Source organism: Halobaculum sp. XH14, from assembly GCF_032116555.1.
GTDB lineage: Archaea > Halobacteriota > Halobacteria > Halobacteriales > Haloferacaceae > Halorarum > Halorarum halobium.
Window position 1 is genome coordinate 1,278,599 of sequence record NZ_CP134949.1, and the last position, 55,439, is coordinate 1,334,037.

Consider the following 55,439-nt stretch of genomic DNA (forward strand, 5'->3'; position numbering starts at 1 on the left):
GCGCGGACGAGCGCGGACTCCGCGAGCCCGCCGTGGTACAGCGAGAACTCCCGACACTGGCTCTCGGGGCCTTCCCGGCAGTGCCGGCAGGTGCCACAGGTCTGGTTCGGACAGAGGACGACCCTCTCCCCGGGGGAGACGGTCGAGACGTCGTCGCCGACGTCCCGGACGACTCCCGCGACGTCGAGGCCGCTGACGAACGGCAGGTCGGCGGCATCGACCATCGCGGAGTCGCCCTGGAGGATCCAGAGGTCGTGGCGGTTGATCGAGCAGGCTTCCACGTCGACGATCGCCTCGCCGGTGCCGGGCTCGGGCGTCTCTCGGTCGATCAGGGTCACGCCGTCGGGACCGATCAGGTCCGTGAACGCTGCGGCTCGCATCGGTCGGTAGACGGAGGGGGATCGGAAGTCAGTGTCGCCGGTTCGGGCCGACCGGTCGCGCGGTCGGGATCGCCAACCCTACGAGAGCTGTGCTGCCAGGTCAGCCTCGGTGATGATCCCCACGGCCTCGCCGCCGTCGGTCACCATCACGGCCTTGTAGTGGTCGAGCAGGTTCCTGATCTCGTCGACCGTCGCGTCGGTGCCGACCGTCGGGAACGACTCCGACATCACCTCGCCGACCGGCAGGTCGCCGGCGTCCTCGCCGGCGTGGATGACGTCCGACTGCGAGATGGAGCCGACCGGGATGCCGGCCTGGAGCACCGGGAGCTGTGAGTACGCCTCGGCGTCCATCTCCTCGACCGCCTCGCGGACGCTGTCGTCGGGCGCGACGCTGATGATCTCCTCGTGCATCAGATCCCGCGCACGGACCACGTCGCCCTCGACCTCGTCGAGCGCCTCGACGATGCCCCGCAGCGTCGAGAGTCGCGGGTCGACGTCGCCGCCCTCGATCCGGGCGATGAGGGGCTGGGAGACGCCGGCGCGCTCGGCCAGCGCCGACTGAGTCAAGTCGAGGGCCGTGCGCCGTTCGCGCAGGTCCTGTGGCGTCGGGAGTTCCATACCGGCCACATAACTTCGGGTAATTAAAAGCGTTCGGTCGCCGTCGGTTCCGTCCGACCGGCCGGTCGCTCCGGGCGCTTACTCGTCGGTCTCGTCCTCGCCCTCGGTCTCGATGACCTCGATGACGTCGAGGGGGACGTCCCGGAGCGCGCCGCCGACCTCGCTCTTGGCGATGCGGCTCGCGTGCTCCTCGCCGTCGGCGTTGAAGATCTCGATCTCCAGCATCAGGCCGACGAGCGACGTGCTCGCGGCGATGAACGCCGAGTCGAACGGCTCGCCGCAGGCGGGACAGCCCGTCGCGCCGACGTCGACCTCGACGTACTCCTTGTCCTGCTGGTTGAGACGCTTGCCCGCCTCGCTGACCGCCACGCCGATGGCGTCGTCGATGTCCTCCACGTCACGGACCAACCATGCCGCTTCGAGGGCGACCAGGTAGTTGCTCATGGCCGTAGGAGGGGCGGCGGGGTTTCGACTCTTGTGGTTCGCTCGCCCCCGTGTGAGGCACCGACAGGGCGGTTTCGGCGAACGCGGCCCGACCCGACACGTCGCCGCTCGCGGCGCGGACGCCGCGACGTGGGAACGCAGACCCCATCCCGGCGTTCCCCGTAAGTTACGCCGATAACGCGCGTTGGCGTCGGCGAAGCACCGGTTCGTTGGCCGGGCCGAGCGAAACTCACATGATCGACCGGGATGATCCGGACAAATCGCAAGCGGGCGTCGAACTCAAACCCGATAGTCGAGGCGATACAGTTATATATGCAGCCGGGTTCCCATCCGGCCACGCAATGACCGCGACCGACACGGCCCGGCGCGCCGGGCTGTTCACCCTACACCAGTTCACCGTCCTTACCGGGATCCTGCTGTTCCCGCTCGTGCTCGCCACGCGGCGGGCGGGCGTCAGGCTCGGCCTCGACCGCCTCGTCGCGCGGATCTCTCGCGCGTACAGCGAACAGCGCGACCGACGGTAGGCTGGGACGAACCGGACGAGCCGACCCCGCCGGTTCTGGAAGGAATGACTTTATCAGCGCCGACCGCCAACCGAGTGGTAATGCGACCATCCGGCGATATGGCCGACCTCGACCCGCTCGGTGGCGACGAGACCGTCTTCGGTCCGGAACTCGGCGAGTTCCCGAACGCCGACCAGCGGGCCAAGGCTGCCGACACGGGTGAAGGGATGAAGACCGGCACGACGACCGTCGGCATCAGGACCGACGAGGGCGTCGTCCTCGCGACCGACATGCGCGCATCGCTCGGCCGCATGGTCTCCTCGAAGGACGTCCAGAAGGTCGAACAGATCCACCCGCGCGGCGCGCTCACCATCGCCGGGTCGGTCTCGGCCGCACAGAACCTCATCCAGACCCTGAAGGCCGAAACGAACCTCTACGAGGCGCGCCGGAGCAAGGAGATGAGCATGCGCGCGCTCTCGACGCTGACCGGGAACCTCCTGCGCTCTGGCGCCTTCTACGTCGTCCAGCCCATCCTCGGCGGCGTCGACGAGGAGGGCCCCCACGTCTACTCCATCGACCCGGCCGGCGGCATGACCGAGGAGGAGTACACCGTCACCGGCTCGGGCAGCCAGTACGCGCTCGGCGTGCTCGAACAGGAGTACAGCGACGACCTCACCGTCGGCGACGCGGAGGCCGTCGCGGCCCGCGCGATCAAGTCCGCCGTCGAGCGCGACCTGGCCTCGGGCAACGGCATCAACGTCGCCGTCGTCACCGAGGACGGCGTCGAGATCTCCCGGCACAAGGACATCGACGCGCTGCTCGGCGCGGAAGCCTGATCGGGTAGCCGACCCACGACCCCGGGCCGCTTCGTTTCCGATCCGATCAGAAGTCACCCAGCGTCGCCTGTCCCTTCCTGAGCGCCGTTGCCCGGAACCCCCTGCGCGTCAACTCGGTCGCCAGTTCGTCCGTCGAGCCGTGCATCGTGTACACCTCGTCCGGGTCCGCGACCTCGACGAGCGCGCACAGCTCCGGGAAGTCGCAGTGGTCCGACAGCGCGAACGTCGCGTCGTAGTTTCCGCGGTAGCGGAACGAGTCGTCGATCGCCCATCCGGAGAAGCCGGCAGCGAGCGCGCCCCGCTCGGTCCGCAGTCGCTCGGCGAGCGAGCGCGTGGCCCGCCCGCGCGGGAGGACGAGCGCGTCGCCGGGCCCCAGGCCCGCGGGGCTCGAACCCGCGGGGCCGGAACCCCCGGAAGCGGCGTCCGCGTCCCACACCGCCGCGTCGAACGTCGCGTCGACGTGTGGAGCCAGTGCGTCGGTGATCCGCGCGACGGACTCGGTGACGAACACCCGCTCGCGGTCGCTTTCGGCCGCGAGCACCTGCAGTTTCTGCGCGCGGCCGAGCGAGTAGCCGAACAGCAGGACGGGGCGGTCCATCGTGTCGGCCAGCCAGTCGTGGATCTCGCGTTCCACCTCGGCCTGTGGCGGGAGGACGTACTCGGGGCTCCCGTACGTCGCCTCGACCACGAGTACGTCGACGTCCGGCGGATCGAAGCCGTCGAGGTAGAGCCGGTCCCGCGTCGAGACGTCGCCCGTGACGCAGTAGCGCGTCCCGTCCGGGTCGGTGATCACGGCCGCCCTGGAGCCGGCGACGTGACCGGCGTTCACGAGTCCGACGCGGGGGTCGTCCGTGCGTTCGACGTCCGCCGACGGGCGGCGCTCCCGCGCGATGTCGGCGGTCGCGGCCGAGCAGACGACGGGGCCCGGGTTCCCGCGGAACAGGTGGTCGCCGTGCGCGTGAGTCAGCACGTTCACGTCGCCGTCGGGCGAGCCGGCGTCGACGACGACGCTCGTCCCGTCCGAGAGGTCGACGTGGACGCCGTCGTGCAGCGAGACGCCGGTGTCGGTCACGCCTGGGGGGAGGGGGCCGACCGACAAGACGCTTCTCCGCGGGACGGAAGTGGACGTGAGTTCGCGGTCGCGCAGTCGCAGTTCACGGTCGCACCGCGGTCGTCCGCCGTCGCGCCGCGCGGGAAGTCCGGGTCGAACGCTTGGCTACCAGTCGGCAAAGCAGCCGTCCAGCAGCGTCTCGGACTGGCGGGCGACGTACTCGCGCTGCATCCCTCCGATTGCGTCCGCGAGCGGGAGTCCCTCGTCCAGCCGGTCGCGGACCCGTCGGCGCTTCCAGCCGGCCGGCGTCACGCCCGCCTCGGCCCGGTGTCGAAGCGGGGCGAGGTAGCGCTTGGCGGTCTCCTCGTCGCAGCCGGCGTCCTCCAGCCCCGCCTCGGCGTGCGAGAGGACGTCCTCGAACGCGCGCTCGCTGCTCGTCGTCTCCGCGCCGTCGGTCGTCAGCCACGTCAGGTCCGCGTCGATGCCGTCCTCGACGGCCGCGTAGAAGTTCGACTCGGCGACGTCCCAGTCGAGGTCGGCGACGGGGTGGCGGCGGCGCGGCAGGCTCTCCATCAGGCCGGCGAACGCCGCGAGGAACGCGACCGAGTCCCTGACGGTGGGCTGGGCCGGCAGCGGTCGGAACTCGATCCGTGCGTTCGCGGCAGAGCGGGTCGGGCCGTCGAACACCGGCCGGACCCAGCGCCAGAACGTGCCGTGTTTGCGCCGCAGCGTGGCGAACGCGTCGTCGAAGCGGTCGCCGTCCCCGGTCGGCATCGGGACGACCGTCTCGTCGGCGGCGATGCGGTCGACCGCCTCCGAGACCGTCTCGAGGTCGTCGGGGAACCGCACCTTGTCCTCGCTCACGCCCCGGTTGAGCACCGACTCGAACACCGGAACCCGGTTCTCGTGCCAGCCGTCGGCGACGATCTCCTCGGCGGTCGCGTCCGACTCGTAGAGGTCCGGCGGGAAGAACGGGGAGTTGACGCCGAGCGCGAGCAGCGGCCCGGCGATCCGCAGGCCCAGGTTGTGGTACGTCGGCACGTCGACGGCCGTCGGCACCTGGTAGTGGGGCTGGATCGACGTGATCAGGCTCTCCGGCATCACGGTGTCGGCGATCAGGTCGACGTGCGGGGCCTCGACCCGGAACGAGTCGGCGGCCGAGGGGCCGTTCGCCATCGCGTGGTACCGGACGGCGTCGCTCATGTTCGTGGCGACGCGGACGCCGTCGTCGAGGATAGAGTCGGTGAGGTACGCCCGGGCCGTCTCGCCCGCGGGCGGGATGGTCCAGAGCCCGTCGCTCACGAGCCGCATCCCCTCGGACGCGGTCGTTTCGAGCGCGGCCGACAGCCTGGCGCGAACCTCGGCGGTCTGGGCGCGCAGCCCGTTCGGGTTCAGCGGCTGCGGGCTCGTCGTCATCTCGGCGTTGTGGAAGCCGAGCTCCTTCTCGAAGCCGATCAGGTCGAGCAGCCGCCTGGGCACCCGGCAGAGCGCGTACGCCTGCTCGTCGGCCGCGTCGCCGCGCCAGCGCCCTTCCGAGACGGCGTAGAACTCGTACTCGAGGCCGACGATCGACTGGTGGTTGTCGAACGCGCCCTCCCCGATGAGCGCTTTCACCGTCTCGGCGTCGACGGCGGCCCGGTGGCTGAACTCCTCGGCGTCCACGTCGAGTACGTCCCCGACGCGCCCTGCGAAGTCGGCGTCCCCGTCTGCCATGGGCTGGGGTGGGCTCGCGTTCCCCTTGAACGCGTCGGGCGAATCGCGGTCGCCGCAGGTGAGAAGCGTTATGGTCGGCTCCGAGAGAGGTGGACCGATGCGATCGGTCGGACTCGTCCAGGCGATCCCGAACGAACCGCTCGAACCGGCCGCAGCCGGGAGCGTCGACGACACGGAGTTCTTCCGGCTGAAGCGCGAGTTCGCACGCACTAGCTACGACGACTGGCTCGTCCTCGCTGCCGACGCGGGCGTCCTCGGCCCGGCCGAGACGGTGACGCCGGACGGGACGACGATCGAGGGGATGGAGCCGGCGGCCCGGGCCCGGTGGGCGATGGACGTGGTCGGCGACGTCGCGGCGATCGTCCGCGAGCAGGAGTACGAGGAGGTGGCGGTCCTGGCGAGCCGAGCGATGCGGACCACGCTGAACGAGCGCGGCGGGTTCCGGACCCGGATCGGCTCGGCGGGCGCGAGCACGAGCGAGCCGCTGGCGGGCTTTGGCGGGGCCGAGCGGCAACAGCAGTGGCTGACCGAACAGCTCGAGATCAGGCGACGGGACCGCTCGTGAGCGCCGAGTCGGCGGATTTATTCGCCGCCACCGGCCAGCGTCGGTATGGACTTTGCGGCATTCGCGGAGCGGGCTGACGGGATCGAGGCCGAGGAGGCAGACCTCGGCACCGTCGGCCTCGTCGCCGACGCCCTCGCCGACGCGGACGCCGACCTGCCGGTCGTCGCGCGCTTCCTCCAGGGCAGGCTGTTTCCGGGCTGGGATACCCGGAAGCTCGCGGTCGGCCCGTCGCTGTGTTACGAGGCGATCGCCCGCGCCGCCGGCACGAACGTCACGGCCGACGACGTCGAGGACAGGCTGGCCGAGACGGGCGAGATCGGCGCGGTCGCCGCGAGCTACGAGTTCGGCGGCCAGACCGGCCTCGCAGCGTTCGGTGGCGGCGACGATGCCCGCGGGAGCAGTGCTGAGGAAGGCGGCGACGACGCCGACCGATCCGGCGACGGGAGAGGCGGGTCCCCCTCGGGAACCGATCTCACCGTCCGCGAGGTGGACGAGTCGTTTGAGCGGGTCGCCGCGGCAGAGGGCGTGGGGAGCGAGGACGTCCGCAGGGACACGCTGTTCGGCATGTTCAATCGCGCCTCCCCCGCGGAGGCGAAGTACCTCGCGCGGCTCGTCCTCGGCGAGATGCGGATCGGGGTGGGCGGGGGCACCGTCCGGGACGCCATCGCGGAGACGTTCCTCGACGCGAACGTGACGAGGCCGGTCGAGGAGCGCGAGGAGGACGACGGGACGGCCGAACTGGTCGCCGCCGTCGAGTCGGCACTGCAGGTGACGAACGACTACGGCCGCGTCGCTGAACTGGCACGGTCGGAGGGACTCGCGGGTCTCCACGACGTTTCGCTGGAGGTCGGCCGACCGGTTCGCGCGATGCTGGCACGGGCCGGGACGGTCACCGACGCGCTCGCGGAGTGGGACCGGGCCGCCGTCGAGACGAAGTACGACGGCGCACGCGTCCAGATCCACCACGACGGCGATTCGACCGCCGTGTACTCGCGGAACATGGAGGACGTGACCGACGCGCTCCCGGAACTGGTCGAACACGCCGAGGAGCACCTCGACGCCCCGGCGATCGTCGACGGCGAGGCGGTCGCGGTGGGCGAGGACGGCGAGCCGCTCCCGTTCCAGGAGATCCTCCGCCGCTTCCGCCGCAAGTACGACGTCGACCGGCTCCGCGAGGAGGTGTCCGTGGAGCTCCGGGCGTTCGACTGTCTCCACGCCGACGGGACGGACCTGCTGGACGCGCCGCTGACGGAACGTCACGAGCGGCTCTCCGAGGTGCTGGACGCCGGCGTCTCGGAGCTACTCGTCTCGGCGGCCCCCGACGAGATCGAGTCCCACGAGGCGGACGCGTTGACCGCGGGCCACGAGGGGATCATGCTGAAGAACCCGGACTCGACGTACTCGCCCGGCAAGCGCGGGAAGCACTGGCTCAAGCGCAAGCCGGACGTGGAGACGCTGGACCTGGTCGTCACCGGGGCCGAGTGGGGGGAAGGGCGCCGGGCGGAACTGCTGGGGACGTTCCTCCTCTCGGCCCGGAACGGCGAGGCGTACGAGACCATCGGGAAGGTCGCCACGGGCATCACGGACGAGCAACTCGTCGAGTTGACCGACCTGCTGGAACCGCACGTCGTCGACGAATCGGGGACCGACGTGGACCTCAGACCCGAGGTCGTGTTCGAGGTCGGCTACGAGGAGATCCAGGCGTCGCCGACGTACTCCTCGGGCTACGCGCTCCGCTTCCCGCGGTTCGTCGCGGTCCGCGAGGACAAGGAGCCGCCGGCGGCCGACTCGCTGGAGCGGGTCGAACGGCTCGCGGACGAACAGTAGTTCACCGCCCGTGGTCCACGGCACGGACGGCGGGACGCTCGATCCGGACGGCAAGAATCTTCACCCGACCGGACCGAGCGAACCCATGGACGTTCGCGCCGTCGCCGAGCATCCGATGGCCGCGCTGTTCTCGCTGGCGTTCGTCGTCGCGCTCGCCGCGACGGTCGCCGCCGCCGTTTCGGGCGGCTCGCAGGTCACGACGCTCAGACTCGCGGCGCTCACGACGGTCCTTCTCGCGTTCTCGGTCGGCTTCGCCGCCGAACCGCTCGGCGAGCGATACCTATAGACGGCGGCCGGTCGAACCGGGTGGTATGACGGTCAGACACGACGACCTCCGGGTGACGTGGTACGGCTACGCGACGGCGCGACTGGAGGCGACCGACGGCACGGTCGCCTACGTCGACCCCGGCCGCTACGGCGTGCTGACGGGCGAGTGGACTCCGCCCGGCGGCGGCAACCCGCGCGAGGCGGCACATCCCCGCGCGACCGACCACCGGCCGACCGACGCGGACCTCGTGCTCGTCACCCATGGCCACCACTACGACCCCGACGGCATCGAGCGCGTCGCCGCGGACGACGCGACCGTCGTCGCCTTCGAGGGCATCGACGCCGGCGACGTCGACAGGGACGTGAAGCCCGTCGACGAACTCCCGTTCGACGTGGTCCGGATCGGCGAGGCCGACCACGTCGCGGTCGACGGCGTCGGCGACGTCTGGTCCCTCCCGGCGTACAACGATCCAGACGGTCCCCACACGCAGGACGACGGCTCGGTGCTCCACCCCCGCGGGACCGGCGTCGGCTACCGGTTCACCCTCGGATCGGCGGGCACCTCGGTGTTCTGGCCCGGCGACTCCGACGCGCTGGACGCGTTCGCCGAACTCGACGTCTCGCTGTTTCTGGCCAACGTCTCGGGCACGGTCTGTATGAGCGCTCCTGAGGCGGCTGACCTGGCCGAGCGAATGGACCCGGACCTGGTCGTTCCCATCCACTACAACACCCAGTCGTTCCTCGAGGCGGACTCGGCCGCGTTCGCGGCCGACGTGGCGGGGCGGTCGGTTCCGGTCGCGCTCGACGAGTCGTCGTAGCCGAACGGACCGCGTAGCCACCAGTTGGTTGTCGGACGCGCAAGGGCTTTCCTCGTTCCCCGTCTCCCACCTGCCGTGGTCTCCCCCGCCCACGCCCCCCGGTTCTGTCCCGACTGCGGGACGCCGCCGAACGCGGCCGACCGCTTTTGTGCACAGTGTGGCCGCCACCTTCGACTCGACGATCCGACGGCCGCTTCCGCCGACGCCGACCCGGACGACATCGCCTGGCTCCGCAGGCGGGTCGAGGACTTCAGGGTCCGCGGCTGGGCGGTCGAACACGACCACGGCGACCGCGTCGTGCTGGTCGACAGGGGGTTCGGCTCGCTTCCGGTCCACCTCGTGTTGCTCGTGCTGACCGGCGGGTTCGGGAACCTGCTGTACGCCTGGTACCGCCGCACCTCCGGCGCGCCGCGTCGGGAGGTCCGCGCGGACGGAACCGAGCGCTCCTACTCCCACGACGCCGGACTCGGCGTGGACCCCTGGACGGCGGCGGGTGCCACCCTGGGGTTCCTGCTCGTGGTCGCGGCCGCGGTCACGTTCGCCGCGGGGGCCGCCTCGGTCACGTCCGGCCCGCTCACGCTGCTCTCGGGCGGGCTGTTCCTCGCCGTCGCGTTCGCCGTGACGCTCTTCCCGCTGGCCGCCCGGCAGGGCGACGTCCCGCGCTCGACCCACGGCCGGAAGCGGACGGTCACCACCGACCGCGTCCGGAACCCGCCCGAGCGCTGTGCCGCGTGTGGCGGTCGGGTCCGCTCGGGCGTCCGCCGCGGCTACGCCGACCGGTGGTATCTCGCGGGCCTCCCGCTCCGGACGTACGAGGAGGGGGAGAACGTCTACTGTCGGCACTGCTTCGAGGGCAGTGAGGGGCCGTCCCGGGACGGGACGTCGATGGAGGGGGAACCGGCGTCGGCCGATGCGGAATCGGCCGATGGGGAACCGGAATCGGTGGGCGGGACCCCGACGCCGGCGGACGGGAACGCGACGCGTGCCGACGCGGGGGCGGCCCGGCCGACCGAGACGGAACGGGAGCCCTGATCAGATGACGCCCATCTCATCGAGCCGCTCGGGGAGGTAGGTGTCGGTCACGAAGTCGAGCCCCTGCGCGGCGAGCGCCTGCTGTTCGGCCTTCTTGTCGATGTCGAGCTGGAGCTCGATCTGTTCCTCCCAGAAGTCGGTCTGGAAGCGCGGGTCCTCCAGTTCCGACTCGAGGGCGTTGACGTCGGAGTCCGAGAGCGGGTCGGTCGGCAGGTCGTAGTCGACGATGTCCTGCGGGCGGATGCCGACGTACTCGGCCTCGGGCGTGGCGAGATACTCCGAGAGGTGTGCCGACTTGATCGAGCCGTACGCGACGGAGCCGAAGATGCGGTAGGACCACGGGTCGCCGTCACAGAACACGACGACCGGGGCACCGAGTTCGTCGTGGAGGCGCTTCGTGATGCGCCGGGTCGCGCGCGCCGGCTGTCCCCCCAGGTGGACGACGAGACAGTCGTACTCGTCGTCGAACCCGTTCTCGACGAGCCGGTCGCGCATGCCGCCGGTCTCGACGCACATGACGAAGTCGACGTCGTGATCGAGGAACTCGATCGTGTCCGGGTTGTTGGGGATCTGGTAGCCCCCCTGCCCGACGTCGTCCTGACAGTGGATCTCGCGGTCGCCCCGCCGGGTCTGCTCGCGGAGGCGGAGCGGGCCCATCAGCTTCGCGCCCGACTCCTCCGGGCGCATGTGGAAGTCCTCGCGGGTGACTTCCGAGACGATCTCCAGGTCCTCGACGAGCTGGTTCGACTCGTCCTGGCTGGTGAACTGCGCCTCCTCGGAGTCCCACGACTCGCTGAGGTAGTACAGCTCACGCAGGGTGGACGAGCGGTCCTCCTCGAGCTGCTGGTCGAGGAAGTCGACCGTGTAGATCGCTCGGAGGAGCTTGCGGGCCCCGCGGACCGAGTTGGCGGTCCGCGAGGAGGTGCGGTCGCCGTACACCCAGACGTCGCTCTCCTCGTCGAAGACGATGTTGCTCTTGGTCCTGGTCGGCAGCGTCATCCGGGGGACGTCGCCGCCCTCGAACTGGTCGTAGAACTGTGCGGCGAGCTCCACGAGCTGTTCGCGGGCCCGCTCCTCGTTCAGCCGTGCGTTCGTCTCGGAATCCGAATCAGTGCTCATGTTATGCGTTCACCGTGAGTTTCTCCGCCTCGACGCCGTCGACGTTGACGTCGAACTCCGCGTCGTCCGCCACCGTGTACTCCAGGGTCGCCTCCTCGCCGCCGGCGACGCTGGGTGACCACTTCACGAACCACTCGCCGTCGAGGTCGACGACGTTCGCGCCGTCGGAGACGCCGCTCGGCTCCGCGGAGACGATGTCGGTCACGTCGAGCTCCTCGGTCCGGTCCGAGTGGTTCTCGACGACGAGCCTGACGGTGTCGCCGTCGTGCTCGCGCTCGACGCTGACGTTGTTCATGATGCGCGCCATCGCCCCCTCGATGTTCGGCCGCTCGCGCCCGACCACGGCCGACACCTTGTCGGCCATCTCGGGCAGGATGCGGCCGAGCACGTCCTGCTTCTCGCGGCGCTTCTGGAGCGAGCGCCGCTTGTTGAGATACGACTTCAGCTCGCGGGCCGCCTCGCGTACCGCCAGTTCGATCTCGTCTTCGATCTCGGGCAGGTTGGCGAGGGCGTCCTTCGACTCGCTCGTGAACGGGACGTTCGTGGAGGCGACGTGGATCATCACGACCGCCGGCCCGCTCGGCATCCCCGAGCCGCCGGGCTGGTCGAGCCCGTAGTTGCGCCAGCCGATCGACTTCACCACGTCGGTCGTCGCACACGCGCCGCGCTGGTAGACGAGCGGGACGCGGTTGGCGAATCGGAGCAGGTCGACCTGACCCTCCGAGTCGAGTTCGCCGCCGTACGCGATGCCGGCCTCGACGATGAACGGGTCGCCGCCGTGGACCTCGGCGTCCCGCGTCGCCGCCGCGTAGAAGTCCGCGTCGAACTCCTTTTTCAGTCCCGCCTCGACGAGTTCGTCGGTGATGGGCGCGAGACAGTCGGTCGGCGGCGCGAGGATGTCCGTCTCGCGCATCCCCTCGAGCAGGGCGGAGGCCGCGTCGCGGTCGCCCGCGACCTCCTTCACTTTCGGGAGGTCGTCGGGGACGGTGGCCATCCGGGACCACAGCGTCTCGACGACGTTCTCGCGTGCGGTCTCGCCGACGGTCGCGTCGTCGTACTCCTCGGTGTCGGCAGCGGCCTCGTCGACCCACGCGCGGAGGGTCGCCTCCGTCGCCCTGTGCCGTTCGCCGCCGGCGGCGATCCGCCGGGCGAGCCGTTCGGCGAGGCCGTGTTTCGTCTCGTCGTCCTTGCGGGTCGAGGTCGCCTCGTCGACGACGGCGTACAGGTCCGACGTCAGCCGGTCGCGTGCCTCCGCCTCGCCGTCGGGGTCCGAGTCGTATCCGGCCAGTTCGGCCCAGGCGGCTTCGACCGCGTTGTCCCGGACCGTGCTCCCGAACGTGACGTCGTACTCCTCCTCGGTCGCGTCAGCGACGTTGTCGACGACCTCGCGGAGCTCGTGGCGGGCCGTCAGCTCCCGGGAGGTGAGCGTGCTCGTGACCTCCGCGGCGAAGAAGTCGGTCGCCTCGGATCCCTTGTTCGAGACGGCGTCGGTGAGCGCCGAATCGAGATCGGCGTCCACGCCGGCGCTCCAGCCCATCGCCCGGCCGAAGTGGCGGTCGCGGAAGCCGGCACACACCTTGTCGGCGGTCTTCTTGCCGACGCGGGTGAACTCCTCCTGGAGGAAGCCCGAGACGCTGTAGGACTCGGTCGCCTCCAGCATCTTGATGAGCGTCCCGAGTTCGACGCCGTGGGGGTGCGGGCGGATCTCCTCGGTCTCGGCCGGGAGCTGGTCGGTGCCGCGCTCGAACTTCAGCGGCTCGTCGGAGCCCGGTTCGCGGAGTTCAAGCCGCGCGTGGGGGTTGACGACCGCGGTGTGCTTGATGTAGTCGTGGAGCTGTGCCCGGGCGCGCATGTTCGCCTCCATCTCGACCTCGATGCGCGTGCCGTGCGAGCGGTCCCAGGCGGTCGGCTCGTCGGCCTTGATCTCCGGCTCGTTCGTGTCCGTGTCGATGATGAGCTCGAAGTACTGGGCCTCGGCCTGTCCCTTCGGCCGGCTGGTGATCTTCGCCGGCTTGCCGGAGGTGAGCTGCGAGTAGAGGACGGCCGCGGAGATGCCGATCCCCTGCTGCCCGCGCGACTGCTCGCGTGCGTGAAAGCGGGAGCCGTAGAGCAGCTTCCCGAACACCTTCGGGAGCTGTTCCTTGGTGATGCCGGGCCCGTTGTCCTCGACGATCAGCCGGTAGTAGTCGCCGACCTCGCGGATCTCGACGTAGACGTCCGGTCTGATGCCGGCCTCCTCGCAGGCGTCGAGGGCGTTGTCGACCGCCTCCTTGACGGCGGTGACGAGCCCCCGTGCCCCCGAGTCGAAGCCCAGCATGTGCTTGTTCTTCTCGAAGAACTCGGCGATGGAGATCTCGCGCTGGCTCTCGGCCAGCTCGTCGGCGATCCCCTCCTCCTCGCCGAGCTGCGACTGGAACGATGACATTCTCGTGGACCCTCCTACCGGGCGGGGGCTTAAAACGGCTTCTCCAGCGGAGTGGAAGTGAAAACCACCAGCCGACGGGCGCGGAAATCCGGTCCTACGACCCGAAACGGCATCGTTCCGGACCGAAATCGTGCCGTTTCGGACCGAACTCGGCGCGGTTCCCGTACCCAGGGCAGTCCGCAGGAAACCCTCGCCAGAACGCCCAGCGGGCCGGTAGGGCCGCCGTACTTGAGCAGGCGCTTCGGTTCGGACGTGTCCGCTGGTCAGCGTCCGACGCGAGTCGCACATGTGCGCGCGCGTGCGGGGACTTTATAGGAGACGACCAACTACGGGAGGTAAGGTTCCTATGTCTGAGACAGGGGAGAGTGAGTACGGCGCGGGGCAGATTCAGGTTCTGGAAGGGCTCCAGGCCGTTCGCAAGCGCCCGGCGATGTACATCGGCTCCACGGACGCTCGCGGCCTCCATCACCTCGTGTACGAGGTCGTCGACAACTCCATCGACGAGGCACTCGCCGGACACTGCGACGAGATCGGGGTGACCGTCCACGACGACGACTCCGTCTCGGTGTGTGACGACGGGCGCGGCATCCCGGTCGACACCCACGAGAAGTACGACCGCCCGGCCCTGGAGGTCATCATGACCGTCCTCCACGCCGGCGGGAAGTTCGACAACAAGTCCTACCAGGTGTCCGGGGGACTCCATGGCGTCGGCGTCTCGGTGGTGAACGCGCTGAGCGAGAAACTCACCGTCGAGGTGAAACGCGACGGCGCGGTCTGGCACCACGAGTTCGACCGCGGCGAACCGGTCCAGGGCGCGTTCGAACGCGTCCGGGACATGGACGACGACGAGGAGACGGGCACGGAGATCCGGTTCTGGCCCGACGAGGAGATCTTCGAGACGCGCGAGTTCACCTTCGACACGCTCGCGAACCGCCTGCGGGAACTGGCGTTTCTCAACTCGGGCGTCGAGATCGTCCTCGCCGACGAGCGCGACGACACCGAGGAGACGTTCCGGTACGACGGCGGCATCCGCGAGTTCGTCGAGTACCTCAACGAGACCCGGACGCCGCTCCACCGCGACGTCATCTACTTCGAGGACGAGGAGGTCGTCGAGGACGGCCCCGTCCAGGTCGAGGTGGCGATGCAGGCAACCGACGAACTCCAGGGGTCGGTCCACGCGTTCGCCAACAACATCAACACGCGCGAGGGCGGCACCCACCTCACCGGGTTCAAGACCGCGCTCACCCGCGTCGTCAACGACTACGCGAACGACAACGGGCTCATCGGCGACATCGACGGCAACCTCAAGGGCGAGGACGTCCGCGAGGGGCTCACCGCCGTCATCTCGGTCAAACACCCCGATCCGCAGTTCGAGGGACAGACGAAGACGAAACTCGGGAACAGCGAGGTTCGGGGCGTCGTCGAGTCGGCGATGCACCAGCATCTCGCGACGTACTTCGAGGAGCACCCGGACGTCGCGGAGGCGGTCGTCAGCAAGGCCGCGGAGGCCGCACGCGCCCGGATGGCCGCAAAGCAGGCCGAGGAGCTCACCCGCCGGAAGTCCGCCCTCGAAACGACGGCGCTGCCGGGCAAACTCTCGGACTGCCAGTCCCGGGACCCGAGCGAGGCCGAACTGTTCATCGTGGAGGGCGACTCCGCGGGCGGGTCGACCAAGCAGGCCCGGGATCCGGACATCCAGGCGGTCCTGCCCATCCGCGGGAAGGTGCTGAACGTGGAGAAACACCGGCTCGACCGCGTGCTCCAGAACGATCAGATCCGGAACATCGTCACCGCCATCGGCACCGGCATCGGCGACGAGTTCGACATCGAGGACGCGCGCTACCAGAAGATCATCATGGCGACCGACGCCGACGTCGACGGCGCGCACATCCGGACGCTGCTGCTCACGTTCTTCTACCGGCACATGCGCCCGCTGCTGGAGGCAGGATACGTGTACGCGACCAAGCCCCCGCTTTACCGCATCCGCTACCGCGGGAACACGTACGACGCGATGACCGAGGCCGACCGGGAGCGCATCGTCGCCGAGAAGTGCGACGGCAACCCGACGCAGGTCCAGCGGTTCAAGGGCCTCGGCGAGATGAACCCCGAACAGCTCTGGGACACGACGATGGACCCGGACCAGCGCATCCTCAAGCAGATCAACATCGAGGACGCCGCGGCCGCGGACAAGATGTTCAACGTGCTGATGGGCGACGCCGTCGAGCCCCGAAAGCAGTTCATCAAGGACCACGCTCCCGAGGCGGAGTGGGTCGATATTTAGATGGATCGTCTGCGATATTCATCCTCAATCGAGCGACGTCGACCGGACGACGGGGAGGCGCGAAAGCCCTCGGGCTCTCGGCTCGGGGGCCTCGCTGCGCTCCTCGCCTCGGTCGCTCCGCTCCCTCGGCTGCGGTGCTTGCGTCGTCCGCCGTCCCCGAGAGCCCTCGCCCTTTCGGAGTCCGCCAGGAGGCGGTCGTCCCACTTTGGACGCATGCACGCTCACACCCGGCGGCTCGCACGCGCCGGGGTGTGGAGGAGCGCCGCTTCCCGGCCTCCCCGCCAGCGCCGTCGGCTGAACAGCCGGCAGGGTGGGAATCCGGAAGGGGGCGCACGCTCGGCGAACCCCGGACCCGCAAGCACCACAGGCGAGCGTAGCGAGCCGAGGAGCACAGCGCGGTCCGCGGGAGCCGAGCGTGCGCGGGCTTCCGCGAACGTTCCCGCTGTTCCCCGTAGAGACGAATCGACTGACAGCAGCCACGACGCAACCGAAGGCAGATACGAATGAGTTCAGAGCCACCAGTCGACCCCGGCGACGTCAGAGCCGCCCAGGTCGAACACGTCCGCATCGAGGAGGAGATGGAGCAGTCGTACATCGACTACGCGATGTCCGTCATCGCCGGCCGGGCGCTCCCGGACGTCCGTGACGGCCTCAAACCGGTCCACCGGCGCATCCTCTACGCGATGCACGAGATGGGGCTCACCTCGAATACGAGCCACCGGAAGTCCTCCTCCATCGTCGGCGAGACGATGGGTGATTACCACCCGCACGGCGACTCGGCCATCTACGACACGCTCGTCGGCATGGCCCAGGAGTTCTCCATGCGCTACCCGCTCGTGGACGGCCAGGGGAACTTCGGGTCGATGGACGGCGACCCCGCCGCGGCGATGCGGTACACGGAGGCCCGGATGGCCCCCATCGCCGAGGAACTGCTCGAGGACATCGAGCGGGACACCGTCGATTTCGCCTCGAACTACGACGATCGCCTGCAGGAGCCCGAGGTGCTGCCCTCGGCGTACCCGAACCTGCTGGTCAACGGCTCGACCGGCATCGCCGTCGGGATGTCGACGAAGGTTCCCCCGCACAACCTCGGGGAGGTCATCGACGCGACCATCGAACTCATCGACGACCCAGACGCGACAGTCGGTGACCTCATGCAGCACGTCAAGGGGCCCGACTTCCCGACCGGGGCGAACATCGTCGGGCGCAACGCCGTCCGGAAAGCCTACGAGACCGGCCGAGGACGCGTCCGCGTCCGCGCCGAGTTCGAGGTCGAGGAGTTCGACGGTGACCGACGGCGCATCGTCGTCACCGAGGTCCCCTACCAGCAGAACAAGGCGCGCCTCGTCGAGCGCATCGCCGAGGACGTGAACGAGGGCGTCCTCGAGGGAATCTCCGACCTGCGCGACGAGTCCGACCGCGACGGCGTCCGCGTCGTCATCGAACTGAAGCGGGGCGCGAACGTCGAGGTCGTGAAGAACCAGCTCGTCGAGCACCACCTCGAACGGACGTTCGGCGTCATCAACCTCGCGCTGGTCGACGGCCAGCCGCGCGTGCTCACCCTGAAGGAGACGCTCGCGGAGTACATCGACCACCGCAAGGAGGTGGTCACCCGCCGGACCGAGCACGAACTCGGCGAGGCCGAGGACCGCGCGCACATCCTCGAGGGCCGGCTGAAGGCGCTCGACAACGTCGAGGACGTCGTCGAGACGATCCGGAACAGCGAGGACCGCGACGAGGCGAAGGCCGCGCTGCGCGAGACGTTCGACTTCTCGGAGGCCCAGGCCCAGCACATCGTCCGGATGCAGCTCGGCTCGCTCACCTCGCTCGAGGCCGCCGAGATCGAGGAGGAGTACGAGGACGTGATCGCCCGCATCGAGCGACTGGAGGAGATCCTGGCCTCCGAGTCCGAACTGCTGGGCGTCATCAAGTCAGAACTCCGCGAGATCAGGGAGGAGTACGACGACGAGCGCCGGACCGGCTTCGTCGAGGACACCGGCACCGTCACCCACGAGGACCTCATCCCCGAGGAGGAGTCGGTCGTCGTCGTCAGCGAGGACGACTACATCAAGCGGATGCCGGCCGCCGAATTCCGCGCGCAGAACCGCGGCGGGAAGGGCATCATCGGCGCGGATCTGAAGGAGGGCGACCGCGTCTCCTCGGTGTTTCTCGCCTCGACCCACGACTACCTGCTCTGTTTCACCACCCACGGACAGGTGTACCAGCTGAAGACGTACCAGGTGCCCGAGATGGGCCGCACGGCCCGCGGGAAGTCCGCCGTCAACGTGCTCGATCTCGACGACGGCGAGGAGATCACCGCGGTCGTCAACTGCGACGACATCGGCGGCGCGGGTGCGAGGGACGGCGACGACGCTGACGGCGACGCGGACGCCGCGACCGGCGTCGACGGGGACGAGGCCCCGGACCAGTACCTCACGATGGTCACCCGCGACGGCTACGTGAAACGAACCGCGGGCGAGGAGTTCCGAAACATCCTCTCGACGGGCATCCGGGCCATCAAACTCGAGGACGGCGACGAACTCGCCGACGTCGAGGTGACCGACGGCAGCCGCGACCTCGTCATCGGCACCCGCGGCGGCATGGCGATCCGGTTCGACGAGTCCGAGGTGCGTGCGATGGGCCGCTCCGCGCGCGGCGTCCGGGGCATCGATCTGGAGGCCGGCGACAGCGTCGCCGGCCTGGCCGCCATCGACCCGGCCCAGCACGACTGGGTGCTCACGGTGACGCGAAACGGCTACGGCAAGCGGACCGACCTCGACGAGTACCGCGTCCAGAGCCGCAACGGCAAGGGGCTCATCGACATCAAGACGAACGAACGGAACGGCCCGTCCATCGCGGTCGAGGCGGTCACGTACGGCGATCACCTGTTCGCCATGAGCGAGCGCGGCCAGATCGTGCGCACCCGCGTCGAGGACGTCTCCACCATCGGGCGGAACACGATGGGCGTCACGGTGATGGCGCTCGACGAGGCTGACTCGGTGGCGACGGTCGACGTGCTGCCCGCCGCCCGCGTCGAGGATTCGGCGGACGACGACGAATAACGGATCCGCGGCCCCGGGAACGCGGTCGCCGATCACCGATCGGGTTCCCTCCTCAGTCCGCCCCGGTGTCCTCGAGTTCGTAGTACGCGTCACAGCAGGCGGTCGACTCGACGCGCCGGGCCTGTTTCGCGGGCGGCAACTCGGCGAGCCGCGTCGTCTCGCACCGGCGACAGCGATCGAACAGTACGTCGCCGCAGTCACGACACCGCAGCAGGTAGCGACCCCGGTGGAACGCGGGACAGTGCGGGTCGGCGTCGACGGCCTCGGCGCGCCGTCGGAACCACGCGCCGTGGCCGGTCGTCCCGAATCGCTGGAACTGCTCGACGTGAACGAGTTCGTGACGGAGCGTCCGTCGCCACTCCGCCTCGTCGTAGGCGTCGACCGCCCGGCGGGAACAGACGACCTCGCAGGCGTCCAGGCTGTCGAACCGCGACCGGTCGAGCACGTCGCCGTGTTCCCGACGAACCTCCCGCCAGTCGACGGGGCGACCGACCTCGGTGCCCGGAAGCTTCGGGTGTTTCACCGCGGCCGCCCGGCGCTTCGCGCGGTCGGAGACGCTCCACCCGACGTTGCGGTCGAGGCTCACCTCGACGTCGAACTCGATGACCGCCACCCGGGCGTAGCGCTCGCTGTAGGCCACGATCTCCGCGTCCGTCCCGACGTCGTCGAAGTCGATATCGACCGTGGCGGGAGGACGATAATCGTTCTGTCGGTGCCGGTTCACCGGCGCACGTCCGGCGTGTCGCCGCCCGGGACCCGCCCGACCGATCAGGAACGGAACGGCCGCGCGAGTCGCCGAAGGATTCGTCTCCCGTTCGAGCGGACGAACGCGACCGCACCGACCTTCGACTCGTCGAGGGCGTACCGGTCGGCCTCGGCTGGGTCGTCGTCCACCCGGTACACGACGTCGTCGTCGGTGGCGAACGCGAGCGCCTCGCGGACGCGCGACTCGGTGAGGTCACAGGCCTCGGCGAGTTCGGGGACGGTCCGTGGCGCCTTCTCCAGTTCGTCGGTGATCAGGTGAGCGTGGTTCATCACCAGCATCACCTCGCCGGCGTCCATCTCCTCGTCCCGCTCGCTCCAGGGTTCCCGGTCGGGGCCGCGGCGGGCGTCGAGGAGGAACCAGCCGCCGGCGAGGGCGGTGAGGGCGGGGAACCACGCCGGGCCGCCGGTCCCCGCTCCGGCCGTGAGTTCGTAGGTCAGCCACGCGAGGCTGGCGAGGAGGATGAACACGCCCTCGCCGACGGCTAACGACTGGTCGTCGATGCTCGGTGTCTCCCGGAGGACCCCTCTCGACTCGATCAGCACGACTCCCAGTGCGATCCCCACGGTCGTCCAGACGGAGTCGGTGAACCAGTAGACGAGCGCGAGGATCGCGACCATCGGGAGGGCGTTTCGAACCGTGAGTCGCTCACGGGCGATTCGGGCGATGGCTGACATCGTATCGGAGGGACGCGGCCTCGCCCATTAATGTTCCCGACCGGATCGTTTCTCGCGTGCCGACGGGTCCTCGATCGACGGACCCGACGAGCGAGGGGGCACCCGGAAACGTGGCCCGTGCTACAGAATCTTCTTCCCGAACGCGCTGGCGGCGAGTTCGGTCGCCAGCTCCCCGGTCTCGTTGTGCTCGTCGAGCACCGGGTTCACCTCGACCACCTCCATCGAGCGGAGCGCCCCCGAGCGCGCGACCCGCTCCATCGCGTAGTGAGCCTCCCGGTAGGTGACGCCGCCGCGGACCGGCGTCCCGACGCCGGGCGCGATGCCGGGGTCGAGCCAGTCCATGTCGAGGCTGACGTGGACGCCCTCGACGTCGTCGCTCGCGACCGAGATGGCCGCCTCGACGACGTCGGTGATGCCGCGCTCGTCGATGTCCGACATCGTGAACGCGGTCATCTCGCCCTCGTGGATCGCTTCCCGCTCGGAGTCGTCCAGCGACCGCAGGCCGACGTAGACGAAGTTCTCCTCCCGGAGCCCCGGCGCGTTCGCCCACTCGACGCCGTCCCACTCGCGGTAGCCCATGGCGGCGGCGACCGGCATGCCGTGGACGTTGCCCGACGGGGAGGTCGTCGGGGTGTTGTAGTCGCCGTGGGCGTCGAACCAGATCGCGCCGACGTCCGCGTCTCTCGCGCTCCCGCCGATCGTGCCGATGGCGACCGAGTGGTCCCCGCCGAGCACGAGCGGCGTCGCGCCGTCGGCGATGGTGTTGGCCACCTCGTCGGCCAGACGGGTGCACACCTCCTCCGTCTCGCGGAGGAACTTCGCGTTCCCCTCGCTCGGGGTGCGGTAGTCGGGGTCGCGCTCCTCGGCGCGCGGGACGAGGAGGTCGCCCACGTCCGTCGTCGCCACGCCTGCGGCGGCGAGTTCGGCACCGAGACCGCCGTACCGGATCGCCGACGGTCCCATGTCAACGCCGCGTCGGTCCTGTCCGTAGTCGGTGGGGACGCCGATGATGCGAACCGCGCTCATGTCCGAACAGTCCCCCGTCGCCGGTAAAGCGGTGTCGAAGGCGACGACTCCGGCGGCGGTCCGCGGTCGAAAGTGACGACCGCGATGGCGATCGTTTTCGGCCGCAGGACCGCAGAACGGCGCGTCCTCGGCTCAGTCCAGATACGGCGCGCAGACGCGGCGAACGCCCTCCTCGAAGCCGATCTGTGGCTCCCAGCCGGTCGCCTCGTGGACCTTCGAGACGTCCGCCTTCGTGTCGTGGACGTAGCCGTCGAACGGCGTCTCGACGTACTCGGGGTCGACGTCGGTGCCGAGCGCGTCGTTGATCATCGAGACCATCTCGTTGAACGTGTAGCTCTCGCCGGTCCCGAGGTTGTAGACGCCGTCGAGCCGGTGATCAGCGACGGTCTCGATGCCGCGGACGACGTCCTCGACGTGGGTGAAATCGCGGGTCTGGGAGCCGTCGCCGAACAGTTCCGGCGCGGTGCCGTTCGCGATCAGGTCGGCGAACTGGGCGACCGTGTTGGCGTACTCCCCCTTGTGTTCCTCCGCGCCGGCGAAGCCCTGGTAGACGGAGAAGAATCGGAGCCCCGCGACGTCCATCCCGTGGTGGTTGCGGTAGTAGTCGGCGTACTGCTCGCGCGCGAGCTTCGACGCCTCGTAGCCCGTGCGCGCCTCGACGTCCATCTCCTCGGGTGAGGGTTCGGTTCGACTGCCGTAGATGGAGGAGGTGGAGGCGTAGACGACCCGATCACAGCCGGTCCGACGCGCCTGCTCGACCGTGTTGACGAACCCCTCGACGTTCACGCGTGCCCCTCGCGCCGGGTCCTCCTCGTGCATGTTCCGCGAGGACATCGCCGCGAGGTGGAACACGACGTCCACGTCGGCCGGGAGGTCACCGTCGAGCACCGAGGCCTCGACGAACTCCACGTCGTCCCCGAGGTTCTCGGGCGTTCCCAGGTAGAGGTCGTCGAGCGCGACGACGTCGTTGTCCGCGGCCAGTCGGTTCGCGAGGTTGGAGCCGATGAAGCCGGCCCCGCCAGTGACCAGAACCCGCTTGCCCTGCATACCCTGAGGGGGTAGAGCCTGCGGCAAAGCGGTGTCGGTCGCTCGTCCCCGGATCGCCGCGAGCGTTCCGTGGTTTTATGCGGGTTCCGGCGCAAACCCCATTTAAATGTCGTCCATCGAACTCACCGACAGCCAGCGAAAGATCCTCAACGAGCTCGTAAACCTCTCCAGGGAGCAGGAGGGCGCAGTGAAGGGCGAGACGATCGCCGAGGCCGTCGAGCGCAACCCCGGCACGATCCGGAACCAGATGCAGAGCCTCAAGGCGCTCCAGCTGGTCGAGGGGGTCCCCGGTCCGAAAGGGGGGTACAAGCCGACCGCGACCGCCTTCGAGGCGCTCGACCTCCAGGACTTGGACGAGCCGGCCGCGACGCCGCTCCACCACGAGGGGGAGAAGCTCGAGAACGTCAACGTCCAGGAGATCAACCTCACGTCGGTCCACCACCCCGAGCTGTGCCGGGCCGAGATCCACCTGCAGGGATCGGCACGTGACTTCCACGAGGGCGACTCCGTCGTCGTCGGCCCGACGCCCCTCTCGAAGCTCACCATCGAGGGAACCGTCGACGGGAAGGACGAGACCGCGAGCGTCCTCATCCTGAAGATCGACGGGATGAAGGCGCCCTCCGAGGAGCCGTCACACTGAATCGGGCCGGTTCGAGACGACGGTTTCCGGGACCGATCCCGATGGAGGACTTTCGGCATTCCCCGAGAATCGAGCGTTCGCGTCGGTCGCCGTCGCCCGCTCGGATCGACCGACGGTCTCACCGCTGGCTGTTCGACGTGACCGACAACTGACCTCGAGGACGGACGTCCGTCGTTTTCCTGCCGTTACATGTCGCCCCAGGCGTTGAGTCCCCGTCCGTACGAGGAGACCGAGGCGATCCAGCGCGCGGCGATGGCCTTCTTCAGCAGCTTCGCGCCGGTGCCGCCGAAGGTGTTGATCGGAACGCCCTGCACGTCGTGGGCGACCGCCTGCTCGCCGACCGAGATGACCGTCCCCTTGTCGTCGTGTTGCCACGAGCGGAGCGGCGCGCCGCGGACCGCGCGCGCGAGGTTCTCGCCCGCGACCTCGGCGGCCTGCCAGGCGGCCTGCGCGGTCGGCGGTGCCACGTCGTCGTCGCCCTGGTCGATCAGCGCGCTGTCGCCGATGGCGAACACGCGGTCGTCGCTCGTCTCGAAGGTGGACTCGGCGAACACGCGGTTCGAGCGCTCGTCCTTCTCCAGGTCGACCTCGGTGATCTCCTCCTGGCCGGTGATGCCGCCGGTCCACAGGAGGATGTCGTAGGGAAGCTCCTCTGGCTCCTCGTCCTCGCCGCCGCCCAGATAGGCCGCGTCCTCGTCGACCTTGGAGATGAAGTCGCCGGTGAGGATGTCGATGTCCTTCCCGAGCAGGCGCTTGCGGAGGGCTCCCTGCACCTCGGGATCGTTGCCCGGGAACACCTCGTCGAGCCCCTCGACGAGCGAGATGTCGATCGGCGAGCGCGTCGCGTCGCGGTACTCGGCGATCTCGCCGGCCGCCTGGATGCCCGAGAGCCCCGCGCCGCCGACGAGCACCGTCGCCGGATCCATCTCGGTCGCGTCCTCGGCTGCCGTCTCGAGTTCCCGGTGGATCTCTCGGGCGTCGTCGAGCCCCTTCAGCGTGAGCGAGTGTTCGCGGAGCCCGTCGATGCCGTAGAACGCCGTCGCCGAGCCGACCCCGACCAGCAGGTAGTCGTAGTCGATATCGGCGCCGTCCTCGGTCTCGACCGTGCGCTCGTCGGTGTCGACGTCGGTGACGCGCCCCTTGCGGAACTCGGTCGAGTCGTCCTTGATCTCCTCGACGGGGATCGCGACCTTCGACTCCACCGACGGGTCGCGGATGCAGCGGTGGACCTCGTGGAGCACGAGGTGGTAGTCGTGCTCGGAGACCCACGTCAGCGTCGCCTCACCGGGTTCGATCTCCTCCTCGAACGCCTTCACAGCGCCTGCACCGGCGTAGCCCGAGCCGATGACGACGACGTTCGTACTCATGGCCGGCGATTTCGAGTCCTGGAATAAATGGGTATTGAAACGGCCTCCAACGTGCAACGTTGCCGTGACCGGTTCTCCTATCCGGTTCGGCCGGATTCGGGCATCGCCGTGTGGGGCCGTGTCGAGCGAACCGGTCGCAGTTCGTCGGTGACGCCCCGAACGCGGGACCACCCCTGCCGGGGTGTCGTGCCGGCTACTCCAGCGAGAGGCCCGCGTGCCAGCGGTCGACGCCGGCCTCGGCTTTCACCCGGTCCATCCGCGCGAGCAACGCGGCCGCGAGGCTCGCACACTCGACGGCGCGCGACTCGCCCTCGGTTCTGAACTCGCCGGTGATCCGGTTCGCGTACACCGTACAGACGGCACCGGCCCGGAGGCCGTACACGTTCGCGATGGTCATGATCGCCGACGCCTCCATCTCGATGTTCTTCACGTTCGCCTCGCGGAGCTCCTCGACGAGCGAGTCCGCGCCGGCGGCCTCGAACCCCTCGAACCCGGGTCGACCCTGCCCGGCATAGAAGGAGTCGGCCGACATCGTGAGGCCGACGTGGTAGTCGTACCCGAGCCGCTCGGCGGCGGCGACGAGCGCCGAGACGACCTCGTGGTCGGCGCTCGCTGGGTAGTCCTCCCGGACGTACTCCTTGCTCGTCCCTTCCTGCCGGACGCCCCCCGAGGTGATGACGAGATCGCCGACGTCCATCCCCTCCTGGATCGCCCCGCAGGAGCCGACCCGGATGAACGTGTCGACGCCGACCCGCGCGAGCTCCTCGACCGCGATGGCCGCCGAGGGAGAGCCGATGCCGGTCGAGGTGACCGAGAGCGCCTCGTCGTCGTACGTGCCCGTGGCGGTGCGGTACTCGCGATGCTGGCCGACCTCGACGTGGTCGTCCCAGACCGCCGTCACCTTGTCCACGCGCTCGGGATTGCCCGGAAGCAGAACCGTGTCCGCCATGTCGTCGGACCCGACTTCGACGTGGTACTGCACGTCATCGTTGGGATCCTCGCTCGCGTCGGTCATGCCACGTGGATTCGGCGAGGCCGGTGTTAGTCCTTCCGCGTTCCGTGCGTCGTGCCCCCCTCGGCGTCGGGAATCACGCCCGAGTCGGGTCGGGACGCGGGGACGACCGCCCCCGTGTTTAAGCGATTCCCGCGAGATACGCGTCCATGAGCAGCGCGCCCGACCCGGGACTCGTCCCGGAGAACCCGGCCGCCGCGTACGGCTTCGACGCCGCCTACCGCGGCGCGCCGCCGAACTGGGACATCGGCCGTCCCCAGCGGGCGTTCGTTCACCTCGAGGAGACCGGACGGATCGGCCGGCGCGTGCTGGAGGTCGGCTGTGGAACCGGCGAACTGTCGCTGTATCTCGCCCGCCACGGCCACGACGTGTTGGGGATCGATTTCGCGCCGAGCGCCATCGCGCAGGCCCGGAGCAAGGCGCGCTGGCGACGCGTTCCCGCCCACTTTCTCGTCTGGGACGCGCTGAAGCTCCCCGAACTCGGCGTCCGCGTCGACACCGTGCTCGACTCGGCGATGCTCCACTGTCTCGGCGAGGCCGAACAGGCGCGGTTCGTCGACGGGCTGGCGAGCGTCCTCGATCCGGGCGGGAGCTACTTCCTGCTGTGTGACGTGAAGCCGGAGGGTGCGAGCTACTTCCACGGGGCGTCGCTCTCGCGCTCGGAGATCGAACGGCTGTTCGCCGGCCCGGAGTGGGAACTCGAGTCCGTCTCCGAGACGGTGTTCGAACGCCGGGCGTCCCACAACCCGGCGTACCTCGTCGGCGTCACGCGAACGTGAGCCGCTTTCGCCCGACGGTCGCGGAACTCAGTCGTCGCCCTCGCGGGCCGCCTCGGCGTCCTCCAGCGTCTCCAGGCTGATGGTGTTCGGGAGGAGTTCGCCGAGCGTGTAGCTGGCGACGTCGTCCCCCTCGTCACAGACCACCTCCGTGTCGCCCGCGCAAAACTCCGCGAGCGTCTGCCGGCACATCCCGCAGGGCGTGACGCCGTCCCGGGCCGCGGAGGCGACGGCGACGCGTTCGAACGAGTCGTGGCCGTTCTTCACCGCCTCGCCGATGGCGACTTCCTCGGCGTGCAGCGAGTTGGAGTAGTTCGCGTTCTCGACGTTGCAGCCGACGAAGACGGAGCCGTCGGTGGTCCGGACGGCCGCGCCGACCGGGTACTCCGAGTACGGGACGTAGGCGTCTGCGAACGCTTCGCGGGCCCTGACGAGCAGCGGGTCATCGGTCGGGTCGGCGCCGCCGTCGGTGGCGTCGGTCATGGGTGTGGTAGGCTCCATGGCCGGCCACATAAATCCCGACAGACCCTTGGCGGGGGCGGTCGAAGGTCGGCCGTGCACAGCCAGGACGCCCGGCACGACGGCGAGGTCGCGGCCGGCGGGGACGGACGGCGGTACCTCGTCGGTGCAGGCGCCGCGGTGACGCTGTTCGCCGCGACCGCGGGGTTCCTGCTCGCCGCCAACAACGCCGTCAACGGGGTGACGGTGTTCGGGACGGTTCACGTCCCGGGCACGCCGGCGGCGATGGCGCTCTACGGCGCGCTCCTCTCGGTACTGCTCCTGCTCGCCCTGTTCTCGCTGGTCTCGCTCGCGTCCCGCTACGACGAGGACGCCACGTAACCCGGACCGGGCGGTCCGAGAGCGGATTGCTTTTGTGCCGTCACGGCCCAGTGGGAACATGGCAACGACGCCGGAGACCGACGGCGACGTCGCCGCGGGCACGGCCGACCCGGACGGCGCAGGCGAGGGCGACGGCACCGAGGGCCGGACCCGCAAACGCGGCGTCCTCGCCACGCTGCCGTTCCTCGCCATCGGCATCGCGGACGTCATCCTGCTGCTGGAGGTCGGCCTGGAACCGCTCTGGGGCTTTGCTATCCTGCCGCCGATCCTCTTCTGTTCGGTGCTGGCCTACCTGGTGTTCTCCACGGACTTCCTCGAGGACCGCACCTGAGCGTCGACGTCGCTGGCGACGATGCCGTTCGCAGACGTTCACGGCCGCCCTCCCGACGCGACTCGATCCGCGGGTCACCCGCCGGTGTCGTACTTGTAGGTCGCCTCGTCCGGGTCGATGCCGAAGTCCTCGGCCGTGTCCTCGGGTTCGGGGGCCGGCTCGTCCGCCATCGGCTTCGCGTTCTTGAACGCCTCCCTGAGTTCGCCCGGCACGGCGAACGACTCGCGTTTGAGCACGAGCGGTACGGCTTCGGCCTGTTGCTCGCGGACGGTCCCGAGCCGCTCCCGCATCGGTTCGGGGAGCGCGGACTCCTCGACCGCTTCGAAGCCGAACTGGGTCAGGTAGTCCGCGGTCTCGGTGAAACAGTAGACGACGTCGAAGCCGTCGTCGCCGGCTTCGTCGACGAGCCGTTCGAGGATGTGTGCGCCGACGCCCTGACCGCGCCAGGCGGGCAACACGCCGATGCTCGTCAGCTCACAGAAGTCGCCCCCGTCGGTCTTGTGGAGCCGGAACCGCCCGAACCCCGCGCGGTCGTTGCGTCCCTCCTCGACCGCGATGACGTAGTCACGGGACCGGAACGAGCCCTCGTCCAACCCCATCTCCTCGATGTGGTCGAGCAGCCAGACCTCGTCCCGGTTCCTGGCATCACGGACGTACATAACTGACTCTACGCGGCGGGGTGGAAAATCGTTTTGGCGAGGTGGGGGACGGCCCCCGTCACCAACGGCGCGCCGTTCGGTCGCCGCCATCTCACCGTCGCTCCATCAGGCCGTCATCGGCCCCCGCCGCGCGCGGGCCGTCGTCGACCCGGCTACTCCCGAACCCTCACCGCGCCGTCCACCCGCCGTCGACGGAGAGACACGTACCGGTGACGTAGGCCGCAGCCTCGGAGGCCAGAAACACGACGGGGCCGGCGACCTCCGCCGGCTCCGCGAACCGTCCCATCGGGGTCCGGTCGAGGACGGACCGACGCAACTCGTCGTTCTCCGCGATGCCCGCAGTCAGGTCGGTCAGCACGTACCCCGGCGCGACGGCGTTCACCCGGACGTCGGGCGCCCAGGACAGCGCCATGCTCTTGGTCACGCCGACGAGGCCGTGCTTCGAGGCGACGTACGGGTGCTGGCGCGGGAGGCCGACCAGCCCCCCGACGCTGGCGACGTTCACCAGCGACCCGCCGCCGTCGGCCCGGAGCGCAGGCGCCGCCGCGCGGGCACACCGCAGCGCCCCCTCCAGGTTCACGTCGAGGACGGTCCGGGTGCCCTCCTCGGTCGTTTCCTCCGGCGTCCCGAGCGCGCCGCGCGGGTTCACCCCGGCGTTGTTGACGACGACGTCGAGCCGGCCGAACTCGGACTCGACGGCGTCGAACAGGTCCATCACCGCGTCCGCGTCGGTCACGTCGGTCGGGCGGACGAGCGAGTTCACGCCCTCGGCCTCGACGGCCGCGGCGGCGTCCTCGACGTCCTCGCGCGTTCTGGAGGTCGGCACCACGTCGGCGCCGGCGCGGGCCAGGCCCAGCGCGATGGCCCGTCCGATGCCGCGCGTCCCGCCGGTCACGACCGCGGTTCGTCCGGAGAGGTCGAAGCTGGCGTCCGGGTCGAACTCGTCCATGCCGGGTGGTGTGTGGGGGCGTGACTTACTCCTTGTCGTCGTAGGTTGGTTGTTCGATTGTCTTCGATCAGTGGACGGTGGGAACGGTACGATCTCGAAAGCCCCCACGGCGCTGGACTCGGCCGGCCGGCTGCGCTCCTCGCTCGCTTGCGCTCGCTGCGGTGCTTGACCGGCCGGCCGTCGTCCAGCACCGTGGCCCCTTTCAGTCCCACCCACCGCACCGCTCCGCACCTCACCCTCCCCAGCCTCTTGCGCTCCTCGCGCTCCCCTGTGGCTCGCGCTCCGGTGCTCATCCCTCGCGCGAGTTGACCGCCCACGAGGGACGGCCGCCGCGCGCCATCCGGCTCCGTCCCAGCACGCACGGGAGAGTCCTCAGCGCTCCTCTGGCGCGTACGGGGTGGGTGCGTCCTCGAGTTCCTCGCGCAGCGCCTTCTTGTCGAACTTCCCGGTCGCCGTCTTCGGGATGGAGTCCCGGACGCGCACGTCGTCCGGGAGCCACCAGCGCGGGAACGACTCGGCGAGGTGTTGACGCAGGTCGTCCTCCGCGACCGGCCCGGAGGCGACGACCGCGGCGACGGGGCGCTCCTGCCAGCGCTCGTGTGGCACCGCGATGACGGCCGCCTGGACGACCTCCGGGTGTTCCATCAGCGCGTTCTCGAGGCGGATGCTGGAGATCCACTCGCCGCCGGACTTGATGACGTCCTTCGCGCGGTCGACGATCTCGAAGTAGCCCTCCTCGTCCACGGTCGCGATGTCGCCCGTCTTCAGCCAGCCGTCCTCGAAGCTCTCCTCGTTCGCCCCGGGTCGCCGGTAGTACTCGTCCACGACCGTCGGCCCGCGCACCCAGAGTTCGCCGAACGACTCGCCGTCCCACGGCACGTCCTCGCCGTCGTCGTCCACGACGCGCATCTCGAGGCCGGGCGAGAGCAGGCCCTGCTTCGCGCGGACGTCCAGCCCTTCGTCCCCCTCGAGGTCCATCCCCGCCTTCGGGCGCGAGACGGAGGCGATGGACATCGTCTCGGTCATCCCCCAGGCGTGGTCGATGGTCACGTCGTACTCCGTCGCGTACCGGCGCATGACGCCCTTGGGCGCCGCAGACCCGCCGACGACGATGCGCTCGAGCGAGGAGAAGTCGACGTCGTGGTCGTCGGCGTACTCCAGCAGGTCGATGAACACGGTCGGCACCCCGGCGGTGAGCGTCACGCCCTCCGACTCGACGAGGTCCGCGAGCGTCTCGGTGTCGGGCGAAGGCCCCGGGTAGACCTGTTTCGCACCCGCGACGGTCGCGGCGTACGGGAAGTTCCAGGAGTTGACGTGGTACATCGGCACGACGTGCATGACCACGTCCGACTGGTCGATGCCGATCGCGGAGGGGGTCTGGACCATCATCGCGTGGGCGTGCATCATCGCCTGCGTGTACTCGACGCCCTTCGGGGTCCCCGTCGTCCCCGACGTGTAGCACATCCCCGCCGGCGCGTCCGCGTCGACGTCGGGCCAGTCCTCGACGGGGTCGGCATCGGAGAGCAGGTCCTCGTAGGCGTGGACCGGAAGGTCGCTCTCGGGTGCCTCCTCCCCCATCACGACGACGTGATCGACCGAGTCGAAGCGGTCGAACAGGCGCTCGACCGTCTCGAACGGGTCGCCGGGGTCGACCAGCAGCACGTCGTCGGCCGCGTCCTCGACGATGAACTCGACGTCGTCGTCGGGGAGGACGACGTTGATGGTGTGCATCTGTGCGCCCAGCAGCGGCGGCGCGTAGTACGCCTCCATGTGACGGTGGGTGTTCCACCCGAACGTGCCGACACGGTCGCCCGCCTCCACGCCCAGTTCGCGGAGGGCGCCGGCGAGTCGCGCCACCCGGTCGCCGAACGCCGCGTAGTCGTGGTGCGTGCGGCCGGCGTGGGTCCGGGAGACGATCTCCTGGCCGGGAAACAGCGCCGTCGCGCGCCAGTAGAACGGGCGGAGCGTCTGTCCGCGTGTCATGGTCGAACCGTGTTCCGTGGTGGCAAATGCCTTTCCACGAACCAGTGGGGGAACGGAGTCGAAGGGGCGGCTCCGCCGGCGCTCGGCGGACACCCGCAAACCTACTTACCCCCACGCGAGAACCGTCCGACGAGATGGCGCCCACGGAGATCGACACGGACGCGGTGGTCCACGAACCGGACGAGGCGGTCGCCGAGGCCACGAACGTCCGCCAGTTCATGCGGGAGTACGGCATCGAGGACTACGAGACCCTCATCCAGCGGACCTGCACTGACGTCCCGGGCGAACCCGAGTCGGGCGTCGACTGGTTCTGGGACGAGCTCGTCGAGTACCTCGGCATCGAGTTCTACGAGCCGTACGACGAGGTGAGAGACGACGCGGACGGCCCGCAGTTCACCGACTGGTACCCCGGCGGCGAACTCAACCTCGCGCACAACGTCCTCGACCGCCACGCAGCGCCCGACTCCCCGAACAGGAACTCGGTCGCGTGCATCTGGGAGGGCGAACCCGGGGACGAGCGCCACGTCACCTACCACGACCTCCACCGGCAGGCGAACAGGGTGGCGAACTACCTCGAGTCGGTCGGCGTCGGGACCGGCGACACGGTGGGGCTCTACATGGCGATGGTGCCCGAGGTAATCTCCATCCTCTACGGCTGTTTCAAGGTCGGCGCGATCGCGGTCCCCATCTTCTCCGGGTTCGGCACCGAGGCGACGGCGACCCGCATCGACGACTCGGAATGCAGGGTGCTGTTCACCGGCGACGGCTTCTACCGCCGCGGGAGCGAGGTGGTCCTGAAGGACACGGCCGACGCGGCCATCGCGGAGGCGGGTCACGTCGAGCACACGGTCGTCTACGATCGGTTCGGCACCCGCGAGTCGGCCGACGGTAACGCGGCCGGCGGTAACGCGACCGACGGCGGTACGATCGACATCCCGTGGAACGACGAGCGGGACGAGTGGTGGGAGGACGCCGTCGAGTCACGGTCCCGCGAGTACGACACCAAGTCGCTCCCGTCGGACCAGGAGTCGATGCTGCTGTACTCCTCGGGGACGACGGGGACCCCGAAGGGAATCGTCCACACGCACGCCGGCGTCCAGACCCAGTGTGCCAAGGAGATCTACTTCGGCTTCGACCACCAGCCCGAGGACCGGTTCTTCTGGGTCTCGGACGTCGGCTGGATGATGGGCCCGTGGACGCTCATCGGCAACCACACGCTGGGCGGCACCGTCTTCATGTACGAGGGCGCGCCGGACCACCCCGGCCCGGACCGCTTCTGGGACATGATCGAACGCCACGGGCTGACGACGTTCGGCATCTCGCCGACGGCGATCCGCGCGCTCCGCAAGCACGGCGACGAACACGTCCACGAGCACGACCTGTCGAGCCTCCGCCTGCTCGGGTCGACCGGCGAGCCTTGGGACCCCGAGAGCTGGATGTGGTTCTACGAGAACGTGGGCGGCGGCGAGTGCCCGATCATCAACATCTCGGGCGGCACGGAGATCTGCGGCTGCTTCCTCATGCCGATGCCCGACCAGCCGCTGAAACCCTGCACGCTCGGCGGGCCGGGGCTGGGGATGGACGTCGACATCGTCGACGTCGAGGGCGACTCAATCGCCGACTCCCACGAGCGGGGGTACCTCGTCGCGCGCGACTCCTGTCCGTCGATGACCAAGAGCCTCTGGTCGGGCGACGAGCGCTACCTCGAGGAGTACTGGTCCACGTTCCGCGACCCGCCGCTGTGGAACCACGGCGACTGGGCCCAGAAGGACGAGGACGGCTTCTGGTTCCTCCACGGCCGCGCCGACGACGCGCTCAACGTCGCGGGGCGGAAGATCGGGCCGGCCGAGATCGAGGGGGTGCTCATCGACCACGACGCCGTGAACCAGGCCGCCGCTGTCGGCGTCCCCGACGAGACGACCGGAACCGCCGTCGTCGCCTACGTCGTGCTGGAGGACGGCGTCGACCCGAGCGACGACCTCCGCGCGGAACTCACGACGCTCGTCGGCGAGGAGCACGGCAAGCCGTTCCGGCCGCGCGAACTGCTGTTCGTCGAGGAGTTCCCCAAGACGCAGTCGGGCAAGATCATCCGCCGCGCCATCTCGGCGGTCCACGAGAACGAGGACCCCGGCGACCTCTCCTCGATGGAGAACCCCGAGTCGCTCGAGAAGCTCCGGTCGGCGAGGTGATCGCGGAGACGGGCCGGGCCGACGGCGGCGCCCCGGCTACTCCTCCTCGCCGGTTCCCGCGACGTACTCGGTCACGTTGCCGAGGTTCATCGCCACGGCCAGCACGACCGCGATGACGGCGACGATGAACGTCGAGACGGCGTTCATCTTCGGCGCGGTGCCGTACTTGATCATCGAGAACATCGACGTAGTGAGCACGTCGGCGGTCCCCCGGACGAAGAACGCCCGGATGAAGTCCTCGAACGAGCGGATCCACGCGAACAGGAACCCGGCGCCGACCGCAGGCCCCACGATGGGCAGCGTGACGTCGCGGAACGTCGCCAGCGGGTCGGCTCCCAGGTCCCGGGCAGCCTCCTCCAGCGACTCGTCGTACGTGTAGAGTCGCGCCGTGACGATCAGCAGGACGAACGGGAAGCCGTAGACGCTGTGGGTGAGCACGAGCGTCAGGAACCCCGGCGTCAGCCCCAGCAGCGTCCGGAAGTAGATGAGCAGCGCCATCCCGAGCACGATGCCGGGGATGACCATCGGGAGGATCCCGAACGTCCGGTACAGCTCCTTGTACGGGAAGTCGTACCGGGCGAGCGCGAAGCTCGCCAGCACGCCCAGCACCGTCGCGATCGACGCGGACAGGGTGGCGATGACGACGCTGTTGAGAAGCGACCGCATCAGCCCCGAGTCGCTGAACGTGGCGGCGTAGTGTGCCAGCGTCAGCCCCTCGAACGGGAAGATCGTGCTCGCGTTCACGGTGAACGACAGGACGAACATCACCAGCAGCGGGATCCACAGGAACACCAGCAGGCAGCCCGCGACGGCGTACAGCGCCCACTTCAGGAGCTGATTCCGTCGCTGCCGGCCGAGCAGGAAGCCGCCGTCGTGGCTGCTCGCCCGCTCGCTCGTGGCTCCGACCGGCCCTTCGGTCGCCTGTCCGGTCCGGGCGCTCGACGTCCCGCCGTCGCTCGCGTCACTCCCCATCTCAGACACCCCCGAGCTCTTCGATGCTCACGTAGCGGAAGGCGAGCGCGAACGCCACGACGATGGAGACGACGATGAACATCGACGCCGCGCTGCCGTAGCCGATGGCGTACAGCGACTTGATCCGCGCCTCGATGAGCTGTCCGATCATCTGTACCTTCCCCTGCCCGAGGAACCGGGGGGTGATGAACGCCCCCAGCGACGGGACGAACACGAAGAGGCTGCCGGAGATGATTCCCGGCAGCGTCAGCGGGACGATGACGTCGGTCAGCGCCTCCCGTCGGCTCGCCCCGAGGTCGCGCGCGGCCTCGATGAGCGAGAAGTCGAGCCCGTCCATGCTGGCGTACAGCGACAGCAGCATGTACGGGAAGTACGCGTGCGTGAGCCCCACGATTATCGCCGGGATCCCGAAGTTGAACGCCCCGACCGGTTCGGAGACCACGCCGAGACGCAGCAACGTGGCGTTGATGACCCCGCTCGGACCGAACATCAGCACCCAGGAGTACGCCCGGACCAGGTACATCGTGAAGAAGGGCAGCAGGACGAAGAAGATGACCACCTTGAACGTCCGGCCGCCGCTGCGCGCAAGCAGGTACGCCAGCGGGAACGCCAGCGTGAGACAGGCCACCGTCGTCACGAACGCGATGCCGTACGACAGCAGGAGCGACTGCGCGAACGCGCCGCTCAGGAACGGCCCCTCGCCCGCGAACAGCGACCCGTAGTTCGACAGCGTCGGCTGCCAGACGATGTCGTATGCGTCGTTGACGGTCAGGAAGCTCACCGTCACCATGAACGTCAGCGGTGCCAGCAACAGCAGCGCGAGCCAGACGATGCTGGGGCCGGCCGTGATGCCGAGGCGCGCCCCGTGCGACTGGAACCGCGCCAGCAGCCGCTTTCGTGTGGTTTCCTCCGGGTCCGTTGTCGTCGCCATCGATCAGGCCGACTTGATCTCTTCCCAGGCGGTGATCCAGGACTCCTCGTTCTCGACGGCCTTGAACGGGATCATCTGTTCGAGGCGGGCCGGATCGATCGAGCCGAACATCTCGTTCTCCTGCTCGGTGAGGTTGTCCTGCGTGTTCGGGTTGACGCTCGGCGAGTACCCCGCCTTCGCGAGGGTCGCGCCGTTCCGTGCGGAGATGTACTCGTTGATGACCTCCCAGGCGGCCTCCTCGTTGCTGGACGCGCTGGAGACGACGGCCGACTCGAACCACGCGAGCGACCCCTCCGTCGGGGCCGCCATCGTCGGCCAGTCGTTGTCGTTCGACCACATCTCGACGATCTCGTTGCGGCCGGACTGGCCGACGAGGAAGTTGCCCTGGTTGAAGTTCTTGATGTACGTCGGGTCCGCCGCGATGTACCCCTGGAGCCGCGGCTTCTGGTCGATCATCAGCTGTTTCACCTCGTCGATCTGATCCCCCGAGAGGGTCACCCTCGAACCCTCGAAGGCGTCGCGGTAGCCGAGGTACAGGGCCGCCGCGCTCATCGCCTTGAAGTGGTTGTCGTACATGATGAGGCTGCCGCCCAGGTCGGCGTCGACGTAGTCCTCCTCGAAGAGGACCTTGTAGCTGTCCTCGTGGTCGGAGACGCTCCGCGAGTCGTACGAGTAGCCGTACCACCCGAAGCGGATGGGGACGCCGTACATGTCCCCGCCGCTGGTGAACTGCGAGTCCGCGAAGTCCTTGAACACGTCGTAGACGGCGTCGTAGTTGCTGACGACGTCCTCCTGGACCGGCGAGACCAGGTCGGCGTTCATCATCTTCGGGACGTAGTTGTTGTTCGGGATGGCGATGTCGTACTGCTCGTTCTGTCCCGAGTTCCACGTCGAGAACATCTCCGAGGACGACGTGGACTTCGTGATCGACAGGTTCACCCCGGCGTTCTCCTCAATCCGGGACTGGATGTCGTCGTTGGCGTACTCCTCCCAGGTCAGGATGTTGATGGTCGGCGTTCCGCCGCCACCGCCGCCCAGACAGCCGGCGGCACCGACGGTCGCGGCCGTGCCCGTGGCAGCGAGGAACCGTCGACGGCCGACGGCCGGTCGGCCGTCGGAGCGGGAACCGTTCGTGGTGGAAGACTCGTCCGTCGCGCGGGAGCCGTGAGTGTCTTCAACTGGCATACCGACGAACCATCCCGATTCTAGTCAGTTAAATCCTTCCCGACGTCCTCCGATTTATCCCGAACGTCTCGGCCGGGGAGCGTGAGTTTTACTCCATTCGAGCGTGAGGGGGGTCTACGAGGGATACTCACATGGGAGACGTACTCGTCGATCTCGAGGACGTTCGAAAGGAGTTCGGCGACGTGACGGCCGTCGACGGCATCGATTTCGACATCAAGGAGGGCGAGTTCTTCTCGCTGGTCGGGCCCTCCGGCTGCGGGAAGACGACGACGCTCCGGATGATAAGCGGCTTCGAGACGCCCAGTGACGGGACCGTCACCATCGGCGGCGAGCCGATGACGGGCGTCCCGCCCGAGGCCCGGGGGACGAACCTCGTCTTCCAGCACCTCTCGCTGTTCCCCCACATGACCGTCGGCGACAACGTCGCCTACGGCCTGAAAAAGGGCGGGTTGCCCGACGCGGACGGCGGAACCGACGGCGCCGGCGGCGAGGGGTCGACCGGGACCCGGCGCGACCGCCTCGTGTCCGAATACCTCGACCTCGTCGACCTCGGCGGGTTCGAGGAGCGCAACCCGACCGAACTCTCGGGCGGCCAGCAACAGCGCGTCGCGCTGGCGCGGGCGCTGGTCAACCAGCCGTCGGTCCTCCTGCTCGACGAACCGCTGTCGAGTCTCGACCGGAAGCTCCGCAAGCGGATGCAGGTCGAACTCCGGAAGATCCACGAGAAGACGGAGGGCGCATTCTTCTACGTCACCCACGATCAGGAGGTCGCGATGACGCTCTCGGATCGGATCGCCGTGATGAACGACGGCTCGCTGGAACAGGTCGGGAGCCCCGAGGAGATCTATCGAAACCCGGCGACGCCGTTCGTCGCCGACTTCATCGGCGACACCAACCTGCTTCAGGGCGTCGCGGACGCCGACGGGGAGGCCACGGTGGTCGATCTCGATGGCGGTCGCATCGAGGTCGCCGGCGAGGCCAGCGGCCCGGTCGAGCTCTCGATCCGCCCCGAGGACTTCCGGTTCGTCGCCGACGGCTCCCTGTCGGGGACGGTCGTCGAACGGTACTTCCAGGGCGATCAGACGAACTACGTGCTCGACGTCACCGCGGGCGTCCCGGAGCTCACGGTCGTCGTGCAGGGTCGGGACAGCCCGGTCGCCCCCGGCGACGACGTCGAACTGGCCGTCGACCCCGACGCGCCGGCCGTCTTCGCCTGACCGCCGGGGAACCGGCGTTCCCGGGGCCGATTCGTTTTCTCGCCCGTCCGGCCGTTCCGACGCTCCCGGAGCCACGCGAGGAGTAGGGGGCGCGCGAAACGCCCCGAAAATCACCTACCCGCCGTCGCGTTCCGTCGCCGGATCGACGCTGCGCCCGGCGAGGTTGGCGGCCCTCCCGTCGAGCAACGCGGCGAGGAGGGCGACGACGGCCCCGGGGTCCGAGAGGGGGTCCCGGATCGGCCGGTCCCGTCCGGCCACGCGGTCGGCTCGGAGACCGTTCGCTCCCCGCAGCAAGCGGGCGTGACTGTAACCGCCGTCGCCGACGGCGAGCACCGGATCGTCGGGGTCGTGATCGGTCGGCGGGAACGCGGGGTTCTCGCTCCACACCTCCCCTTCCCAGTGGGTCGTCGTCGGCCGGTCGGGTTCGCCGCCGAACGCGAGCAATCGTGCCCCGGGCGGGAGGTCGAACTCGTCCTCCCGTTCGGCGTGGACGACGACCGCGCGTGCGTCGGTCACGTCGTCGGCACCCGGATCCGCGCGGAACGCCGTGACTGCGCCCAGCAGCGTCGCCCCGAGGAACGTCAGGACCGGTTCGGGGGCGGGGCGCGGTTCGACGTCGACCACGTCGCCCGCGCGGACGCCGTGGTGGCTGAGGACGTTCCCGGCCTTGTACGCGGTCGTGCAGAGGTCCCGGTAGCTGAGCGTCCGGTCGCTCGCCGCGACGTGAAGCGCGGTCGTCCGGTCCCGCCGGTCGCGCGCGAGGAGGTCGCCGACGAGCGTCGCATCCGGCAGGGGGTCGGGCATGGGCGTCGGTTCGGGGCCGGGGACAAAGAGTGGCGCGGGAGCGGTCCGGGTCGCTCCGAGCGGTAGCGGTCAGAACGAGTTCTTGATCTTCTCGAAGAACCCCTCGCTGACGTCGATCTCCTCGCCGCCGGCCTCCGCGAACTCGCGCAGCGCCTCGCGCTGGTCGTCGCTGAGGTCCTCGGGGGTCACGACCTGCACCTGCACGTAGAGGTCGCCCTCGCCCCGCCCGCGGAGGCGGGGCATCCCCTTGCCGCGCAGGCGGAACGTCTCCCCCGACTGGGTGCCGGCCGGCACGTCGAACTCGACCGCGCCGTCGAGCGTCTCCAGTTCGATGGTGTCGCCGAACGTCGCCTGCGGGAACGAGATGGGCCGGGTGAGCCGCAGGTCCGCGCCGTCGCGCTCGAAGCGCTCGTCGTCCGCGACGTGGATCTCGATCAGCAGGTCGCCGTCCCGCGCGCCGGGTTCGCCGGGCGCGCCCTCGCCGTCCATCCGGAGGCTCTGGCCGTCCCGAATCCCGGCGGGCACGTCGACGGTGAGCGTCGACTCCTCGCGCACCACGCCGCCGCCGTCACAGCGCGCGCAGTCCTCGGAGTACAGTTCGCCCTCGCCCTCACAGCGCCGGCAGGTCGTCGCCTGCTGGACCCGCCCGAGCGGCGTCTGCTGGACCTGGGTCACCTGCCCCTGGCCGTTGCACTCGGGACAGGTCCGCACGTCGGCGTCGGGCGGATGCCCCTCGCCGTCGCAGTCGGGACAGCGCTGCGGCCGTGCGGCGGTGAACTGCTTCGTGACTCCCTCGTAGGCCTCCTCAAGCGTGACCTCGAGGCTCGTCCGGAGGTCCTTGCCCGGACGCGGGCCGCCGCGGCCGCGTCCACCGCCGCCGCCGAAGAACTCCTCGAAGATGTCGCCGAGACCGCCCATGCCGCCGCCGCCCATTCCACCGCCGCCCATGCCGCCGAACGGGTTGCCCTGGCCGCCCATCCCGCCGGCGCCGCCGCCGTCGAAGCCGCCGCGCTTCTCGGCCTGCTCGAAGCGGTCGTGGCCCATCTGGTCGTACGCCTGACGCTTCTCCTCGTCGGTGAGCACCTCCTGAGCCTTCTTGACCTTCTTGAACTTCTCCTCGGCGTTCGGGTCGTCGCTCACGTCCGGGTGGTACTCGGTCGCCTTCTGGCGGTACGCCTGCTTGATCTCGTCCTCGGAGGCGTCGCGCGAGACCCCCAGCACCTCGTAGAAGTCCTCGCTCATGGTCGTGTTATCAGTGTCATGGCCGTCGTGCTATTTGAAACGCGTGACTCCGTGTTCTCGTTTTCGGGTGGCGTGGCTGAGATTCCGGCGGGGTTCGACTGATTTCGGCGTCCGTCGATTGCGGGTGGTTCGGCCGGGCGGACCACTCCCCCTAGCTCACCTGAAACCGCACCGCACCGGACCACGTCCTCCCCAGCCGATTGCGCTCCTCGCTCGCTTCGCTCGCCTGCGGTGCTCATCCCTCACGCGCGAGAGCGAGCCCCACGAGGGCGCTCGCGGACACGCGCGCCACCGCGCCGGCTGGTCGTCCGAGCGAGGCGGGGAGGAAATCGGGTTTTCCGCGCGTTAGTCCTCGTCGGAGTCGTCCTCGTCGTCCACGTCCTCGAAGTCGGCGTCGACGTACTCCTCGTCGTCGCCGCCGGCACCCGCGGCGCCGCCGGGGCCGGCCCCGCCGCCCATGCCGCCGGGACCGGCGCCCGCCGCGCCCTCCGGACCGCCGGCACCGCCCGGCCCGGCCTGCGCGCCCTGCGCCTGCTGGTACATCTGCTTGCCAATCTCCTGCAGTTCGGTCGAGAGCTCCTCGGTCGCGTCCCGCAGTTCCTCGGTCTCGGCGTCCTCGTCCTCGAGGACTTCTTCGACGTCGGCGATGGCGTCCTCGATGTCGCTCGCGAGCTCATCGTCGACCTCTTCCTCGTTCTCCTCGAGGAGCGTGTTCGCGCGCTGGACCGCGCTCTCGGCCTCGTTGCGGGCCTCGATGTGCTCGCGCCGGGCCTCGTCCTCCTCGGCGTGCTCCTCGGCCTCCTCCTGCATCCGGTCGATCTCCTCGTCCGAGAGGCCCGCGCCGCCCTCGATGGTGATCGATTCGGCGTTGCCCGAGCCCTGGTCCTCGGCCTCGACGTTGACGATGCCGTTCTCGTCGATGTTGAACGACACCTCGATCTGGGGGGTGCCGGCGGGGGCGGGCGGGATGCCCGAGAGCTGGAACTCGCCGAGCAGTTCGTTCTCCTCGGCGATCTCGCGCTCGCCCTGGAACACGCGGACCTGGACGGACGTCTGGTTCGCGGCCGCCGTGGTGAACACCTTCGACTCCTCGGTCGGGATGGTCGTGTTCTTGTCGATCAGCCGCTCGAAGAGCCCGCCCTTCACCTCGATGCCCAGCGAGAGCGGGGTGACGTCGAGCAGCACGAGGTCGTCGACGTCGCCCGAGAGCACGCCGCCCTGGATCGCCGCGCCGAGCGCGACCGCCTCGTCGGGGTTGACGTTCTTCTTCGGCTCCTGGCCGACGAGTTCCTCGACCTGTGCTTGCACCTGGGGCATCCGGGTCGACCCGCCGACGAGGATCACCTCGTCGATGTCGTCGGCGTCATAGCCCGCGTCCGAGAGCGCCTGCTCGGTCGGCCCGACGGTCCGCTCCACGAGATTCGAGGTGAGCGACTCGAACGTCGCGCGCGTCAGTTCGGTCTCGAGGTGGACCGGCCCCGAGTCGGTCGCGGTGATGAACGGGAGGTTGATGTTCGTCTGCTTGCGCGAACTGAGTTCGATCTTCGCCTCCTCGGCAGCGTCCTTCAGCCGCTGGAGCGCCTGCCGGTCCTCGCGCAGGTCGATGCCGTGGTCGTTCTCGAACTCCTCGGCGAGGTGGTCGATGACCGCCTCGTCCCAGTCGTCGCCGCCCAGGTCGTTGTCCCCGTTGGTGGCGACGACCTCGTACACGCCGCCGCCCAGATCGAGGACGGAAACGTCGAACGTCCCGCCGCCGAGGTCGTACACGAGCACCGTCTGGTCCGAGTCGTCGTCCAGCCCGTACGCCATCGACGCCGCGGTCGGCTCGTTGACGATGCGGTCGACCTCGAAGCCCGCGATCTCGCCGGCGTCCTTCGTCGCCTGGCGCTGCTTGTCGTTGAAGTACGCGGGGACGGTGATCACCGCCCTTTCGACGTCGTCGCCGAGGTACTCCTCCGCGTCGCGCTTGATCTTCTGGAGGATCATCGCCGAGAGCTGCTCGGGCGTGTACTCCTCGCCGTCGATCTCGACCGAGTAGCCCTCCTCGCCCATGTGCCGCTTGATGGACTGGATGGTCCGGTCGGGGTTCTGGACCGCCTGGTTCTTCGCGGGCTTGCCCACGAGTCGCTCGCCGTCGTCGGAGAACGCGACGACGGAGGGGGTCGTCCGGTCGCCCTCGCCGTTCACGATGATCTCCGGGTCGCCGCCTTCCATCACTGCGAACGCGGAGTTCGTCGTTCCGAGGTCGATCCCCAGAATCTTGTCACTCGCCATATTACCTGCATCTACGCGGCCCGATTCCGTTAAAGGTTACTAGATAGGGAGCCACACGCCCGAACATCGGGTCGTCGCTTGATGGCGATTCTCTCGCCGACCGTGCGCCCGTAGTGACAACGCTTATCACGAACCGCGATTCGAGGCGCGTCCCGTCGACGCGCCGGGGCCGCCCGCGCCCGCCGACGGGCGGAGGCTCGACGTCTCCCCGTCTCCGCTGAGCTACTCCTCGTCCTCGCTGACGGTGACCTGTGCGGCCTCGATGACCTTCCCGGCCATCTCGTAGCCGGGCTTGTACACGTCGGCGACCGTCCCGGCGGGGTGGTCGCTGGCGACGCGCATCATGACCTCGTGGCGCTCGGGGTCGACCTCCTCGCCCGGTTCCGGGTCGAGGACCTCGACGTTCTCGTCGGCCAGCACCCGATCGAACGTCTCCAGCGTCGACTCGACGCCGGGGCGGATGTCGGCGTCCCCGTCCTGTTCGAGCGCGCGGACGAGGTTATCCCGAACCTCGGTGAGTCGGCCGACGAGGTCCTCGGTCGCGCGCTCCTTCTCCCGTTCCTGTCGCTTCTTCGCCCGCTTCTTGTAGTTCTGGAAGTCCGCCTTCGTCCGCGCGAGGCTCGACTCCAGTTCCTCCGCGCGCGACTCGGCCTCGCTCGCACGCTCCTCGGCCTCCTCCACGCGCGACTCCAGCTCGGCGACGGCCGCCGCGAGTTCGTCGTCGTGGGCCGCGACCTCGGTCGCGAGCGCCGCCTCGGCCTCCGCGTCCCGCGTCTCCCCGTCGGCGACGGCGTCCGACTCTTCCGTCTCGACGTTCCCGTCGGCGACCTCCGGTTCCTCCGGCTCGGTTCCGGCGTCCTCGCTCATACGTCGATGGAATCGGTCGGCGGGGATAAGGGTTGTAGAATCCGCGCGGTCCTCCCGGCTACCTGCCCGGTCGATTCGGATGACGCGGCTGCTGATCGGCGGACGTGACCGGCCGGCCGGCCCCCGTCGGGTTAGAAGAGCGTGACCGCGTACGCCAGCGACGAGAACACCATCAGTCCGACCAGCACGAGGGCGAGCACCTGTTGTCGGTCCATGTCGCTACGAGAGGCGGTCCCGTGTTAATTCCTCGGGGTCGCCGGGTCGACTCACTGGTACATCCGGAGCCGCTGGGCCTGTGAGGAGTTCTCGTCCTCCTCGCTCATCCGCCGCGCGAGCTGCTCTTTCGCCTCCTGGATCTGGTCAGCGTGTGCCTCGAGGTCCCTCGTCGGCACGTCGATGCCGGCGACGGGGGCGATCCCGTCCTCGATGACCCGCTTTGCGGCGAGCGGGTCGGGGAACCGCGGGTCACACTCCGCGATGAGGCCGACTGCGGTGAGGTCGGTTTCGAGCGCGTGGTTCAACAGCGCGCCCGTCGGCCCGGAGGCGATGCCCGCCTCGTCGGGGGCGGGAACCCCCGCGCGATCGAGGAGCACCGCGCCGTCGCCGGCGGCGACGCCGAACATCGCCGCGTCACCCTCCGGCTCCGACCCCTCCCGTCGCTGGCGTTTGAGCCCCGCGACGTACGCCGGCGTCACGGACGCCTCGCGGAACCAGTCGGTGAGACAGTCCGCGAACTCCGTCGCCGCCTCCGGCGAGACGGGCACGTCCGACTGGAGGACGAGCAGGTCGCGCTCGCCGTCGGCGTACAGCCGAACGGGGGTTCGGACGGCCCGATCGCCCGCGCCGAAGGCGGCCGATTTCGGGAGCGACTCGCAGTGGACGTCCCCGTAGTGAACCATGTCGAACGCCGCGACGAGGTGGTCGGCGGCGATCTTCCCGACGAGGCCGACGCCCGGGAACCCCTCCACGAGCACCGGGTCGGAGAGCGACACGTCCGTCCGCACGTCGATTCGCGCCATGTCCGATCCTCCTCGGCGGGGGACCGTAAAGGTGCGCCGCGCGGGGAACCGGACTCGGTGACCGTCCGTGGAGTCCCGAGCCGTCGCCGCCCGCCGTGTCGAAACCGACAAACGCGACCCCGCCGAACCCGGGTGCATGAACCCCCTCGACCGCTACGGGCCCCTCGTCGACGACGAGGCCGCGTTCCGGGCCGCCTGCGAGCGCCCGCTTCCCTCGGTCGTCCGGACGAACCCCATCAGGGCCGGGCCGGACAGGGTCGCCGAGGCGTTCGACGAGGAGGGAACCGGCTACGAGCGCGTCGACTGGCACGAGGGCCTCTTCCGGCTCGACGAGCGGACGCCGGGGACGACGTGGCCCTACGCCCACGGCTGGGTCCACGGACAGGAGGAGGTGTCGGCGCTGCCGGCGCTCGCACTCGACCCCCGGCCCGGCGAGCGCGTCTGGGACGCCTGCGCCGCGCCGGGGAGCAAGACGAGCCAGCTCGCCGGGCTGATGGAGGACCGCGGCGCGCTCATCGGCAACGACTCGAACCTCGGTCGCATCTCCGCGCTCCGGCACAACGCCGAGCGCCTCGGGGTCACGAACCTCGTCGTCGACCAGCAGGACGCGCGCAACTACTCGCTGAACGGGTTCGGCTTCGACGAGTTCGACCGGGCGCTCGTCGACGCGCCGTGCTCCTGTGAGGGGACGATCCGCAAGAACCCCGACACGCTCGAGAAGTGGACGCTCCAGCACGTCCACGAGGTCGCCGGCATCCAGAAGGGCATCCTCAAGCGCGCCGTGCAGGCGACGAAACCCGGCGGCGTCGTCGTCTACTCCACCTGCACGTTCGCGCCCGAGGAGAACGAGGCCGTCCTCGACCACGTGCTGGCAGAGGAGGACTGCGAGGTCCTCGACTGGGACTGCCCCCTCGACTCCCGCCCCGGCGTCACCGGGTGGGAGGACGAGACGTACGACGAGCAGGTGAGGCGGGCGACCCGCGTCTACCCGCACTTCAACGACACCGGCGGGTTCTTCCTCGCGAAACTTCGCGTGGGTGGCGACCCGGAGGGGGGCAAAGAGGGTGCTTCGACCGGCGAAGGAGCCACGGGGGTGGGTGCCTGATGGCCGAGCACGACAACGACGGCCAGCAGTTCGACCGCCTCCCCGCGACGGCGGCCGATCGCGAGATCGTGGGGCGCGCCACGCGCGCCGAGGTGCTGGACTGGTGGGAGGAGCGCTTCGCCGTCCCGGCCGAGACGTTCGACGGCTACACGTTCTGGGAGAAGGGCGCGGGGAAGATCTGGGCGTTCGCGGCCGACGTCCCGACGCCACAGGTCCGGGAGGGCGTCGGCATCACCTTCCTCCGCACCCGCCAAGAGCACTGGAAACCGACGACGACGGCGGCGATGCGCTGGGGTCGGCTGGCGACGCGAAACGTGATCGACCTCTCGCCTGGCCAGGCCCGCGCGTTCGCGGCCGGCCACGATCAGGACCTGCCCGGCTGGGAGGGCGACTGGGGCTACCTGATCGCGACCCACGAGATCGCCGGCGGGCGCGAACCGATCGGCGTCGGGCTCTACCTCTACGACGAGCTTCGCTCGGTCGTACCGAAGGGGTATCAGGAGGAACTCCCGGAGCGACCGCGCTAGGCGGCAGTCGATCGTTCGCCTCGAGCGACGCACTGGCGGCCGTTCGAGCAGGCGGAGCCGGACTTCCGAATCGCGACGTCAGCCGGAGACCGTAGCCGAATCCTACTCGTCCCGACGACCCGTGACGGGCGACGTTACCCCTCCGTCTCCGAGAGCAGGTCGGTGAGGCGGTCGAGCCCGAGCGTGGCCACGAAGAAGGCGGTTCCGATGTACAGCAGCGACTGCGGTCCGGCGACGAGGCGAGTTACGAACGCGTTTCCGTAGCCGATCAGCGTCCCGAGAAAGCCGAGGATGGACATCGTCCATCCGAGGCCGGTGACTCCCGCGAGCTGGTTGAGGACGTTCTTCGACCACGGTCTCTCTTTTCGGGGCATGGGTGGGTAGTACACGCTTACCGGCGAGTAAGCCATGAAGATTTTTCCGGGATGGGAGCGGGGTGGTTACCAGTTACGCGCCCGTCTCTGAGGGAAACTGCCCCGATGCAGACGCGGCGGCCAGCGCGTTCCGAGCCGGGTCGGGGATCGAGTCGGTTCCCCGAACGTCACTCCTTCGCCCGGAGCGTCCCGCCGCCCAGCCCCTCCCACTCGACGCGATAGCCGAGACGCGAGAGCGCCGCGCTCGCGTCGGCCAGCCCGTATGAATCGAGCGCGTCTTCCGCGTCGGCGTAGGCCATCCCGGGCTCAAGCGCATCCGCGACCGCCTCCAGCACCGCGGGCCGCACGAGGCTGCCGCCGACACGCTCGTGCTCCGGGAACGAAACCCCGTCGAGCGCGTCCCGGGGGACGCCGTGTTCGGCGGCGACCTCGTCGAGAGCGACCGCGTCGTCGTCCGGTGCGAGCACGCCCGGGAGGTCTGCAGTCACGGCGGCTTCGAGCTCGGATTCGTACTCCCGTAGCGCGTCCACCACGTCCTTGACCCGGACGGTCCCCGAGTAGGGGATCGCTCGATGGTCGCGAGCCTCGATGGCCTCGCCGACCCCGAGCGACTCGTCGACCGCGACGACGAGTTCGACGTCCTCGACGCCCGCGAGCTGATCGAGCTTCTTCTCGACGTACTCGGGCGTCCAGAACCCCATCACCTCGAAGAAGACGCGGAAGTCGGCGTGCCGGTACTCGAAGGAGAAGTCGGGGATCATCACTCGCGCCCCCACCTCGGCGAAGTCACCGGGGCCGCCTCGGGCACCGACCTCCAGCGGTTCCGGCTCGCGGACGAGCGTCCAGTCCAGGTCAAGCGCGCGGAACCGCGCGGCGAAGTCGGCCTCGACGCCGGAGTCGAACGCCGGCTCCGCGAGCGGCTCGGTGCCCGGATCGGACACGTCGGCGTCGCTCAACCGGAGCTCCCGTTCCGTGCCCCGGTCGTCGATGGTCGCGGTCAGCTCCCAGTCGGCCGTGCTCGCGGCGACCGTCCCGAGGAGGCTGGCGAACGCGGTTCCGTAGCGCCGCCCGCGACGGAACAGCGCGTCCGGTCCGGTGAGGACGAATTCCCGACCCCCGTCGGTCCTCACGACCTCGTACAGGAGCCCGAGCCGTTTCGCGGCGGACACGAGCGTCTTCGGATCAGCCGAGCGGAGCCGAACCTCGACGGCGTCGAACAGCGCGGTCTGTGCGAGCGAGAGGTCGTACTGCTCGCACAGCGTCTCCGGGTCCCACCGCGGTTCGAACGCGACGAGGACCCGTTCGGGCTCGCGGTCGGCCGACAGCGACGACTCGACCGCCTCGGCGTCCGTGCCGAGCCGATCCCCGGCAGCGGAGAGCGCTTGCTCTCGTTCGGTCTCGCTCGCGACGCCGACCCGTTCGGCGGCGGCGAACGCGGCCCGCCTGGCCCGTTCGGGTGGGAGCGGCGACCTGGTCTCGAAGGTGGCCTCCCGCTCCAGCAGCGCGGCGAACCCCCGGACGAGCTTGAAGTCGGGGGCGTCCCGTTCGAGGTCGGTGAGCGCGGCCTCCAGCGCCCGCCGGGGCTCGCCCACGTGACCCTGGTAAGTGCCGACGACCCTGGCGGCGAGGTCGACTGCCGCCCCGTCGTCGGCGACGAACTCGGGTCGGTAGCCGCCGCCGCGACGGGAGACGCGCAGGAGATCCTTGCGCAGCACGCCCGACCCTTCCGGGTCCGCGGGTAAAATCGCGCCGGTGGGGGCGGGACGGGTCCGCAGGTCGCTCCGGATGGACAAGGCTCATACGGGATGGGCATGAGGCCCGGACATGGAGCGTCGGGGAGTCCTCGTCGGCATCGCGGGCCTGGTCGCTGGGACGGGCTGTACGGAGTCGACCCAGCCGTCGGGTCCCCGAACCCCGCCGCGGTCGCCCGTCCCGACCGAGCCGCCGGCGACGGGGCTCGTCATCGCCGGGATCGCCGACGAGGCGGCCGAGGACGGGACGCTGCTGCTCCGGGTCACCGTCGAGAACCGGTCCGGGGAGTCCCAGTCCGGGACCGTCGTCGCCGACGTGCAGGCCGGGGACGAGGAGAGCACCGTTTCGCAGTCGGTGACCGTCGAGCCCGACGGCCAACTGGAGGTCGAACTCGAGACGGGTCTCGAGTACGAGGCGTTCTCCGGAAACGGCTCGCTGAGCGTCGACGTGCAGTGAGGACTGTCGGCGTCGTCCCGTCGAGCCGTCCCGGTCGTCGGTCCTGGCGGTTACCGCCGGCGGTCCGCCACCCGCTCCTCGGCGGTTTCGCTCGTCACGAGTTCGTACAGGACCGCCCGTTTTTCGCCGTCGCTTCCGGGCCGCAACAGCCTGCCGAGCCGCTGTGTGAACTGCCGTTCCGAGCCGGTGCCCGAGATGACGACGCCGACGCTGGCGTCCGGCACGTCGACGCCCTCGTCGAGCACGTTCGCGGAGACGACCCTCGTGTACTCGCCGTCACGGAACTTACCGAGGATTTCGCGGCGCTCGGCGGCGCCGGTCTCGCCCGTGATCGCCGGAAGCAGGAACCGTTCGGAGAGCCGATACACGAGGTCGGTGTGGGCCGTGAACACGATGACCCGCTCGTCGCGGTGACGTTCCAGGATGCGTTCGAGTTCCGTCACCTTCGCGTCGGCGTTCATCATCACCTCGCGTGCGCGCTGTTTCGCGAGCAGCGCCTCGCGCGCCCGGGGGTCGTTGCCCGAGCGGTACACCAGCTCCTGATAGTCGCTCCCCGAGGAGAACGTGATCCCCGCATCGCGGACGTACTCCACGAACGTTCCCTGCTCTCGCTCGTACTCCTCGCGCTCCGATTCGGAGAGCCGTACCTCGATTCTCCGCACGTCGTACTCCGCGAGGTGCTCCCCGGAGAGGGCGTCGACGTCGCGCTCGAACACCACCGGACCGACGAGGTCGGCGACCGTCTCGTGTGCGCCGTCGGGCCGCTCGAACGTCGCGGTCAGCCCGAGCCGTGCCGGCGCGGCGAACAGGCGGGCGACGTCGCGATACCCCTCGCCGCCGAGGTGGTGGACCTCGTCGAACACGATCAGGCCGAAGTCGCCGCCGACGTCCTCGGCGCGGAGGTACGCCGAATCGTACGTCGCCACCGTCAGCGCCGCCGCGCGCTGCTCGCCGCCACCGAACTGGCCGACCGGCACGCCGAACTCCGATTCGAGTTCGCGTCGCCACTGTTCGAGCAGGTCGACCGTGGGAACGACGACCAGCGTCGGGACGCCGAGTTCCGCCATGGCCGCGAGCGCGAGCACCGTCTTCCCGCTCCCGGTCGGCAGTTCGACCACGCCCCGTTCGTCGTTCCCTCGCCAGGCCGCTAGAGCGGCTTCCTGGTACTCGCGGAGGTCATAGCGGAGCGAGAGTTCGAGCCGAGCGTCGGGGGCGACGCGGTCGTCCACGTCGGCCCCGCGGTCCCGGAGCGCGTCGCGGACCGCACGGTAGCGGCGTGCCGGAGCGCGGTGGCTCCCGGTGCGTGCGTCGCGTTCGACGCCGGGGAGCGAGGTCGGGTTGAGGTCGTCGCCGTCGCTGCTCACGACGACGGCGCCGTCCTCGAACCGCAGCGTGACCGTCACGGGGTTACGTAGTCGACGTCGGCGCTTATTCCCTCCGGGTGATTCGTACTCCTCTCGACTCCCGTGCTCGACCACGTTCCGTCAGCCACCGCCGTTGATGCCAGCGAGAGCCGCGGCCCCTTTCAGTCCCACCCGGTGTGTGGACGGGTAGCGTCAGCGGGTGGAAGGCCGGACTGCGTTCGCCTGCGGCGATTCGGCCTCGCCGCTCGCGGTCACAACACCCACGTACCGCCGGCCCGATGTCGGCCCATGAGCAACGACGAAGCGGTCGAGGCGTTTCTGGAGGAGGCCGACGACGTGCTCGGCGAGTACGAGCAGGGATACATGGACGCTGACGCGGCGCTGTCGCGGCTGACCGGGAGCATCGAGGACCTGCGCGACGAGTACGACGAGCCGTGATTCGAGCGGGGTCGACGGTCCGAACGACGCGCCGGGGTCGTGTGACAACACCTATCCCGGTTCGGTCCGGTCACCTCGATATGCCGAAGTTCTCCGACCGCGTGGAGGCGATCTCCATCAGCGGCATCCGCGAGGTGTTCGAGGCGGCCGGCGAGGACGCCATCAACCTGGGGCTCGGCCAGCCCGACTTCCCCACGCCGAGCCACGCGAAGGACGCGGCCGTCGCGGCCATCCGCGAGGGAAGCACGGACGCGTACACGTCCAACAAGGGGACGCTGGCGCTCCGCGAGGCGATCGCGGCCAAACACGAGCGCGACCAGGGCGTGACGGTCGATCCCGGCGACCTCATCGCGACCTCCGGCGGGTCCGAGGCGCTCCACCTCGCGCTCGAGGCACACGTCGACGTCGGCGAGGAGGTCGTCATCCCGGACCCGGGGTTCGTGAGCTACGACGCGCTGACGAAACTCGCCGGGGGCGAGCCGGTGCCCGTCCCGCTCCGCGAGGATCTCACCCTCGATCCCGCGACCGTCGAGGCGGCCATCACCGACGACACCGCCGCGTTCGTCGTCAACTCGCCCGCGAACCCGACGGGCACCGTCGCGAGCGAGGACGACGTCAGGGAGTTCGCGCGGATCGCCCGCGAGCACGACGTCCTCTGTCTCTCCGACGAGGTGTACGAGCACTTCGTCTTCGAGGGGGCCCACCACTCGCCCCTGGAGTACGAGCGCGAGAACGTCGTCGTCGTGAACGCCTGCTCGAAGGCGTACTCGATGACCGGCTGGCGGCTCGGCTGGGTCACGGGCGCGACCGACCGGATCGAACGCATGCTCAGGGTCCACCAGTACGCCCAGGCGTGCGCGTCGGCGCCGGCCCAGTTCGCCGCCGAGGCGGCGCTGTCGGGCCCACAGGACGTGGTGGGTGAGATGCGCGACTCGTTCGAGCGCAGGCGCGACGTCGTCCTCGAGGGGCTCGCCGACGCGGGGCTCGACTGTCCGACGCCCCAGGGTGCCTTCTACGCGATGCCCGAGGTACCCGACGGGTTCGTCGACGAGTGCATCGACCGCGGCGTCGTCGTCGTCCCCGGCGGCGCGTTCGGCGAACACGGCGAGGGCTACGCGCGCATCTCGTACGCGACCGACGAGGACGTCCTCCGCGAGGCGCTCGGGATCATGGCGGACGCCGCGGCTGCGGTTCGCTGAGCGACGCTGACTCCGTTCGAGGCGGTCCGTGTCCCGGCGACGGGCGTTACTGGAACATCCCGGTTACCGACGCGCGCGACTGGTCGCCATCGCTCGCCTGCTGGATGCGCTGGGCGAGTTGCCGGCGCCGGTCCATGATCTCCTCGGCGCTCTCGACCAGCGGGTCGGTGTCGACGTCGACGCCCGCGAGCGGAGCGATCCCGTCCCGCACGAGCACGTGTGCGCCTTCCGGGTCGGGGAACTTCGGCGTCGTCTCCACGATGAGCCCGCACGCGTCGCGGTCGCGGTCCTTGGCCGCGCTCAACAGCGCGCCTGCGGGACCCTGGATCAGTCCGTCCGCGGCCGGCGCCGAGACGTCCACCTCGTCGAGCAACCCGCCAGCTTCCCCGGTGGCGACGCCGTACAGCTCCGGGACGTCTTCGGGTTCGCGCTGGGTCGGAAGCCCGCTCAGGTACAGCGGCGTCGCGCCGATCTCGTCCATCCAGTCCGACAGCGCTCCCGCGAGACCGTCGGCGTCGATGGCCTCGATGGGCACGTCGCCGACGAGCACGATGACGTCGTTCGACTCGTCGACGAACAGCCTGACGGGCGAGTGCAGGGTCCGGTCGTCCTCGGTGAAGGCGGCCGCGGAGGGGAGTTCCTCACCCCGGAGTTCGCCGAAGTACCTGGTGTCGAGTTGCTCCCTGACGTGGTCGGCGGCGATCTTCCCGGCGAGGCCGACGCCGGGTAGTCCTTCCACGAGCACCGGATCGGAGAGCGAGGGGGCGAACTCCGTGCTGACCTCGAACATACCGGAACACGGGTCGCCGGATGGGAAGGAGTAGTGGCCAGTTGGTCAGTTCGCCGTGCTGACGACCTTGATGACGTCGCCCTCCTCCAGCTCGTACTCCTCTCCGATTCGCCGCTCCGTCTTCGCATTGACCGCGTGGAGGTACCCCTCGCCGATGTCCGTGTGGACGGCGTAGGCGAGGTCCTTCGGGCCGCTCCCGCGCGGGAGGAGGAACGCGTCCGGCAGGACGTTATCGCGCGCGTCGGTCCAGTGGGTCTCGTTCTGGACGGGGTAGGCCGTGATGCGGTCGAGCAGGCCGTACACCGCCTCGTCGAGGGCCGTCTGGACGCCGGTGCCGCCGAACGCCGCCATCACCTCGCGGATCCGCTCTAACCCCTCGGCCTGCGCGTCGCTCACGTCGCCGAGCAGTTCGAAGTCCGCGTCGCCGGGGTCGTAGTCGAGAACGCCCGACTCCGCCGCGGATCGGAGCGCGAGTTCGCCGTCCGCGGTCGCGGGCACGACGGGTTTGTCGGTCTCGCGGAGCCGCTCGACGTTCCCCTCGGGTGCGATGTCGGCCTTGTTCGCCACCAGCACGATCGGTTTCGTCCGCGCGCGGACGTCCCGCGCGAGGCGTTCCCGGTGTTCGTCGGTCCACTGGATCGGATCCTCGGGGTATTCGATCCCCCGGAGGACCGCCGTCACGTCGTACTCGGTGGCACCGAAGCCGGTCAGCAGGTCGGTCAGCGCCTCGTCGATGTCGAAGTCGGGGGAACGCGACTTGCGCTCGACCGACTCCCAGTTGCGCTCGACGATGCCCGCCAGCCACTGGTCCATCTCCTCCTCGACGAAGTCGGCCTCCTCGACCGGGTCGTACTCGCCGACCTCGACCGGTTCGCCCTCGGCGTTCGTCGCCCCGGCTGCGTCGATGACCTGGAGGATGACGTCCGCGTCCGTGAGCGCGTCGAGGAACTGGTTGCCCAGGCCCCGCCCCTCGTGTGCGCCCGGGACGAGCCCCGCCACGTCGAGCAGTTCGACCGGAACGTAGCGCTTTCCGTCCCGGCAGTGCTCGTTGCCACAGCGCTCCTCGCGGTCGAGACAGGGGCAGTCGGTCCTGACGTGGGTCACGCCGCGGTTCGGGTCGATGGTCGTGAACGGGTAGTTGCCGACGTCCACGTCGGCCATCGTCGCGGCCTTGTAGAACGTGGACTTGCCGGCGTTCGGCTTTCCCGCGAGCGCGACCGAGAGCATACCACGACGTAGGCCGCCGCCGCGAAAAGCACCTTTCGGTCCCGCTCCCGGTCGGCGGCTCCCGGGCCGCCAGTCCGAATCGAAATTCCCACTACGGCGGGTACTGAAACCGTCCTCGTGTTCCGTCCAGGTCGTCTCGGCCCCCGTTCGGGGACGCTGTTCCGCCCCGCAACGGCGCTCCTCGTGCTCATCTGCACGCCGGGGTCGGCGCTCGCACACCCCGGTCACGAGGGAGCGGCGACCGAGATCGAAACCTGGCTCGTCTACGGGTCGGTCCTGCTCGGCGGGGTCGTGATCGTCACGGCCGCCGGACTGAGCCGGGAACGAGTCCTCTCCCGGGAGCGTGCATTCGTGACCGGCGTCCTCGGAGCGCTGCTGCTCGCCGTGGGACTGTTCCAGTGGCTCACCTGAACCGGACGGGGTCGCCCGATCGGGTGGCCGCCCCGATCACTGGCCCCGATCACTGCTCCTCGAACAGTTGTTCGACGGCCTCGGCCGTCTCTCCGGTCCGGGCGTACTCGATGGCGAGTTCGTGGACCGAGAACGCCGTCCCCTCGAAGGCGGGCAGCTCCCGTGCGGCGGCGTACGCCCGGAGCCAGTCGTTGAGCGCACCCTCCAGCAGCGAGCGCTCGACCGCGGACAGCCGGATTCCGTCACGACAGCAGCGGACGTACTCAGTGAGGAGCGGTTCGATGCCCTCGGCGATCGCTTCCGCGGGCGTCGACTCCTCGGGGTCGAACGACTGGCACTGGTGACGCGAGGTCTCCGCGAGCGTGGTCACGGCTCGCCACCTGACCGAGCGCCCACCCTTCGCGTCGCCCTGCATACTGGCGAGAGGCTGTGTTCCAGTGTCATAACTGTACGTGAAACGTCGCTGACTCGTCGCGCCGGAACTTCGACCTTTTACGTGCCCACGTCCAACGATCGAGCATGACCGCGCTGTCGTTCGACGAGTCCGGCGTCGACGTCGTCCACGAGGGGACCGAGTTCCGGCTGGAGAAGGAACTGGTCGAGGACGCGACCGAGAAGTCCTACCTGGACGTGACCGACCACGAGGTGCTGAAGCTGATCGAGGAGCGGCCCGCGCTCTCGGGGGAACCGCGCCGGATCGGCGACATCCTGTAGCCGGCCCCGGGCACACTCGTCCGGGGGGTCAGGCGTCGACGGTCGGGAACGTCTCCCGGTGCAGGCGACCCGCGACCTCGTCCGCGAGCGTGCGGAGGTTCACCGTGTCGTCCCGGTTGTACGAGACGAGCGTCTCCAGGGCCCGGTCGTCGCCCCGCTCGTACTCGTGCCAGAGCCGGACTGCGTCGCGTCCGGTCAGCTCCGGGCCGTCGCGCCCGATGTCGAGTTCGCGCTCGATCGGCTTGAGCCCGCCAGTCAGGTTCAGCGTTCGGCAGGGGTACATCAGATCCAGATGTGGGGTTTCGACGGTCAGATCGAACGACGACTCCAGGAAGGGAGCGTCGAACCGTTTGCCGTTGAACGAGACGAGGAGGTCGGCTTTCTCGAACTGTTCACGAACGGCCTCGCCGGTCAGGTCCTCACCGCGCACCAGCGTCGTCGTCTCGCCGCCGGCGTCGCTCCTCGAGCCCGGTTCGCACGTGCCGAGTTCGGACGTGCCGGGTCGGTGGAAGGTGGCGGTCGTCACCCTGTCGCGGTGCTGTGAGAGCCCGGTCGTCTCGATGTCGAAAAAGCAGGCGGTCCCCCGGAAGTTCTCGTAGAGTCGCCACCGTTCCGCGCTCGGAAACGCGTCTTCGAAGAACGCGGAGTCGCCGTCGTCGAGCCGTTCCCGCGCCTCGTCGATGAACGACTCGATGCGGCCGGCCGTCGTGGCTCCGACCCCCCGGATGGTTCCGCCCGAGAACAGGTCCCACTCGGTTACGCCACTCTCCCACAGTCGGCGCTCGGTCGCCTCGCCGACCCCCTCGACCGGAATGAAGCTGTTCTCGATTCGCATCAGGTACTCCTGCGCACGCGGGGCGCGTCGGTGGTAGTCACTCGTCCGCTCTGGCTGGTAAACGTTCGGGACCCGAACCGCCCGCTGCCGACCGCGGTGCGCGGAATCGTTAACCCCGTTCCCACCCGACTATCACCCGTCATGTGTGGCCGATTCTCGCTGTATCTGCCGCCGGCGGCTCTCGAATCCAGGTTCGAGGCGGAGCCCCCGGCGGACCTGCAGCCGCGGTACAACTGTGCGCCAGGCCAGTCGCTTCCGGTGCTCGCCGCCGACGACACCGGCCGGATGCGCCGGATGAAGTGGGGGTTCACCCCCTCGTGGGCCGACGAATCGTTCGACCTCATCAACGCGCGGGTCGAGACGGTCCGCGAGAAACGGAGTTTCACGGACGCCTACGAGTCACGCCGGTGTCTCGTTCCCGCCGACGGGTTCTACGAGTGGACACGGCGTGATGGCGGGAAATGGCCGTACCGGGTGTCGTTCGCGGACGACAGGCCGTTCGCGATGGCGGGTCTCTACGAGACGTGGACGCCGCC

The 55,439-nt window shown here is 69.5% G+C and carries 55 protein-coding genes (2 of these 55 running past the window's edge); 23 read left to right on the forward strand and 32 right to left on the reverse strand.

Annotation, left to right across the window (positions count from 1 at the left end):
• The 3 genes from RJT50_RS06480 to RJT50_RS06490 all read right to left on the reverse strand — a co-directional run.
• On the reverse strand, window positions 1–380 hold the start of the coding sequence (locus tag RJT50_RS06480) for an alcohol dehydrogenase catalytic domain-containing protein (RefSeq protein ID WP_313695196.1). The gene continues 634 nt to the left of window position 1, outside the view; 380 of the gene's 1,014 nt are visible here — the first part of the coding sequence; the start codon lies at window positions 378–380; its stop codon lies beyond the left edge, outside the window.
• A gap of 78 nt (window positions 381–458) precedes the next feature.
• Complete coding sequence (locus RJT50_RS06485; RefSeq protein ID WP_313695197.1) at window positions 459–998, reverse strand: CBS domain-containing protein; 540 nt, start codon at window positions 996–998, stop codon at window positions 459–461.
• A 78-nt stretch (window positions 999–1,076) separates the two neighbouring features.
• Window positions 1,077–1,442, reverse strand: a complete 366-nt coding sequence (locus RJT50_RS06490) for a DUF555 domain-containing protein (RefSeq protein ID WP_313695198.1) — start codon at window positions 1,440–1,442, stop codon at window positions 1,077–1,079.
• Window positions 1,443–1,783: 341 nt separating this feature from the next.
• On the opposite strand from RJT50_RS06490, the gene RJT50_RS06495 reads away from it, so the two are divergent.
• Window positions 1,784–1,966, forward strand: a complete 183-nt coding sequence (locus RJT50_RS06495; RefSeq protein WP_313695199.1) for a hypothetical protein — start codon at window positions 1,784–1,786, stop codon at window positions 1,964–1,966.
• Between the two features lie 80 nt (window positions 1,967–2,046).
• Complete coding sequence (gene psmB / locus RJT50_RS06500; RefSeq protein WP_425499711.1) at window positions 2,047–2,781, forward strand: archaeal proteasome endopeptidase complex subunit beta; 735 nt, start codon at window positions 2,047–2,049, stop codon at window positions 2,779–2,781.
• A 46-nt stretch (window positions 2,782–2,827) separates the two neighbouring features.
• Here the strand turns inward: psmB and RJT50_RS06505 are convergent, their stop codons facing one another.
• Entirely contained in the window at window positions 2,828–3,853 is a 1,026-nt protein-coding gene (locus tag RJT50_RS06505; protein WP_313695201.1) for an mRNA 3'-end processing factor, read from the reverse strand.
• A 144-nt stretch (window positions 3,854–3,997) separates the two neighbouring features.
• Entirely contained in the window at window positions 3,998–5,545 is a 1,548-nt protein-coding gene (locus tag RJT50_RS06510) for a glutamate-cysteine ligase family protein (RefSeq protein WP_313695202.1), read from the reverse strand.
• A 97-nt stretch (window positions 5,546–5,642) separates the two neighbouring features.
• On the opposite strand from RJT50_RS06510, the gene RJT50_RS06515 reads away from it, so the two are divergent.
• From RJT50_RS06515 to RJT50_RS06535, 5 genes are all read left to right on the forward strand, one after another.
• Window positions 5,643–6,110, forward strand: a complete 468-nt coding sequence (locus RJT50_RS06515) for a DUF6884 domain-containing protein (protein WP_313695203.1) — start codon at window positions 5,643–5,645, stop codon at window positions 6,108–6,110.
• A gap of 45 nt (window positions 6,111–6,155) precedes the next feature.
• Complete coding sequence (locus RJT50_RS06520) at window positions 6,156–7,937, forward strand: ATP-dependent DNA ligase (RefSeq protein WP_313695204.1); 1,782 nt, start codon at window positions 6,156–6,158, stop codon at window positions 7,935–7,937.
• Between the two features lie 85 nt (window positions 7,938–8,022).
• Complete coding sequence (locus tag RJT50_RS06525) at window positions 8,023–8,223, forward strand: hypothetical protein (protein ID WP_313695205.1); 201 nt, start codon at window positions 8,023–8,025, stop codon at window positions 8,221–8,223.
• 25 nt (window positions 8,224–8,248) lie between these two features.
• Complete coding sequence (locus tag RJT50_RS06530) at window positions 8,249–9,022, forward strand: MBL fold metallo-hydrolase (RefSeq protein WP_313695206.1); 774 nt, start codon at window positions 8,249–8,251, stop codon at window positions 9,020–9,022.
• Window positions 9,023–9,097: 75 nt separating this feature from the next.
• Window positions 9,098–10,054, forward strand: coding sequence for a DUF8108 domain-containing protein (locus tag RJT50_RS06535; protein ID WP_313695207.1), 957 nt, complete (start codon window positions 9,098–9,100; stop codon window positions 10,052–10,054).
• On the opposite strand, the gene RJT50_RS06540 is transcribed toward RJT50_RS06535, so the two are convergent.
• Together RJT50_RS06540 and RJT50_RS06545 are read right to left on the reverse strand one after the other, a co-directional pair.
• Window positions 10,055–11,173: a DNA topoisomerase IV subunit A gene (locus RJT50_RS06540; protein ID WP_313695208.1), complete on the reverse strand. Its 1,119-nt coding sequence runs from the start codon at window positions 11,171–11,173 to the stop codon at window positions 10,055–10,057. It abuts the gene before it with no gap.
• A 1-nt stretch (window position 11,174) separates the two neighbouring features.
• Window positions 11,175–13,598 carry a DNA topoisomerase VI subunit B gene (locus tag RJT50_RS06545; RefSeq protein ID WP_313695209.1) on the reverse strand — a complete coding sequence of 808 codons (2,424 nt, stop codon included), beginning with the start codon at window positions 13,596–13,598 and terminating at the stop codon, window positions 11,175–11,177.
• Between the two features lie 346 nt (window positions 13,599–13,944).
• Here RJT50_RS06545 and gyrB point away from each other — a divergent pair, with 346 nt between their 5' ends.
• Both gyrB and gyrA read left to right on the forward strand, forming a co-directional pair.
• The gene (gyrB, locus tag RJT50_RS06550) at window positions 13,945–15,879 is read left to right on the forward strand and encodes a DNA topoisomerase (ATP-hydrolyzing) subunit B (RefSeq protein WP_313695210.1); all 1,935 of its coding nucleotides are present in this window, start codon (window positions 13,945–13,947) and stop codon (window positions 15,877–15,879) included.
• 503 nt (window positions 15,880–16,382) lie between these two features.
• Window positions 16,383–18,941 (forward strand): DNA gyrase subunit A, encoded by a 2,559-nt coding sequence (gyrA, locus tag RJT50_RS06555; protein ID WP_313695211.1) that lies wholly within the window; start codon window positions 16,383–16,385, stop codon window positions 18,939–18,941.
• A 52-nt stretch (window positions 18,942–18,993) separates the two neighbouring features.
• On the opposite strand, the gene RJT50_RS06560 is transcribed toward gyrA, so the two are convergent.
• The 4 genes from RJT50_RS06560 to RJT50_RS06575 all read right to left on the reverse strand — a co-directional run bounded on the left by RJT50_RS06560 (window position 18,994) and on the right by RJT50_RS06575 (window position 22,454).
• Window positions 18,994–19,665 carry a SprT-like domain-containing protein gene (locus RJT50_RS06560; RefSeq protein WP_313695212.1) on the reverse strand — a complete coding sequence of 224 codons (672 nt, stop codon included), beginning with the start codon at window positions 19,663–19,665 and terminating at the stop codon, window positions 18,994–18,996.
• Between the two features lie 44 nt (window positions 19,666–19,709).
• A complete protein-coding gene (locus tag RJT50_RS06565) occupies window positions 19,710–20,381 on the reverse strand; it encodes a hypothetical protein (RefSeq protein WP_313695213.1) in 672 nt (223 codons plus the stop codon).
• 120 nt (window positions 20,382–20,501) lie between these two features.
• Window positions 20,502–21,407: an arginase gene (rocF, locus tag RJT50_RS06570; protein WP_313695214.1), complete on the reverse strand. Its 906-nt coding sequence runs from the start codon at window positions 21,405–21,407 to the stop codon at window positions 20,502–20,504.
• Between the two features lie 132 nt (window positions 21,408–21,539).
• Entirely contained in the window at window positions 21,540–22,454 is a 915-nt protein-coding gene (locus RJT50_RS06575; RefSeq protein WP_313695215.1) for an NAD-dependent epimerase/dehydratase family protein, read from the reverse strand.
• A 106-nt stretch (window positions 22,455–22,560) separates the two neighbouring features.
• Between RJT50_RS06575 and RJT50_RS06580 the strand changes: the two genes are divergently transcribed.
• Window positions 22,561–23,094, forward strand: coding sequence for an HTH domain-containing protein (locus RJT50_RS06580; RefSeq protein WP_313695216.1), 534 nt, complete (start codon window positions 22,561–22,563; stop codon window positions 23,092–23,094).
• A 185-nt stretch (window positions 23,095–23,279) separates the two neighbouring features.
• Here RJT50_RS06580 and RJT50_RS06585 read toward each other — a convergent pair whose 3' ends face one another.
• Together RJT50_RS06585 and RJT50_RS06590 are read right to left on the reverse strand one after the other, a co-directional pair.
• Window positions 23,280–24,461, reverse strand: coding sequence for an NAD(P)/FAD-dependent oxidoreductase (locus tag RJT50_RS06585; protein WP_313695217.1), 1,182 nt, complete (start codon window positions 24,459–24,461; stop codon window positions 23,280–23,282).
• A gap of 193 nt (window positions 24,462–24,654) precedes the next feature.
• Window positions 24,655–25,476, reverse strand: a complete 822-nt coding sequence (locus RJT50_RS06590) for a nucleoside phosphorylase (protein ID WP_313695218.1) — start codon at window positions 25,474–25,476, stop codon at window positions 24,655–24,657.
• A gap of 146 nt (window positions 25,477–25,622) precedes the next feature.
• On the opposite strand from RJT50_RS06590, the gene RJT50_RS06595 reads away from it, so the two are divergent.
• Entirely contained in the window at window positions 25,623–26,252 is a 630-nt protein-coding gene (locus RJT50_RS06595) for a class I SAM-dependent methyltransferase (RefSeq protein WP_313695219.1), read from the forward strand.
• A 27-nt stretch (window positions 26,253–26,279) separates the two neighbouring features.
• Here RJT50_RS06595 and cdd read toward each other — a convergent pair whose 3' ends face one another.
• Window positions 26,280–26,732, reverse strand: a complete 453-nt coding sequence (gene cdd / locus RJT50_RS06600; protein ID WP_313695220.1) for a cytidine deaminase — start codon at window positions 26,730–26,732, stop codon at window positions 26,280–26,282.
• A 72-nt stretch (window positions 26,733–26,804) separates the two neighbouring features.
• Here cdd and RJT50_RS06605 point away from each other — a divergent pair, with 72 nt between their 5' ends.
• Both RJT50_RS06605 and RJT50_RS06610 read left to right on the forward strand, forming a co-directional pair.
• Window positions 26,805–27,089 carry a DUF7520 family protein gene (locus RJT50_RS06605; RefSeq protein WP_313695221.1) on the forward strand — a complete coding sequence of 95 codons (285 nt, stop codon included), beginning with the start codon at window positions 26,805–26,807 and terminating at the stop codon, window positions 27,087–27,089.
• A gap of 58 nt (window positions 27,090–27,147) precedes the next feature.
• Complete coding sequence (locus tag RJT50_RS06610; protein WP_313695222.1) at window positions 27,148–27,420, forward strand: DUF8142 family protein; 273 nt, start codon at window positions 27,148–27,150, stop codon at window positions 27,418–27,420.
• A gap of 74 nt (window positions 27,421–27,494) precedes the next feature.
• On the opposite strand, the gene RJT50_RS06615 is transcribed toward RJT50_RS06610, so the two are convergent.
• The 3 genes from RJT50_RS06615 to RJT50_RS06625 form a co-directional block, all read right to left on the reverse strand.
• A complete protein-coding gene (locus RJT50_RS06615) occupies window positions 27,495–28,079 on the reverse strand; it encodes a GNAT family N-acetyltransferase (protein ID WP_313695223.1) in 585 nt (194 codons plus the stop codon).
• Between the two features lie 166 nt (window positions 28,080–28,245).
• Window positions 28,246–29,028 carry an SDR family NAD(P)-dependent oxidoreductase gene (locus RJT50_RS06620; RefSeq protein WP_313695224.1) on the reverse strand — a complete coding sequence of 261 codons (783 nt, stop codon included), beginning with the start codon at window positions 29,026–29,028 and terminating at the stop codon, window positions 28,246–28,248.
• A gap of 372 nt (window positions 29,029–29,400) precedes the next feature.
• Window positions 29,401–31,011 (reverse strand): long-chain fatty acid--CoA ligase, encoded by a 1,611-nt coding sequence (locus tag RJT50_RS06625; RefSeq protein ID WP_313695225.1) that lies wholly within the window; start codon window positions 31,009–31,011, stop codon window positions 29,401–29,403.
• A 134-nt stretch (window positions 31,012–31,145) separates the two neighbouring features.
• On the opposite strand from RJT50_RS06625, the gene RJT50_RS06630 reads away from it, so the two are divergent.
• Window positions 31,146–33,200, forward strand: coding sequence for an AMP-binding protein (locus RJT50_RS06630; RefSeq protein ID WP_313695226.1), 2,055 nt, complete (start codon window positions 31,146–31,148; stop codon window positions 33,198–33,200).
• 36 nt (window positions 33,201–33,236) lie between these two features.
• Here the strand turns inward: RJT50_RS06630 and RJT50_RS06635 are convergent, their stop codons facing one another.
• Genes RJT50_RS06635 through RJT50_RS06645 form a run of 3 tightly spaced genes read right to left on the reverse strand, consistent with a single transcriptional unit; the run spans window position 33,237 to window position 36,288 of the window.
• Window positions 33,237–34,172: an ABC transporter permease gene (locus RJT50_RS06635; protein WP_313695227.1), complete on the reverse strand. Its 936-nt coding sequence runs from the start codon at window positions 34,170–34,172 to the stop codon at window positions 33,237–33,239.
• 1 nt (window position 34,173) lies between these two features.
• Window positions 34,174–35,103: an ABC transporter permease gene (locus tag RJT50_RS06640; RefSeq protein ID WP_313695228.1), complete on the reverse strand. Its 930-nt coding sequence runs from the start codon at window positions 35,101–35,103 to the stop codon at window positions 34,174–34,176.
• 3 nt (window positions 35,104–35,106) lie between these two features.
• The gene (locus RJT50_RS06645; RefSeq protein ID WP_313695229.1) at window positions 35,107–36,288 is read right to left on the reverse strand and encodes an ABC transporter substrate-binding protein; all 1,182 of its coding nucleotides are present in this window, start codon (window positions 36,286–36,288) and stop codon (window positions 35,107–35,109) included.
• Between the two features lie 131 nt (window positions 36,289–36,419).
• Here RJT50_RS06645 and RJT50_RS06650 point away from each other — a divergent pair, with 131 nt between their 5' ends.
• Window positions 36,420–37,505 (forward strand): ABC transporter ATP-binding protein, encoded by a 1,086-nt coding sequence (locus RJT50_RS06650; RefSeq protein WP_313695230.1) that lies wholly within the window; start codon window positions 36,420–36,422, stop codon window positions 37,503–37,505.
• 114 nt (window positions 37,506–37,619) lie between these two features.
• Here the strand turns inward: RJT50_RS06650 and RJT50_RS06655 are convergent, their stop codons facing one another.
• From RJT50_RS06655 to RJT50_RS06675, 5 genes are all read right to left on the reverse strand, one after another.
• Entirely contained in the window at window positions 37,620–38,309 is a 690-nt protein-coding gene (locus tag RJT50_RS06655) for an acetyl-CoA synthetase (protein WP_313695231.1), read from the reverse strand.
• A gap of 69 nt (window positions 38,310–38,378) precedes the next feature.
• Window positions 38,379–39,551, reverse strand: coding sequence for a molecular chaperone DnaJ (gene dnaJ / locus RJT50_RS06660; protein WP_313695232.1), 1,173 nt, complete (start codon window positions 39,549–39,551; stop codon window positions 38,379–38,381).
• Window positions 39,552–39,896: 345 nt separating this feature from the next.
• Window positions 39,897–41,825: a molecular chaperone DnaK gene (dnaK, locus tag RJT50_RS06665; RefSeq protein ID WP_313695233.1), complete on the reverse strand. Its 1,929-nt coding sequence runs from the start codon at window positions 41,823–41,825 to the stop codon at window positions 39,897–39,899.
• A gap of 222 nt (window positions 41,826–42,047) precedes the next feature.
• Window positions 42,048–42,692: a nucleotide exchange factor GrpE gene (locus tag RJT50_RS06670; RefSeq protein WP_313695234.1), complete on the reverse strand. Its 645-nt coding sequence runs from the start codon at window positions 42,690–42,692 to the stop codon at window positions 42,048–42,050.
• A 266-nt stretch (window positions 42,693–42,958) separates the two neighbouring features.
• On the reverse strand, window positions 42,959–43,711 hold the full coding sequence (locus RJT50_RS06675) for a proteasome assembly chaperone family protein (RefSeq protein WP_313695235.1): 753 nt from the start codon (window positions 43,709–43,711) through the stop codon (window positions 42,959–42,961).
• Window positions 43,712–43,847: 136 nt separating this feature from the next.
• On the opposite strand from RJT50_RS06675, the gene RJT50_RS06680 reads away from it, so the two are divergent.
• Together RJT50_RS06680 and RJT50_RS06685 are read left to right on the forward strand one after the other, a co-directional pair.
• Window positions 43,848–44,816, forward strand: a complete 969-nt coding sequence (locus RJT50_RS06680; protein ID WP_313695236.1) for an RsmB/NOP family class I SAM-dependent RNA methyltransferase — start codon at window positions 43,848–43,850, stop codon at window positions 44,814–44,816.
• Complete coding sequence (locus RJT50_RS06685) at window positions 44,816–45,343, forward strand: DUF7122 family protein (protein WP_313695237.1); 528 nt, start codon at window positions 44,816–44,818, stop codon at window positions 45,341–45,343. The genes RJT50_RS06680 and RJT50_RS06685 overlap by 1 nt, the downstream gene beginning before the upstream one ends.
• A gap of 134 nt (window positions 45,344–45,477) precedes the next feature.
• Here RJT50_RS06685 and RJT50_RS06690 read toward each other — a convergent pair whose 3' ends face one another.
• Both RJT50_RS06690 and RJT50_RS06695 read right to left on the reverse strand, forming a co-directional pair.
• Window positions 45,478–45,717: a hypothetical protein gene (locus RJT50_RS06690; protein ID WP_313695238.1), complete on the reverse strand. Its 240-nt coding sequence runs from the start codon at window positions 45,715–45,717 to the stop codon at window positions 45,478–45,480.
• 167 nt (window positions 45,718–45,884) lie between these two features.
• Window positions 45,885–47,432: a DUF790 family protein gene (locus RJT50_RS06695; RefSeq protein WP_313695239.1), complete on the reverse strand. Its 1,548-nt coding sequence runs from the start codon at window positions 47,430–47,432 to the stop codon at window positions 45,885–45,887.
• A gap of 109 nt (window positions 47,433–47,541) precedes the next feature.
• Between RJT50_RS06695 and RJT50_RS06700 the strand changes: the two genes are divergently transcribed.
• The gene (locus RJT50_RS06700) at window positions 47,542–47,925 is read left to right on the forward strand and encodes a hypothetical protein (RefSeq protein WP_313695241.1); all 384 of its coding nucleotides are present in this window, start codon (window positions 47,542–47,544) and stop codon (window positions 47,923–47,925) included.
• Between the two features lie 50 nt (window positions 47,926–47,975).
• Here RJT50_RS06700 and RJT50_RS06705 read toward each other — a convergent pair whose 3' ends face one another.
• Complete coding sequence (locus tag RJT50_RS06705; protein ID WP_313695243.1) at window positions 47,976–49,328, reverse strand: DEAD/DEAH box helicase; 1,353 nt, start codon at window positions 49,326–49,328, stop codon at window positions 47,976–47,978.
• 249 nt (window positions 49,329–49,577) lie between these two features.
• On the opposite strand from RJT50_RS06705, the gene RJT50_RS06710 reads away from it, so the two are divergent.
• Window positions 49,578–49,727, forward strand: coding sequence for a hypothetical protein (locus tag RJT50_RS06710; RefSeq protein ID WP_313695245.1), 150 nt, complete (start codon window positions 49,578–49,580; stop codon window positions 49,725–49,727).
• An 80-nt stretch (window positions 49,728–49,807) separates the two neighbouring features.
• Window positions 49,808–50,926: a pyridoxal phosphate-dependent aminotransferase gene (locus RJT50_RS06715; RefSeq protein ID WP_313695247.1), complete on the forward strand. Its 1,119-nt coding sequence runs from the start codon at window positions 49,808–49,810 to the stop codon at window positions 50,924–50,926.
• Between the two features lie 46 nt (window positions 50,927–50,972).
• On the opposite strand, the gene RJT50_RS06720 is transcribed toward RJT50_RS06715, so the two are convergent.
• Window positions 50,973–51,716, reverse strand: coding sequence for a proteasome assembly chaperone family protein (locus tag RJT50_RS06720; RefSeq protein WP_313695248.1), 744 nt, complete (start codon window positions 51,714–51,716; stop codon window positions 50,973–50,975).
• Window positions 51,717–51,761: 45 nt separating this feature from the next.
• The gene (locus tag RJT50_RS06725; RefSeq protein WP_313695249.1) at window positions 51,762–52,943 is read right to left on the reverse strand and encodes a redox-regulated ATPase YchF; all 1,182 of its coding nucleotides are present in this window, start codon (window positions 52,941–52,943) and stop codon (window positions 51,762–51,764) included.
• 117 nt (window positions 52,944–53,060) lie between these two features.
• Between RJT50_RS06725 and RJT50_RS06730 the strand changes: the two genes are divergently transcribed.
• The gene (locus tag RJT50_RS06730; protein ID WP_313695250.1) at window positions 53,061–53,354 is read left to right on the forward strand and encodes a hypothetical protein; all 294 of its coding nucleotides are present in this window, start codon (window positions 53,061–53,063) and stop codon (window positions 53,352–53,354) included.
• A gap of 49 nt (window positions 53,355–53,403) precedes the next feature.
• On the opposite strand, the gene RJT50_RS06735 is transcribed toward RJT50_RS06730, so the two are convergent.
• A complete protein-coding gene (locus tag RJT50_RS06735) occupies window positions 53,404–53,769 on the reverse strand; it encodes a DUF8055 family protein (protein ID WP_313695253.1) in 366 nt (121 codons plus the stop codon).
• Window positions 53,770–53,873: 104 nt separating this feature from the next.
• Between RJT50_RS06735 and RJT50_RS06740 the strand changes: the two genes are divergently transcribed.
• Complete coding sequence (locus RJT50_RS06740) at window positions 53,874–54,068, forward strand: DUF5800 family protein (protein ID WP_313695255.1); 195 nt, start codon at window positions 53,874–53,876, stop codon at window positions 54,066–54,068.
• 28 nt (window positions 54,069–54,096) lie between these two features.
• Here the strand turns inward: RJT50_RS06740 and RJT50_RS06745 are convergent, their stop codons facing one another.
• On the reverse strand, window positions 54,097–54,903 hold the full coding sequence (locus RJT50_RS06745; protein ID WP_313695258.1) for a ribonuclease H-like domain-containing protein: 807 nt from the start codon (window positions 54,901–54,903) through the stop codon (window positions 54,097–54,099).
• Window positions 54,904–55,044: 141 nt separating this feature from the next.
• Between RJT50_RS06745 and RJT50_RS06750 the strand changes: the two genes are divergently transcribed.
• Window positions 55,045–55,439: the 5' portion of an SOS response-associated peptidase gene (locus RJT50_RS06750; protein ID WP_313695260.1), read on the forward strand. Its footprint extends 301 nt past the window's final position; only the first 395 of its 696 coding nucleotides appear in the window; the start codon lies at window positions 55,045–55,047; the stop codon falls past the right edge of the window.

Coding starts and splice junctions, on each gene's coding strand:
- RJT50_RS06530 (WP_313695206.1), top strand. CDS start 8,249: ATGACGGTCAGACACGACGACCTCCGGGTGACGTGGTACGGCTACGCG.
- RJT50_RS06495 (WP_313695199.1), top strand. CDS start 1,784: ATGACCGCGACCGACACGGCCCGGCGCGCCGGGCTGTTCACCCTACAC.
- RJT50_RS06490 (WP_313695198.1), bottom strand. CDS start 1,442: ATGAGCAACTACCTGGTCGCCCTCGAAGCGGCATGGTTGGTCCGTGAC.
- RJT50_RS06630 (WP_313695226.1), top strand. CDS start 31,146: ATGGCGCCCACGGAGATCGACACGGACGCGGTGGTCCACGAACCGGAC.
- RJT50_RS06625 (WP_313695225.1), bottom strand. CDS start 31,011: ATGACACGCGGACAGACGCTCCGCCCGTTCTACTGGCGCGCGACGGCG.
- RJT50_RS06725 (WP_313695249.1), bottom strand. CDS start 52,943: ATGCTCTCGGTCGCGCTCGCGGGAAAGCCGAACGCCGGCAAGTCCACG.
- RJT50_RS06590 (WP_313695218.1), bottom strand. CDS start 25,476: ATGACCGACGCGAGCGAGGATCCCAACGATGACGTGCAGTACCACGTC.
- RJT50_RS06670 (WP_313695234.1), bottom strand. CDS start 42,692: ATGAGCGAGGACGCCGGAACCGAGCCGGAGGAACCGGAGGTCGCCGAC.
- gyrB (WP_313695210.1), top strand. CDS start 13,945: ATGTCTGAGACAGGGGAGAGTGAGTACGGCGCGGGGCAGATTCAGGTT.
- RJT50_RS06675 (WP_313695235.1), bottom strand. CDS start 43,711: ATGGCGCGAATCGACGTGCGGACGGACGTGTCGCTCTCCGACCCGGTG.
- RJT50_RS06640 (WP_313695228.1), bottom strand. CDS start 35,103: ATGGCGACGACAACGGACCCGGAGGAAACCACACGAAAGCGGCTGCTG.
- RJT50_RS06515 (WP_313695203.1), top strand. CDS start 5,643: ATGCGATCGGTCGGACTCGTCCAGGCGATCCCGAACGAACCGCTCGAA.
- RJT50_RS06655 (WP_313695231.1), bottom strand. CDS start 38,309: ATGCCCGACCCCCTGCCGGATGCGACGCTCGTCGGCGACCTCCTCGCG.
- RJT50_RS06690 (WP_313695238.1), bottom strand. CDS start 45,717: ATGCCCCGAAAAGAGAGACCGTGGTCGAAGAACGTCCTCAACCAGCTC.
- RJT50_RS06745 (WP_313695258.1), bottom strand. CDS start 54,903: ATGCGAATCGAGAACAGCTTCATTCCGGTCGAGGGGGTCGGCGAGGCG.
- RJT50_RS06580 (WP_313695216.1), top strand. CDS start 22,561: ATGTCGTCCATCGAACTCACCGACAGCCAGCGAAAGATCCTCAACGAG.
- RJT50_RS06525 (WP_313695205.1), top strand. CDS start 8,023: ATGGACGTTCGCGCCGTCGCCGAGCATCCGATGGCCGCGCTGTTCTCG.
- RJT50_RS06610 (WP_313695222.1), top strand. CDS start 27,148: ATGGCAACGACGCCGGAGACCGACGGCGACGTCGCCGCGGGCACGGCC.
- RJT50_RS06510 (WP_313695202.1), bottom strand. CDS start 5,545: ATGGCAGACGGGGACGCCGACTTCGCAGGGCGCGTCGGGGACGTACTC.
- RJT50_RS06700 (WP_313695241.1), top strand. CDS start 47,542: ATGGAGCGTCGGGGAGTCCTCGTCGGCATCGCGGGCCTGGTCGCTGGG.
- RJT50_RS06540 (WP_313695208.1), bottom strand. CDS start 11,173: ATGAGCACTGATTCGGATTCCGAGACGAACGCACGGCTGAACGAGGAG.
- RJT50_RS06575 (WP_313695215.1), bottom strand. CDS start 22,454: ATGCAGGGCAAGCGGGTTCTGGTCACTGGCGGGGCCGGCTTCATCGGC.
- dnaK (WP_313695233.1), bottom strand. CDS start 41,825: ATGGCGAGTGACAAGATTCTGGGGATCGACCTCGGAACGACGAACTCC.
- gyrA (WP_313695211.1), top strand. CDS start 16,383: ATGAGTTCAGAGCCACCAGTCGACCCCGGCGACGTCAGAGCCGCCCAG.
- RJT50_RS06595 (WP_313695219.1), top strand. CDS start 25,623: ATGAGCAGCGCGCCCGACCCGGGACTCGTCCCGGAGAACCCGGCCGCC.
- RJT50_RS06485 (WP_313695197.1), bottom strand. CDS start 998: ATGGAACTCCCGACGCCACAGGACCTGCGCGAACGGCGCACGGCCCTC.
- RJT50_RS06710 (WP_313695245.1), top strand. CDS start 49,578: ATGAGCAACGACGAAGCGGTCGAGGCGTTTCTGGAGGAGGCCGACGAC.
- rocF (WP_313695214.1), bottom strand. CDS start 21,407: ATGAGCGCGGTTCGCATCATCGGCGTCCCCACCGACTACGGACAGGAC.
- RJT50_RS06715 (WP_313695247.1), top strand. CDS start 49,808: ATGCCGAAGTTCTCCGACCGCGTGGAGGCGATCTCCATCAGCGGCATC.
- RJT50_RS06650 (WP_313695230.1), top strand. CDS start 36,420: ATGGGAGACGTACTCGTCGATCTCGAGGACGTTCGAAAGGAGTTCGGC.
- RJT50_RS06565 (WP_313695213.1), bottom strand. CDS start 20,381: ATGTCAGCCATCGCCCGAATCGCCCGTGAGCGACTCACGGTTCGAAAC.
- RJT50_RS06680 (WP_313695236.1), top strand. CDS start 43,848: ATGAACCCCCTCGACCGCTACGGGCCCCTCGTCGACGACGAGGCCGCG.
- RJT50_RS06635 (WP_313695227.1), bottom strand. CDS start 34,172: ATGGGGAGTGACGCGAGCGACGGCGGGACGTCGAGCGCCCGGACCGGA.
- RJT50_RS06685 (WP_313695237.1), top strand. CDS start 44,816: ATGGCCGAGCACGACAACGACGGCCAGCAGTTCGACCGCCTCCCCGCG.
- RJT50_RS06740 (WP_313695255.1), top strand. CDS start 53,874: ATGACCGCGCTGTCGTTCGACGAGTCCGGCGTCGACGTCGTCCACGAG.
- RJT50_RS06620 (WP_313695224.1), bottom strand. CDS start 29,028: ATGGACGAGTTCGACCCGGACGCCAGCTTCGACCTCTCCGGACGAACC.
- RJT50_RS06615 (WP_313695223.1), bottom strand. CDS start 28,079: ATGTACGTCCGTGATGCCAGGAACCGGGACGAGGTCTGGCTGCTCGAC.
- RJT50_RS06645 (WP_313695229.1), bottom strand. CDS start 36,288: ATGCCAGTTGAAGACACTCACGGCTCCCGCGCGACGGACGAGTCTTCC.
- RJT50_RS06520 (WP_313695204.1), top strand. CDS start 6,156: ATGGACTTTGCGGCATTCGCGGAGCGGGCTGACGGGATCGAGGCCGAG.
- RJT50_RS06545 (WP_313695209.1), bottom strand. CDS start 13,598: ATGTCATCGTTCCAGTCGCAGCTCGGCGAGGAGGAGGGGATCGCCGAC.
- RJT50_RS06735 (WP_313695253.1), bottom strand. CDS start 53,769: ATGCAGGGCGACGCGAAGGGTGGGCGCTCGGTCAGGTGGCGAGCCGTG.
- cdd (WP_313695220.1), bottom strand. CDS start 26,732: ATGACCGACGCCACCGACGGCGGCGCCGACCCGACCGATGACCCGCTG.
- RJT50_RS06720 (WP_313695248.1), bottom strand. CDS start 51,716: ATGTTCGAGGTCAGCACGGAGTTCGCCCCCTCGCTCTCCGATCCGGTG.
- psmB (WP_425499711.1), top strand. CDS start 2,047: ATGCGACCATCCGGCGATATGGCCGACCTCGACCCGCTCGGTGGCGAC.
- RJT50_RS06585 (WP_313695217.1), bottom strand. CDS start 24,461: ATGAGTACGAACGTCGTCGTCATCGGCTCGGGCTACGCCGGTGCAGGC.
- dnaJ (WP_313695232.1), bottom strand. CDS start 39,551: ATGAGCGAGGACTTCTACGAGGTGCTGGGGGTCTCGCGCGACGCCTCC.